This is a genomic window from Photobacterium sp. NCIMB 13483 (genome assembly GCF_003025475.1).
GTDB lineage: Bacteria > Pseudomonadota > Gammaproteobacteria > Enterobacterales > Vibrionaceae > Photobacterium > Photobacterium piscicola.
This window is the reverse complement of sequence record NZ_PYLV01000004.1, coordinates 57672-115342: the sequence shown is the minus strand read 5'-3', so window position 1 is coordinate 115342 and position 57671 is coordinate 57672. Positions and strand designations below refer to the sequence as shown.

The window sequence follows — 57671 nt, the reverse complement described above, 5'->3', positions numbered from 1 at the left end:
CTGATATTTTATCGTTTGTAGAAGATGTTGGCCGACATAACGCAGTAGATACCCTTGCCGGTGAAATGTGGCTGCAACAACAAACAGGTGAAGATAAGATTTTCTACACCACAGGTCGCTTAACCTCTGAAATGGTCATTAAAGTCGCGCAAATGGGCATTCCTGTACTGTTGTCTCGTTCTGGAGCGACACAAATGGGTTACGATCTTGCTAAGAAACTTGGTATTACTATGATTGCTCGCGCTAAAGGGCTGCGTTTTCAAATCTATAACGGTAGCGACAATATAGAACTTGATGTTAAAGGCCACGAGAGTAAAGGTACCCAAGCATAATGGCTGATTTCCCTGAATTTATGAATGCCAAATTAGTAGCCGAATATCTCGACCTTAATGAAAAGAAGGTTTACGCCTTAGCCAATGACGGCCTATTGCCTGCAACAAAAGTAACGGGTAAATGGCTTTTTCCTAAGGCAATGCTGGATAAATGGTTATTAGAATCTTGCCATAATGGCGTATTAACCGACCGATTATTGATTGCTGGCTCTGATGATCCATTACTGCAATGTGTGGTCGGTAAAATGGCGAACCAGTTAGGCAGCACGGCCCTTGTCGGTTATACCTCAACAGGCACACGTCAAGGATTGGCGATGTTAAGCAAAGGTCATGTTGATATCTGTGCTATCCATTGGGGTAATGTAGAAGAAGCCAGTTTACGACATCCGGCCTTATTGCAACAATATCCAGGGCATAAAAACTGGGTCTTAGTCCATGCCTTTGAGCGTAAACAAGGCTTAGTCGTAAGCCCAGATCTAGCGGATGCCGTTAATAGCCGTTCAATTCAACTGCATGAATTACTATCACCTCGTTGGCGTTGGGCTTTACGTCAGCAAGGCGCTGGAAGTATGCGAGCATTAGAGGAATGGATCCATGGTCATGGGTATAACATGACCATGCTTAATCAAGTTGATTGTTGTAATAGTGAACGAGAGTTAGCTTCAGCCATTGCTAGAGAGCAAGCAGATATTGGTTGTGCAAGCCAAAGTACCGCTGGTGAATTTGGGTTAGGCTTTATTCCACTGTGCACCGAAGCATTTGAGCTGGTGATCCCTAAAAATATTTACTTCCGTACCCTACAACAACAATTATTACAGTCATTAACCAAGAGTGACATTCAGGCTCATGGCGATCAACTAGGCGGTTATAATTTTATTCGCACGGGCCAACAAGTGTGGAGTGCTAACTAATCTAAGCATTACCAAGTAAGGTCATCAACGGGTGACCTTGCCTTTATCTTAATGATTGCATTAATAACAGCACATCAAGAGGCGTCACGCACAAAAAGTTATCTAATTATCATGCAAACCAATAACCATCAGTAAAAATGCACTCATAACCAACACGTTCATTCATCACACGTGTTCTTGAAAGAATCCTTGCCACCCACAATCATCATTAAAAGTAATTAAATGCGATAAAACCACCTTCACAATGAATATATCGAACAATTATTTTATTGAATGTTGTTTCATTAGCAACTTATGTTTAACTGCTGCTTTTATAATCTATTATAAATAGGATTTACACAAACATGACTTGCTTAACCACAATTGAAAAGATGACAATATCAGGATAATTATTCCCCTCTTAAATGGGATCCAAGGAGCCATTGTGCGCAACGCTTTAATTTTATTTTTTACACTTGCAAGTGTCAGCTTTTCTTCTTTCGCAAGTATCAACACCAGTAAACTCAAACCAAGTAATCTTCAGACTGCTTCTGTGAGTAATTATGTTATCGATCTAAGCTCAGGGAAAACGCTTTATCGCAAAAATTCCAATGTCGTGATGCCTATCGCGTCATTAACAAAGCTAATGACCGCGATGGTGACATTAGACGCTAAGTTACCGCTTAACCAAAAAATTACGTTCACTAAAACGGATAAAGAGCATATGTACAATACATATTCTCGCGTTCGTATTGGTTCACAATTAAGCCGTGGCGAGACAATGCACATTGCATTAATGTCATCTGAAAACTTAGCGGCTGCTGCACTTGCGGCTAACTACCCAGGTGGTTACAACGCGTTTATTCGTGCTATGAATGCTAAAGCTAAAGCACTCGGTATGACGAATACTCACTTTGTTGATAGCTCAGGTCTTAACCCTAAAAACCGTTCAACAGCATCAGACGTTGCTAAGATGGTACGGGCTGCTTACAAGTATTCTGCCATTCGTAACTACAGCACTAATGGTGCAGTTCACACCGCTTACTTTACTAACCCTCGTTATAAATTAGGTTACACCAATACCAATGCGCTAGTACGTGGTAAAAAGTGGACCGTTAACCTAAGCAAAACAGGCTTTCTTGATGAAGCTGGTCGTTGTTTAGCGATGGTAACAACGATTGATGGTAAGAAGATCCTAATGGTGATGCTTGATTCACAAGGCAAAATGACACCAATTGGTGATGCTGGCCGTATAAAGCAATGGCTACAAACAGGTAAGAGCACATCAATTACTGCTGATGCTAAATACTACCAGCAGCAAAAATTGAAACAATTAACCAAATAATTAATAATTATTGTTAGTTGATAACGTAAGAAGCCAGCATTTGAGATGCTGGCTTTTTTTATACACCACATTTAGCAATTTAACATCTCACTTTAGTCACTATTAGTAACCAAATCATTTGGTTATCATTAAAAATTTACCTCCTATTTTTGTATTTTTAACCGATAAGAATCACCTAAAAAATGGCAGCTTACGTTTACATTTTATAAAACATTGACTATCGTTTACTCTCTTGTTGAACAATAAAAAAGGCGGATGATAGCTCTGTTCATTCAATATTCATCAAAGCCGTTAATTATGAAAATGCATTCGAAACACTCTCTCGGTAAAAAGACAATTCTTGCATGTATTATCTCACTTGCATCTGTTAGCTATGCCAACGCATCAGCTTCTGAAACACAACATTTAACTCAATACCCACCCAAACTATTACTTGAGCAAATTACAGCACCTGTGACTGGGGCGTTATACCAAACTAAATTAACAGAACAACAACAGAAAATTGTTGATCAAGCTAAATTAGTGAAAAAGAATGGCTGGTGGCATGTTGGTATTAAAGGCAATGCTTTTGATCGTGGTTTCCAATATGGTTATCTTATCGCGCCTGATTTTAAATTAGCGTGGAAAGACAGTTGGAGCATGACCTACCTAACAACAGGTGTGCCTTATAGTGCATGGCAAAAAGCCGCATTAGAACAAACTAAAGGGAAGATTCCCGTAGAACTTCGTCAAGAAATGGAAGGTATTGCTAAAGGCTTAAATGCTGCAGGTTTGCATGTCACTCTTGCTGACATTATTACATGGAACGACATGATTGAGCTTACAGGTTACTGGTGGCCTTCAGTGGGGATGCATAATTATACCAAGTGGGTTGATCCTGGTTTAATTAATACATCCGCATTCCCTGCCCCGTATACTAAAGCTGAAATGAACACCAATAATGTTGAACTAAGTAAAAACAGTGCCAACATTGAAGGTGCTAAAGGTAATTGCAGTGCCTTTATCGCAACAGGCACTGCGACAAATAATAAAGGTATTGTCATTGGTCACGAAACCTTTAATGATTTCTGGTCTGGTCAATTTTCTAACGTCATTTTAGATATTACACCAGATAAAGGTTACAAAATGGCCTTCCAAACAACACCTGGTATGATTGAATCTGGTACCGACTTCTGGGAAACAGGCGCAGGTCTTGCCGTTGTAGAAACCACATTAGCCAACGTGATGGATTGGAAAGCCGGTGGCACTCCTGAATTTATTCGAGTTCGTGAAGCAAGTCAGTATGCTAATAACATTGATAGTTGGATCAAGCTTGAAGAAAAAGGCAACAATGGTGGTTATGCTAATACATGGCTCATCGGTGATATTAATAACAACCATATTGCTAAGTTTGGTCAAGGTCGTGTTTATCAATACTTCAATGAATTAAAATCAGGCTACTTCACTGGCGAAAACGTCTCTGTTGATCCACGTTTACGCTATATTGAAGGTTCTGATGTTGACTACAACGATATTCGTCAACAAGAAGGTGCTCGTCGTTTACGTTGGATCCAACTGATGCATAAATACAACGGTAAAATTAATGTGGCAACAGGTCAGAAAATGCTCGGTGATACTTATGATGTCTACCTAAATAAAATGGATGCATCATCACGTAATATTTGTGCTGAGTATGATAAAGATTCACAACCGTATGTCTCTGATCCAGCAGCAGTATGGAACGTACCCTTTACACCAGCAGGCTCTGTTGATGGTAAAGTTGCCAACAGCAATGATATTAAAAACTTAACCATCAATGCGCGTTTTGGTCGTGCGAATGGCGCACCCTTTGATGCAAAAGCCTTTATTAAAGCCCACCAGCAATGGGGATGGCAATCAGGTTATTTATTAAGTCGCCCATCTGAACCATGGACAGAGATGAAATTTATCTAATTAATAGAACCTCATATCGCGGTCATTAGTCACCTTTTTGATTCAATATGACCGCGATTATTGTTTTAATTCTCATTTTATCGAAAAAATTAAACATTAAAACAATATGATACAAACATATAAGCTATGCTTTAAAGGGTCTTCAAGCAAAAGGAGTATCTATGCCGCATACCGAAATGATTATCCCTTCCTCATTCGGGCTTATTAGCCGAATATCTCTTACCGCATCACTGTTTCTTGTCGTTGGTTTATCCATTATGTAACGATGGCTTATATTACAATCAGCTAAAAACACAACGCGACAAAAAAGCCCCTTGGAACTGCAATGAACAAGCAGTTACCAAGGGGCTTTTTGTTATTCATAAATCTGGTTTTTGTTACGCTGTCACATGAAGATCCAGTTCACTGGGCGATTCTTTCTTATGTTTAAGATATACAGTAAATGTGGAACCTTGACCTTCTACAGAATCAACCGTTATTTCTCCACCGACATTAGCCACAATACTCTGACTGACCGATAAACCTAATCCCGTCCCCGAACGACGAGTAGTGAAAAAAGGATCAAAAATACGTTTCATATTTAGTGCTGAAATACCGCAGCCATGATCGGTAATAATCACCATCGCTCCACGCACCTCACCTTGTTCATCAATCCAATCATCGGTAGCTATCTTTAATAATCCTTTATCATCCATCGCATGGATACCATTCATCTGTAAATTAACTAACACTTGCAATAATTGATGACGATTGACTTCAACACTGCATTTAGCTTCAAGGTTAACCTCAAATTGAACATCCATCTTTTTAGTACCTGAGCGTACAAGTGTTAAGCTTTCTTCTACAATCAAATTTAAGTGATGCCATGTCACTTCATCTTGCACACCACCTTGACGGCTGTATTGCAATAAACTGCGAGTGATATTACGAATACGATCAATTTGAAGGTGAATGGCAGCCAGCTCTTCTTGAACATCTGCCGTATTATCACCAAGTTCTAGCTGAATTAATTCAATATTACCCAAAATAACTGCCGTCGGATTATTAATTTCATGCGCAATACCTGCGGTTAACTCACCCAATGCGGCTAATTTTTCTGTTGCCACCAGTTTAGATCGTGCTTGATGCAATAATTGAATATGGCGCTCTAGCTCTTCTGTTTTCTGATGCAAACTCTGAGTACGCTGTTCGACTTTATCTTCGAGTTCTATCGCGGTCAGTTTAATGAGTCCGTTACGTTGCTCTAATTGATCTAACATAGAATCAAATTGTTTACCTAATATTTGTAATTCATGCCCTTCTGATAGATCTAACTTTCCCACCCGCCGCTTTAATCCCATTTGTACCGCTTTAGCAACCTGATAGATTTTTTCAATCGGTAAAAACAAATCACGCGAACCACGATACACAATGACACTGGTAAATATCAGTACCAATAAGATACTCACACTCATTTCAATAATATTAGTTAAGTGGCGGTAAATGAGGGGCCACTGTAAATAACCAGTATAAAGCATGCCAACGACTTTACCGTCATTTGCATGTAACGGCTCATAAGCAGAAACATACCAACTATCATATACAAAGGCGCGATCAACAAACGTTTGTCCTTGCTGTAAGACATGTTGTTTAACGTCTTCAGAAACACGCGTTCCCACGGCTCGACCAATAAGGTTGGCACTGTCTAATGGTACATTAGTACTAATCCGCACATCCCCCATGAATAAGGTAACAGTGCCAAGGCTACCATTTGGCAAAGTGCCTTCGGCATAAACCAAATCACGAATACGATCCACCAGCGAGGTGCTATTGTTTAATAAGATACCGCCATCTAAAATCCACTTAAGATCGCCTTGTTGATTAAAAATAGGCACCAAGCTACGGCTAATCAGACCTTTTTGCTCAATCGTGCCTTCTGTAAGTAAGGGTAATTGCGCTTTGGCTGGCAAATTGGGATTTAAATCATAAAGTTCAGCACTGTCTAATACTTGAAAAAACGTTTGTTCTTTACCTGATAGTAACAACGTCTGCTCTTGGCTTGAAAATCGATTCAATTTACTCACAGGATGCAACACCACAAAATCTAATTGATAATGTTTATTTTGCTGACGAACCCAATCGAGTAGTGTTACTTCATTAAAACGTAATCGACGTTGAAAGTCGTAAGAGTTAGCAAAGGCCTGTAGTTCCATTCGCTGCTCTTTTTTAAGCAATACCATACTATGGTGCGCAACGGCTAAATCGGCTCTTACATTCATTAATGCATTTTGCCAAGTGTAGGTTATCGTCCAGTAAAAAGTAATGGCAATTAAGGTCAATAATGTCAGAAAAATAGGCACAGAAGTCAGTACTAATAACCGATAGCGCACCATGGTCTGAAATCGTCGTAACCACATCAAAACAAATGCTTTTGCTTTCATAGTATTAATTTCATTGTAATTCTTCTGTCCATTCTTTGTATTTGCGCTCTAATGTTTTTCTTGCCACGCCGAGCTGGCGAGCTGCTGCTGATTTATTACCATCACTGGCATCAACAACTTGCATAATATGTGCTTTTTCAACTTCTTTTAATGTCCATGTAACGGGATAACAATATTGATCTTCTCCGTCCTCATGGCATTGACAGGGTCGTTGCGGATGAGCGCTATTAAGTTCAAGCTCTTCTCCCGTCACCCCTTGCTCATTTGTAATAGCAACAGGTAATGCATCACCTTGTAATTCACGCCAATAATCAGCAGGCGGCTTACCCAATAAAATACACCGTTCCATCATATTTCGAAGTTCACGAATATTGCCGGGCCATGAATAGGCTTGCATTGCTAAAATATCTTCATGAGTCCAACTGATGGCTTTCATACCCAAGTCTTTTGATAGCTGTAGCGTAAAATGATGGGTTAATGACGGAATATCTTCCACACGTTCACGTAATGATGGCAAATCAATAGTTAAAACATTTAATCGATAATATAAATCTCGACGAAAACGGCCTTCTTCTACCTCAAGCTTCAAATTACGGTTTGTTGCAGCAACGATACGAACATCAATTTGAATTTCTCGCTCAGAGCCAACAGGACGAATGGCTTTTTGCTCTAGTGCACGTAACAATGATGACTGCATTGCTAATGGCATTTCACCGATTTCATCTAGAAACAATGTGCCATTATTAGCGACACGAAACAGACCTTCGCGGCTTTTTTTTGCGCCAGTAAATGCACCGGAGACATGACCAAACAGCTCACTTTCTAAAAGTTCAGGCGCAATAGCACCACAGTTAATAGGTACAAAAGGTCCAGTACGCTTACTTAACTGGTGTAATGCGCGAGCGACCAATTCTTTACCCGTCCCCGACTCACCTTCGACTAAAACCGCAGCAATCGATGGTGCAACTTGGGCAATCAGTTTTTTCATTTGTTGTGTAGCAGGCGCATCACCAATGATATTGACGGGATAACTACGCTCAACGTCACGTTGCAATGCGAAATTTTGGCGTTCCACTAATCGACGTTCAATACAACGATTAACCGACTGCATCATTTGATCAAGATTGAAGGGTTTTAGAATAAAGTCAGACGCACCAGCACGTAGGGCTTGAATTGCCATTTCTAAATCAGCATAACCGGTCATAAAAATCACATCACTACGACGGGTTGTCGGATCAAACGCTTCATGCCATTCAATACCAGAACGGCCGGGTAAGTTAATATCAACAATTAACAAATCAAAATGGCAGCGTTTACGAATTTCTTCAGCTTCTTCAATACTTCCTGCGGTATCTACTTGAGCAAATTTTTTACTTAACGCTTTCTTTAAAATCGTGCGCATTCCTGGTTCATCATCAACCACTAATACAGAAACTGCGGTCCAAGATGAAGACAAACTAAAATCAGACATAGATACCGAGACATTTTAACCAAACCAAAATTTGCGACATTTTGTCTCACTATGAATCATTAAGTCAAAATTGTTTTATCATTCGGTATAATTTCGGTTACCTTTAACCTATTTTAAGTAATATATGATACCAAAATCACATAACCAGTCCTTTTTATCAACATTAAAAAGATGGCACTTTATTTGCTTATAGCTGACCTACGCAATTTATTTCGATGATCTGGGTCATTTTGGCGCATATCTCGTTAGCAAAGTTTCGTGACTTACTATCTCAACATTTTTTAATGTAACCCAATCGATCAGGAACGTTGATGAACTTATTAAAAACAACTTTAGTTATTCTTGGCTGCGCATCGGCAACGATGGCTTATGCAACCACAGAAACAGCAATGAATAAGACTGTGCGCCTAGCAACGACCACCAGCACTTATCATTCTGGGTTGCTAGATTATTTACTGCCTGTATTTACTAAAGACACTGGTTATACCGTCGAAGTGTTAGCTGCTGGCACAGGAAAAGCATTACGCATGGGTGAACACGGTGATGTTGATTTAGTCATGACGCATGCACCACAATCAGAAGCACAGTTTGTTGAAAAAGGCTTTGGTGTATTACCACGTAAATTAATGTACAACGATTTTGTTTTAGTTGGGCCCAAAAGTGATCCAGCTGAAATTAAAGGTGATAAAAATGTTGCTGATGCACTAAAAGCGATTGCCACTGATAACGCCACCTTTATTTCTCGTGGTGATGATTCAGGTACAAACAAAAAAGAGCTGAACATTTGGGCTCAAACAAAAATGGAGCCTAACTTTGGTGGCTATAAAGCAGTCGGTCAAGGTATGGGACCAACGCTAAACATGGCATCAGAATTACAAGCCTACACCTTAACAGATCGTGGCACATGGTTAGCGTATGAAACCAAGCTTGATCTTGAAATCATGGTTGAAGGTGATAAACGCCTCTTTAACCCTTACCAAGTGATTTTAATCAACCCTAGCCGCTACCCTGATCTTAACTACCAAGGTGCGAAAACATTCAGTGATTGGCTAGTTAATCCTAAAGCACAAAAACTGATCAATAACTACCAGCGTCATGGTAAACAATTATTCGTTGCAGATGCACAAACGCAATAAAAGATAACATTCTAATTTAATGTGACATTTCGCTGGTGGTTGTTTATTTAGCTCATTAACTATAATGAGCTCACAGTTATAACATAACGTTTTAGACTTACTGTTAATAACGTGAATGATAGCTCCATCGGCGTATTTTTTTAGGTTAAAAGAAACACTACCATGAATATTTGGCAGACAACGCAACAAGCGACCCAACTTCTTTTTAGCGGCGATAGCGCACTTTGGGGCATTGTGGGCGTGTCATTTTCTGTGTCTCTTTTTGCCATTGCCTTAGTGATTATTCCCTCACTATTGATTGCATTTGCTTTAGCTTACGGTAAATTCCCTGGCCGCTGGTTAACCCTTTCGTTAATGAACACACTACAATCAGTGCCAACGGTAGTGATTGGTTTACTGCTTTACATGTTGCTCTCTCGTGCTGGCCCTTTAGGTGACTGGCAAATGCTGTTTACTCAAAAAGCGATGATTTTAGGTCAAGTGCTGATTTGTTTTCCATTACTTATTTCGATGATGCATGCCGCATTTCAAAACAGTGATCGACGTGCATGGGAAACAGCACTCACTTTGGGCGCTAGCTATCCTCGTGCTTTACTCAGCTTAATGTGGGAAAGTCGATTTCCATTGCTTGCCGCTATTATTGCTTCTTTTAGCCGCGTTATCACTGAAGTCGGTTGTTCGATGATGGTGGGTGGCAATATTTTAAATTCCACTCGAAATATTCCAACTGCCATTGCACTTGAAAGCTCAAAAGGTGCATTTGCTCAAGGGGTCGCACTAGGAATGGTGTTACTTATTTTAGCCTTAGGTCTAAACTTTATTTTATCTATCGCGCGTGGCAAAGCCCATTTGCGAACTAACTAAGCGAGGTCTTCTTATGATTCATGCTTCTATTCAGGCACTCGACCTCTCTGTTCGTTTTAAAAGCCGATTGCTGTTTCACATTCCTCAACTAAATTTAGCCCCCAAAGATGCCATTTATTTAACCGGCGATAATGGTGTCGGTAAAACAACCTTATTGAAAGTTTTAGCTGGCCTACAAAAACCTACAACAGGCAGCGTTAATATTCATCAGCATACTTTTTTAAAACGTCTCTTTAGCGGATGCTATGAAGGGAGTATTATCTACTTACATCAAACACCGTATATGTTTGATGCAACAGTATTTAACAATGTATGCTATGGACTAAGGTTTGCGATTAAAGATCGCCAAAAACGTCGAAATGAAGCCATTAATGCACTACGCATGGTCGGCCTTGAAACCTTAGCTGATGAACATGTCTCTGTATTGTCTGGTGGTGAACGTCAACGCGTCGCAATGGCACGCGCATGGGTACTTAAACCTAGCGTATTATTAATGGATGAATCCAGTGCCAGCATGGATCAAGAATCCATCAATCGCCAAGTTATTTTAGCGGAAGATTTATTGTCACGTGGCACCAGTTTAGTGATCACTAGCCACCAACAAAATGCACTTACCGCACTTTGTCGCCGTCAATGGACAATCAATGACACCCAATTAATTGAACGAGCCGATCTCCAACTCGTTACAGATATCAAAAACAATAAGGATAATTATGCCTACGCCTGAACAAACCCATTGGGTCATTTTAGCGGGTGGCCAAGCCAGCCGTATGGGAGGCAACGATAAAGGCCTGATTGAACTTGCAGGTCAACCCTTTATTCAACATGTTATTGATACACTGACCCCCCAAACATCTCATATCAGCATTAATGCTAACCGTAATCAGAATATCTACAGCCAATATGGTGATGTGTTTGGTGATAGCATTGAAAACTATCCCGGCCCGCTCGGTGGCATGCATGCAGCTTTACACCACATTGATAACGATTGGATTGGTTTTGTACCTTGCGATTGCCCGCAACTACCCCATGATTTAGTTTCTCGAATGGCAGCAGCATGTCAGTCTGATACTGATATAGCAGTTGCACATAATGGTGATTACATTCAGCCTGTTGTTACTCTACTGCATCGCCGTATTTTACCTAAGCTAGAAGCTTTTTTAGCTAATGGCGATCGCAAGATCATTTTACTATATCGTCAATGTAATATGATCACCGTTGATTTTAGTGATCAAACAGATGCTTTTATTAATCTCAACACCCCTGATGAATTATCACAATTTGGAGCACGCCATGACTCAAATTAACGCATCAGTGCCATTATTAGGCTTTGCTGCATTCAGTGGTACTGGAAAAACGACCCTTATTGAAGCGATGTTACCTAACTTAGTTGAACAAGGTCTGCGCATCGCTGTAATCAAGCATGCTCACCATGATTTTGATCTTGATGAACCAGGCAAAGATAGCTACCGATTACGCAAAGCAGGTGCAAGCCAAATGCTTATCTCCTCGCGTTACCGCCGCGCATTGATCACTGAAACACCAACAACGGAAGCAACCTTAGCGTATTTAATTCGCCAATTAGATCAAACCCAACTCGATCTTATTTTAGTGGAAGGTTTTAAAAACCTTGATTTCCCTAAAATTGAATTACACCGTCAAGCGATCAATAAACCGTGGTTATTTCAAAATGATAATAATATTATTGCCGTTGCGAGTGATATCAAAGCCGATACAAGCTTGCCGCAAATAAGTATTGATGATATCGAACAATTAACCAATTTTGTGGTTAAATACAGTTCAAAATCACAACAACAATCAATAAAAACAGCCAGTTGCGATGAAGTTCAACCACAAGGTATGTTATCGGTTGAGCAAGGTCGTCAGCGTATTCTTGCGCAAATAAAGACCATTGATAACCCACTGACCGTTGAGCTTAAACACGCACTGGGTCATATCGTACATACTGATATTCTCTCACCCGTGAATGTGCCACAACATACTAATTCCGCGATGGATGGTTACGCTATTCGTGGTGCAGATATTGATCTCAATAGCTATACCGTTGTCGGTCAAGTGCTTGCTGGGCATCATTATCCACACCCGCTACAAGCAGGTGAAGCAGTACGTATCATGACAGGCGCCCCCGTACCTCAAGCTGCTGATACCGTGATTATGCGTGAACAAGCACACCAAGATGGTGACACTGTCACGTTCAATCTTGCTATGGGTGCCATTAAAGCAGGTCAAAATGTCCGTTTAGCGGGTGAAGATCTTGCCATTGATCAAGTTGCGGTCGCAAAAGGACAAACCATCACAGCACCAGAACTTGGCATGATCGCATCACTTGGGCTCAATGAAATAACCATTAATACTCCTCTTCGTGTCGCTATTTTCTCAACCGGTGATGAAGTACAAGCTCCCGGTGAAGCACAACGACAAAACTGTATTTATGATTCCAACCGTTATAGCCTATTTGCCCTGTTAACTCATCTAGGTTGTGAGGTGGTTGATTTAGGTATTATTGAAGACAGTGAAGCCACACTTGAAGCAACATTAAATCAAGCCAGCCAACAAGCAGATATGATTCTATCCTCTGGTGGTGTTTCTGTTGGTGATGCTGATTACATCAAAACGGTATTGGATAAACTTGGGCAAATTAACTTTTGGCGTATTAATATGCGCCCAGGACGTCCACTCGCCTTTGGTCATATTAATGACATTCCATTCTTTGGGTTACCGGGAAATCCTGTCGCTGTTATGGTGACATTCTTACAATTTATTGAGCCAGCAATTCGCAAACAACAAGGCTATCAAGATTGGCAGCCACAAACATATACCGCTATTGCAGCAGAACCTCTGCGATCTCGTATTGGCCGTACTGAATATTTGCGTGGTTATTATAATTGGGATGCCAATGGTCGCCTTTCAGTGAAAACAATAGGATCACAAGGCTCTGGTATTTTACGTTCAATGAGTGAGGCTAATTGCCTAATAGAAATTCCACCACAGCAAGAATATGCCAATATTGGTGATAAAGTCACCGTAATACCACTTGATATACGTCTATAGCACATTCAACCTTATGAAGCCCTCGCACGTTTGCAGAGGCTTTTTTATTCCCGCTATTATTAGTATGTATTTTATCAATATATGTATTTACATTAATATCATCTGGCTAGACCATTAAAGTGATATTTATGTTGTAGAATAGCGCCAGTCTTATTTTTAGGTATTATAAGTAAACATGTTTTTAGATTCATATTATTCAGATAACAGCGGTGAATTATCTTTTACTCGTGCACAAGCAAGTCATTTTGCAAAACGCGTAGCCGGTGACTTTAACCCTATTCACGATGAAGATAACAAGCGTTTTTGTGTACCTGGCGATCTGCTATTTTCGGTTCTGCTAGCAAATGTTGGCCTTAGCCAAAAAATGCGCTTCGAATTTGCAGGCATGATCAATGAATCAAGCTGCCTACTTATAGATATAAAATCCCCTACAGAGCTCTCAGTTATCGACTGTAAGGGCAAAGTATACATGGATGTCACACGCAGTGGCGAAACCACAAAAGATGAAGTGTTAATTTCACAAGTCACTAAAAACTATGTGCAATTTTCAGGAATGAACTTTCCTCACATCATGGTTCCATTGATGAAATCTAAAGACATCATGATCAACCCAACACGCCCATTGGTGATCTATGAATGTATGGAACTTGATTTCACTCGCTTAGACCTTACAGCGCCCACTGTTGAGCTAACCAACTCTATTATTGAAGTAGAAGGCAAACGTGGCAATGTTACTCTTCATTTCTGTTTTAAAGAAAATGGTGAAATTGTAGGTACAGGCAGTAAACGTATGGTAATGAGTGGCTTAAAACCTTATTGCCAAGACGGTATTGATGATTTAGTGTCACGCTTTAATGAACGCAAAGACAAATTTAACGCGATTAACAGTTAATAAGTAATCAGTCTCATTGATTATTCAAGAATGTATTGCTAAGAAAAAGCCCAATCGACTATCGATTGGGCTTTTTTGATGTTAACGATCTTTAATTATACTTCATCAATCTTTGCTGCTAATTCAGACGCGAGAGGTAAATACAGTCGTGATCGCAATCCTGGATTATTATCACTGAAAACTAACTCACCATTATGACGAATAACCACAGCTTCAACTAACGACAGTCCCAACCCAAATCCTTGATGAGTTCGACTACGATCAGCACGGAACATGGGTTCACGAATACGTTGTTTGTCTTCATCAGATACTCCCATGCCATTATCAATCACAACCACACCAAAATGGTCAACAATCACATCAATCTCACCCTGTTCTGGCGTGTATTTAATTGAATTTTCAACTAAATTATAAACGGCTCTAAATAATAAACTTGGTTCACCTTGTAAACGGTATGGTTGATCTTCTCTAAAGCTCAGTCGTTGTTGCTTTTCATCTGAAATGGGTAATAAAAACTCAACCACATCTCGACAAACTTGAGACAAATCGACCCATTCTTTATCAATATGCTGCTTACCACTGTTTAAATTAGCAATTTCAAGCATACCATTAAACATACTTAACAAGACTTCCAAATCATCATGACATGCTTCTAATTCTTTGGTATGTGGCACCGTATTTTGTGTCAGTAATCGTTCTAAGCGCAGCTTCATTCGAGCAATAGGGGTACGTAAATCATGCGCCATACCGACCGACAATGCTTTTAGCGATGTTTCTTTTTTCTCTACTTGCTCAATCATAAAATTAAGGTGCATTGCTAGCACATCAAATTCATCATCATTAGAACTAACCGGTAACTTAACCCCTTTTTCACCCAATATAACGCGGTTCATTCCCTGATTAACTCGTGCTAATTTTTTTAAAATAACCACCGCAAATAATGAAGCTCCAGCCAACATAAGAATCACAGGCACCGCTATACCAGAAAGTAACATCGGAATAACAGTTTGTCGGTACGATTGCATAAATTGAGGATTAATTTTTATGACTAATTCCATTCCTAAAGGCAACGGTATCACCTGAGATAATTGCGATGTTTTACTACCATGACCAAAGATAAAAGACGCTGTTGGATAAATTAATAATTCTTTGTTAATACGCTTTGTTGGCTGTATGACGTAGCTAAATGTCGTATTACTTAGTTTACGTTGCGCTATCGTTCGATATAGTGCACCACTGTCACCTTTATTAACTATCATCGAAAACAAATTAGCTTCATTAACTAAATCACGTTTTAATTGCTGGTGGTAAAACGTTTCAGAACTAACCACTACCTGATTGATAAATAGAATAAATATAAAAGCGACACAGGTAATAAAATACATCAACACTTTAAAAATAGTTGATCGCGACAGGTTTTCAGACCCGGCGTAAGACATAACCAGCCCCTCGAACAGTATGGATGAGACTCGGCTCTCCTTCTTGTTCTAACTTTTTACGCAAATTAGCAATATGCACATCAATAACATTGGTTTTTGGATCAAAATGGTAGCTCCAAACTGATTCAAATAGACTCATACGAGAGACAACACTTTCGACATGTTCCATTAAATATTGCAGTAACAAGAACTCTTTTTGCTGTAAATTAATCAGCCGAGAACCACGCCATACACGATGTGATTTAATATCTAATCGTAAATCATCATAGCTATATTCAGACGACACCGTCGCAGCAACGAGTTGATTACGTTTAACAAGAATATTGGCACGAGCAACAAGCTCAGCTAAAGCAAAAGGCTTCGTCAGATAATCATCACTTCCCGACGTTAAACCGACAACGCGATCTTCAACGCTATCCATTGCACTTAATATCATCACAGGCGTATGGTTTTCCGTTGCTCTTAACGCTCCTAACACTTTCAAGCCATCTAATTGCGGTAACATACGGTCTAAAATAATCAGCTGGTATTCACAACTTGTTGCCATCATTAAACCTTGATGACCATCCTCAGCTTCGTCTACTACAAATCCATGCTCGCGTAATCCTCTCGCAACAAATTCTCGAGTAGTAAGATCATCTTCAATTATTAATATTTTCATTTCATGCCTAAACCTAGATCTAATCACTTATTCATGCTTTGTTCGTAACGCGCCAGTATTATACACAGTCCACTTCTATTTTTTAGCTATAAAAAAACGGCCTACCAGAGGTAGACCGTTTAACGCGACCATAGGGGGAAGTTATGAAATCGCGAAGACTGTATTTTACTTAACTAATGATGACTTAAAGTGCTTTCATTTGGTTAGCAATAATTTCAGCTTGTGGACCTAAGATAACTTGAAGGTTATTTGAACCTACGTTAACCACGCCCTTAGCGCCTAACTGTTTAAGTTTTGCATCATTGATGATTGAGCGGTCAACGATACCTAGACGAAGACGAGTGATACAAGCAGAGATATCGGTTAGGTTATCTTTACCACCTAGCGCTTCTAGGTATTGTTCTGCTAAATCAGCCTTGCTATCTGAAGTTGGGTTTGAATCTTCTTCTGGTGCATCTTCACGACCTGGTGTTTTAAGATTGAACATCTTAATCGCACCAACAAAGATCACGAAGTAAAGCGCACCAACCACTAGACCCATTGGGATAATTTCCCATGAATTATGCGCTGCTGGAGCGTTAAAGTTCAGGATGTAGTCAATCAAGCCAGATGAGAAGCTAAACGCCATGTGGATATTAAGCATTGATGCAACAACAATACTAAGACCCATTAAGATAGCGTGAACAACATATAAGCCAGGTGCTAGGAACATGAACATGAATTCGATTGGTTCAGTGATACCAGTTAAGAATGCAGTTAATGCCACACTCAATAACATACCACCAACAACTTTCTTGTTCTCTTTCTTAGCCGTTACATAGAAAGCCAATGCCGCACTTGGAAGGCCGAACATTACTACTGGGAAGAAACCACTTAGAATACGTCCCGCAGATGGATCACCCGCAAAGAAGCGTGAGATTTCACCCGTAACCACTTGACCCGTTGTAGGATCAGTGTAATTACCGAATACAAACCAAACCATACTGTTAAGAATGTGGTGTAGACCAAGTGGAATCAATAGACGGTTAGCAACACCGTATACGAACTCGCCAGGTACGCCACTGGTTAGGATCCATTGACCTAAGTGGTTAATACCACCTTGGATTGGAGGCCATACTACACTGAATGCAAAAGCAAGAATCAATGCAACTAAACCAGTAATGATAGGAACAAAACGTTTACCACCAAAGAAACCTAAGAACTCTGGCAATTTGATTGCATGGAAACGGTTGTATAACAGGCCTGCACACACACCAATAATGATACCACCCGCAACACCTGGGTCGACATCAGCATTAAGTGTCTTAATCGCAGCCATCATAATGAAATAACCAACCGCTGCCGCAATTGCTGCTGCCGCTGAGTTATCTTTTGAGAAACCACCCGCAACACCCATTGCAAATAGAAGTGCTAAGTTGGTGAAAACCGCCTGACCACCTGCTGCAATAAAAGGTATATTTAATAGATCGGGTTGTCCAATACGCAATAAAATACCAGCAATAGGCAATACTGCGATTGGAAACATTATCGCGTTTCCGAGCTTTTGGAAATGTCCAAGAATACTCATTCCCTTCTCCATATCATTACATCAAAATTAATAAACAACATATGTCGTTTAAGCATGTGCTAACCATACAGTAGTTAGCTAAACTTAGTTTAAGATAAACATTAAGTTTTCTTAATGTTGGCGCATTTTCACGTGACAACCTTCACAGATTAAGAAAGAACACTAAAATACACTCAGTAAATTTACAAAATTAACATTACAGCAACAGCTATAATTGTAAAATTTATGAGGGTGATTTATTATATTATTGTGTAAAAGACAAGAAACATGAACCTTACCTGACAAATAAGTATAGAAGTTGTTATTCAACGATTTTCTTAATGACATTTTGTACAATTTGTGCGAAAAAGACAGCCGTTTTAAATCATGAAAAAATGTCAATTTTATGACACTCGACCGCTTTTTTTATGGCTTACTTAATTATTATTAAATGACAAGATTGAACTCTCTCCATGATGACTTTTATATCTAAAAAATTACCTAATTTTTTTGCATTAGGTTTATTTGCTATATTACTCTTTATCGCCATTCATATTTTCCCGATACCGGCATTCACTACACCTGTCAGCAATCCAGCAGGCATCTCATTTGCATTACTTACTGATAGTGCAGGCAGTCCATTCTTCCTTATTACTGCAGCATTACTGTGCTTATCACCTGTTTTTATGCGGTTACCAAAGAAAACAATCACTAAAGTATGGATTCAATTTGGTATTTTATTAGTATTAAGTTTTGTCACTAAAACAGTATTAAAACACGAAACGGCGATTCCTCGCCCTTACAGCTATGAATTACAACGCCTACATTTAGTGGAATCTCCTGAAGCATTCTACGCATTAGATACAGCCGCTAAAGATAATGTTGTAAAAGAAGCCTCTGCTTATGTAAGTTCTTGGCGTTTACGTAGCTGGGAAGGTGAAACAAACTACTCTTTCCCTTCAGGCCATACTATTTTTGCTGCTATCTGTGTTTTATTCTGGGGTGGTTTCTTTATTCGCCGAGGTAAATATCTTTTAGCAGGAGGGTTAATTGTCTGGGCAACAGGTGTGGGTATTAGCCGTTTATGGTTAGGAATGCACTTCCCTTCTGATGTCATGGGCTCAATACTTGCCGCGACGGTACTTTATTTCTTTGTTCCTGAGTGGGATGAAAACGCGAAGAAAAGTAAAAAATAATAGTCAAGTAACTACCATTTAAAAAGGCTCATCGCATTATGCTATGAGCCTTTTTTTATAGAATAAATAACGCTATATCATGCATCACTAATGCTAGGCTTATGTTCATACTCAACAACAAGTTGATTACCAACATACGTTACCTTCTTTATTTCACCATCAAATATAAAAGTATTCTTAACAATAGAGTTTGCTAACGATCCTTTTTGTACCGCTTCACGTAACGAAGGAAGTATTAAAACAGGATCAATATTTAAAATGCCACAAAAATCATTAACAAACTGATGTTGAATAACAGCATCCCCTCGCAGAATGTCTGAAAATTCAAGTTGCGTTAACTCTAGCTTTTTAGCCATTTCAATTTGAGTTATACGCATTTTTGCTTTATAGCTCATCCATGTATCGTGCAAAACTCGACGATCTTTTTCAGTATATTGCATTTTCTTTCCTAAAAGCGCTTTCAATACATTAAATAAACCCAACGTTATTCATCACACTGCGCAAGGGTGAATTTAAACGAATTGATTTTTTTCATCCATAAATTAGCTGTAAGAATATGTGTCAGCCATTCATACAAGCAATATAATATAGATATATTTAATACTTTATTACAAGTTATTCGTTGTCGAATTGCGTATTAAACCTATAATGCACAAAAATCATAGAAGGATAATAAAACTAAAAATGCTACGTTCTTGGTTATATTTTATTGTACATAGTGTGCTAATCATCACTGTATTCACCAATACAGCGTATGCACACATGACACCAATGACGCATTGTAGTGAGATAGAAATAGCTAGCTGTTGTGATAATACAAAGGTTGTAACCCTCTCACTTATCGCTAATTGCAGCGATGACTGTAATGATAGTGATTGTTCATCACAGCATCAGCCAGCATTGCTCTCTAACTTTAGTTTTCAATCTCTCCATAGTACCGAAATACTCATAAGTGCTTTGTGTCACTCTCCTCGTTATTATCATGAGCCCTTGCTAAAACCGCCAATGGCGTAAGTATTTTCTCCACGAACACCACGTTACTTACTTCATTAATTACCGCCATATCGTACTGGCGTGCATCGCGTTATTTAGGAATATCATTATGATCATCAAACAAACTTTATTAGCTTGTGCTCTTTTTGTTTCAGCAACAACAGTTGCAGCAACTACACCAACAACATCACCAATAATCAAAGGCACGAATTACTTATCTCCCTACTGTGGCTGCTGTAAAGAGTGGGTCGCACATATGAAAGATAATGGCTTTGAGTTAGAAAACGTTTACCAAGAAAACCTCACGCCAACAAAAATTAGACTGGGTGTTATGCCTGAATACGCATCTTGTCATACAGCTCAAATTGAAGGATATACCTTTGAAGGTCATATTCCTGCTGCTGATATCAAGCGCTTTTTAGCGAGCAAGCCAACACGAATGAAAGGCCTAGCAGTAGGTGGAATGCCTGTAGGATCACCAGGCATGGAATATGGCGATCAAAAAGACAGTTATAATGTGGTCGCTTTTGATGATAAAGGTCGAACAATGGTATGGGCTAAATACAATTAATCATATGCATCTATTACCTTTCCATTAAACAGCAATAGTAAAATAAAAAAAGCCCGTTGACCTTGTTTACACTTAAAAGAATTAACACATCAACGGGCTTATTTATTGATTTCGTTTACTGAAATAAGGCTCGATTAGGATCATCATTTTCTGCCCATAATGGATCTAATTCGCGTTTTTCAAAGTAAATTTGCAAGCCATTAAAATAAGTAAAAGCTGTCAACTCTGAATCTTTACCAAAATGTTCAAAAAATACGTCTTCGTGATCCGCTAACTCGACTAGCGTTTGAATACCCCGCTCTAATGCCCATTGAATCGCAGGAGGTGCAATAATAGTCCGATATAGCATCAATTGTTTAATATCAGCCAATGCGATTTTACGTCGTTCTTGCACCGCACGGTGTGACACCTGCGCATTCGCCTGCTCTTCTGCCAATAACGCTCGTAGGCTAGCTAAGCTTGATTCTCGTTCTGCTGTCGAATAGCCATAAGTCGTTTTACAAAAACGTAAGGCATAAGTCATTTTTTCACGCCCCACCAACTCAATTACTTGCTCAAGGTAAGGCTGTGGAATCGCATACAACGCAGCTAACTGAGTTACAGCATGGTTTAAGCTAGTATAGATAATGCCATCATATTCAAATTGAAATGTTGTCGTCACATCATAGCAAGGCAAGCCATCAATATTAATTGCCCATCCCGCGTAATTGACCCGATCTTTAGCAATTTCAAACATTTTCCAGCCACTAAGACGGAAACCTTCTAGAGCTTTACCATCCATTTCTGATGATTCAAGTTCTTCTTTGGTCCAATTAACACCAATTTGAAGATGCTTATGGTATTTCTTATGCAGTTGTTGTTTCACTTTGTCGCGCAATAAATCTAAGCTACTGACCTTTACCGCGTTAGCAAAAGCAAAACACTCTTGGCAACACGGCAACATAATCGGTAAGGATTGATTATCATAATTTGGAACAGCCATAAAAGCATGGCTATCGAAATACGGTTCACCGCAAAACCAGCAGGTATGACGGTAATCAAAAGGCACATCAATATTATGGTATGAAGAAGTCATTTATCTGCTATTTGTAAGTTAAAGTACGTTGAGTATTATGCAAAGACTGATCCCCAACAACAAGGTTATTTATGACGAAGATTATCCGTCATTTTATCGGCTAACTGTTGAAAAACAGCTATCTCATCAGAGCTAATATGCTCTGTTATTTTTTCTTGCATTGCATTATCAATCACAGCCAACTTTTCAACAATTTCCATACCACGCTCGGTAACACATAAATACGAACTGCGCTTGTCTGTTGGATTCGCTATTTTAGTAATAAATTCTTTTTCTATTAATGTGTTAACTAAACGAGTGATTTGTGCTTTATCGCGTTCTAACATTGTTGCTATATCAATAGCAGTACAGGGTGTCATTTTGTTAATGATCTTAATCACTCGAACATGCATCGGCGTCACACCGAGATCAAGTTGTTCAATCTGTTCATGCAATTGACGCTTTAACGCATGTACCAATTGAAATAAGTTATCTAGCATTTTGTTATTAACCATTACATTTCCTGCGCGCCCATAAATATATAGTTGACAATATCAACCAAAATGCAATATAGTTGACATTATCAATCATATTTCGTTTTATTTCAAATAAGAATCCAATTATGTCTAATAAAAAAAACTATCGAATTACCATTGAAGAAGTAGAATCTCAATCAACTATCGCCCAAACCATGCAGTTTGAATTTCAAGATAGAGAAGATCTGTTTAAGATAGTTAAAAACTTAGAGAAAGGCAGTAAATTAGATGCAATACAAGCAACAAGAGTTGGTGTTGCTCTGCGATTATTAGGTCCGGTTATGATGATGAATCATAAACACCCGCTTTTTGCTGACTTTATGCCTCATTTTAAAACATTTATGCAGTCACTTAAAAATACCGTTAAACAATCATTAATTGATAAGTAATTTCATCGGGTTAAACCCCCTTCTGTACAAGCTAAAAATATCAATACCGAGACTAAGTTGCGCATAATATTAAACGACTCATTAATTAATGTTGTCGCGATCTGAATATTGGTTTTATTTACTTGCTAATGATCTTTTTTTAAATACACTCGCGCGACATTTATTTTGTCCGTGATCCTTACATGAAAAAACTAATGGTTAGCTCAATGTTAGCCTCAACACTGTTATTAAGTGGCTGTGTCACTTTTCCTACGACAGAATCAGCCAAAGTTGGTGTCATTTGGGATGATACAAAAGCAATTGAAAACTGTGAGCGCTTAGGTATTGTATATGGCTCAGAAGGCCATTTTTATGACTATTGGTTCCATGCTGACAAAGACATGGTATGGGGAGCAATAAACCAAATGCGCATTAAGGCGGCAGCATTAGGTGCAAATACCGTGTATCTCTATCAACCACTAGATTTTTCTAGTTCTGTGACTATGTTTGCTAATGCCTATCTATGCCAGCAACCAAAAACCGCCTCTGCCACCAAACTTGAAGTAATGCCTGACTCTAAATAACACCATAACGGTTTTTGGTTTCGCATTCTTGTGCCAAATTGTGAATTTAGGACAGCCATTATTTTTAATGACTGCCCTAATATTAACTAAGGCTTCTGTGATAACACTTCTGTAATATCTTGAGCGTCATGACGCTCAGGCAATTGTTCCCACACTTCACCCCAGGTACGATTTACAATCCGCCCTCTTTGTACCGCAGGACGATTAAGTATCATTGTTGCCCAGCGTTGAACATGGACATAACTTGCCACATCAAGAAACTCACTCGCACTGTAAAGGTGGCCTAACACTAAATTGCCATACCATGGCCACATTGCGATATCGGCAATACTGTATTCATCACCGACGATATACTGATGAGATGCAAGTTGTTTGTCTAACACATCTAATTGACGTTTTACTTCCATAGTAAAACGATTAATTGGGTATTCTAGCTTTTCTGGTGCATAGGCATAAAAATGACCAAAACCCCCACCAAGATAAGGCGCAGAACCTTGTAACCAAAATAGCCAATTCATTACTTGTGTACGATCATTTATTGATTTAGGCAATAATAGATCAAATTTTTCAGCTAAATAAAATAAGATTGAACCCGATTCAAAAACATTAACCGCTTGGCCTTGTGAATGATCCACTAATGCTGGAATTTTAGAGTTCGGGTTAATAGCAACAAAGCCAGAAGAGAATTGATCACCTTCAGAAATATTAATCAAATGCGCATCATAATCAGCATCATATTTACCCGCCGCTAACAACTCTTCAAGCATGATCGTTATTTTTTGTCCGTTGGGTGTCCCCATAGAATAAAGCTGCAATGGATGCTTACCTATCGGTAATGCCTTATCATGTGTAGCACCTGACACGGGACGATTGATCTGTGCCCATTGACCACCATTATTATTATCAAATTGCCATTGTTTAGGTGGAATGTATTGATTGGTCATGTTAACTCCTAACAATTGTTATTTGTTTACTAATAGTCGAGTTGATTACGTTATTGTTTATCTGCAATGATCATATCAATAAGATCCATCATTGAATTTGAATACATTTTTGGTTTTAAATACAACGGATTATACGGTATACCAGTTCTATCAATATAAGCTGCATTCAAGCCTGCTGATAAAGCGCCATGTGTATCCCAGTCATGAGTTGCGACTAAACATAGCAGATCTATCGGTTGTTGTAATTTTTGAGCGGCAAATGCATAAACACGAAGATCCGGCTTAAAACTTCCGGTCTCTTCTACTGAAAGAATGTCATCGAAATAGTCAGTTAATTGTGCGTATTTCATTTGTGTCGCAATGAGCGTTGATGATGAGTTAGATAAAGCGACAACTTTAAACCCATGTTGACGTAACCGACTAAGCGCAGGTTTTATATCAGAATAAGCTGATAAATTTGAAAAAGCACCAAGTAATTCGGTTCGCTGACCTTCTGTTAATTGAATCTTATAATTAGCAGCAACCGTATCAAGAGTAATACGGGCTAGCTCTGCAAAATTGCTTTTAACTGTTGTCGTAATACAGACCGTAGAAAGATGCAGTAACTTTGAAAACCAGAGAGACAACGCATCTTCGCTACCAAAAACGGCCTTAAATATTGGCTTTAAAGCCCCTAAATTTAAAACCGTTTCATTTATATCAAAAAGTATCACTTTCTTGTTCATATAATTACTCTTTACAATAAGTTAAAACGCATAAACGATATCCTTATCGTAGAGTAACTATACTTAACATTGATAATTCAACTTGTCCAATCTTCTATATACCGATTAATCAGATGATATATTCTATTTATAATAGACCATTGTATTGGCGCGTTAGATGTTAGCCTTACATTTTTTGATTGTTCGATACTTAGGAAAGGTGTAATGGTACATTAAATTTGGCCACCTACTCAGAGGTGATATCATCACCTCATAACATGGATAGGTGACATTATGACAAAGCGTACAAGACGATTATTTAGTGCTGAATTTAAGCTTGAAGCAGCACAATTAGTTCTAGAACAAAATTACTCAGTAACAGAAGCAGCCCAAGCAATGAACGTGGGTAAATCTACGATGGATAAGTGGGTTCGACAGCTTAAAGAGGAGCGCCAAGGAAAAGCTCCCAAAGCATCACCAATGACGCCTGAACAAATTGAAATACGAGAATTAAAAAAGAAGTTAGCGACACTTGAAGAGCATAATGAAATATTAAAAAAAGCCACCGCTCTCTTGATGTCAGACTCATTGAACAATTCTCGTTAATCGGAGAAACTCAAGAAGAGCCACAGTATAACAACGTTATGCAAAGTATTAGGTGTTCATCGTAGTAGCTATAAATATTGGCAGAGACGGCCAAAGTTTATTTCTATTGAATTGATTAAACTTCGTTGTTTAATCAAAGAGGTACATGCAGCTAACAATGGTTCTGCTGGGGCTAGAAGTATTGCCGGTATGGTTACTGCTCAAGGCATCGCCTTGAGCCGATATCGTGCATCTAAGCTAATGAAAGGCCTTAATCTTGTTAGTTGCCAATCGCCGAAACATCGATACCGTAAAGTAAAACAGGAACATATTGCGATTCCTAATCACCTTGATCGTCAATTTGCGGTTACATCACCAAATCAAGTTTGGGTCGGTGATGTGACCTATGTTTGGACTGGAAATCGTTGGATGTATCTTGCTGTAGTTATCGATCTATTTTCAAGAAAACCTGTTGGTTGGGCTATGTCTCTATCGCCTGATAGTCGATTAACAGGTAAAGCACTTCTGATGGCTTATGAATCACGAGATAAACCTAAAGAGGTTATGTTCCACAGCGATCAAGGTAGTCATTATACAAGTCGCTACTATCGACAATTATTATGGCGATGCCAGATTAAACAAAGTTTATCTCGTCGGGGAAATTGTTGGGATAACGCACCAATGGAACGTTTCTTTAGAAGTTTAAAAACAGAATGGGTTCCAAATGTTGGCTATCGTAGTTTTGCTGAAGCAAAACACGAAATCACTCGATATATTATTGGCTATTACAGCCAACTAAGGCCTCACCAATATAATGGCGGATTAACCCCTAATGAATCTGAACGATTATATTGGTTAACCTCTAAAACTGTGGCCAGTATTTGTTGACCACTACAAGGATACTTCTAACATATTCATAATCAATCCTTATTAAATACATCTCTATAACTACACTAATATCCTTAAATATCAGACTATAAAACAAAAAAACTCGACATAATAATGCCGAGTGTTGTTTGAAAGCGCATAAGTACTTTTTGCAACCATCACCCCTTTTTATATTTGATATGAGCACATTTACCCGGTTTTTCTCCTGTTGTTGCCATTATATCTTCTCCATATTAAATCAAGGGTATCTATCAAACCCACTGAATATAATTTCATTATGCACTTAAAAATGACGGCGTTTTACGAAGTTACTCCAAATAATCTTCATAAGAACACTCTGGACAGCCACATCTTTTACCATTGAATAGTGCCCCATTTCACCAATGACAAGTGCTTTAGCTATTAGAATGACAGCTTAATATCTATATTATCCACTAAACCTGTCTTATTCCTATATTTCAGGATCGACAATGCCCACAATCAAAATGATGATCGCGGTATTTCTGCCTAAGAATAAAAAGTGTGGTTAGTTTCTTCTTTATCTATCTGATAATAATTTTTCGCTTAACAGTTCGATTTTTTTCTGTTGTTCTTGAACAACCTTTACAAGCATATATATTAATGGTGTTGATTTATCAGCTAAACAATCTTGAATTTTATTGCCATCAGCTAAAGTTAAATCTCCAATATTATCCACTAAGGAAGGAAATACTTTCTGTAAATCTGATGCTAATAAACCAATTTGTTTATTACCAGTAACCTTAGAATGATAAGTACCTATACGCAGTTTCATAAAATCTGCGGTGTAATCTCTCGCATCGATAAAATTTGTTTTGGTTCTCGGATCTGATATCACACCATAAGATCCAGTTGCATTTAATACCGAACCATCAGCCTCAACTGTATATTTAGTTGTATGGTTACGGTCTTTAACATAAAAAGGTTTATAGTCAGGAAGATCTTCCACCATCCAAACACCATAACCATAACCACCATTAGCTAACTCTGTACTACTAGGTAAAACAATATAACCATATTCAGTACCATTTTGACGATATTCACCGCCTCCCGCCAAATCACCACCAATGAGGATCTCTTTATGACGAAAAGATGCTGAAAAATTAAACTTATAATCAGTAATATCAATGGTTACCGGGCAATTACGCGAATATTGAGTATACCCATTATTATCCATAATATGAGATAACTTTTTCTCATCGTCCCCTTTTTCGACAACATGTTCAATAACGTGCGTTTTAACATCTACAGCGCCGTAAGAGCCAAAAATTTGTTTTCCATATTGAACATTTGGTGAACGAGTTTCATCTATTTCAACATTGCCACCAATAAATTTAACACTATTCCCTAATGTTACCCCCCAACGAGATAAATGTGTAGCTGATTGAAAAATCTCAAAAATCGTATTAGATATTTTTAAAAAATTATCTAATTTACTGTCACAAGAACCAGAAGTAACAAAGTCAATAACTTCTCCACTCATTCCTTCAAAGGCACAGTTTTGCATATATACATCACAGGCTTCAAATTTACCGGCGCTAATACATAAATGGCCTCTAATACCATCTAAAAAAGTTGTAGTGGTTAAATTATCATATGCATATAGAGGTACTTTAAACCAGACAGGATAACTGACATCATAAAAATTAAAGCCAATAGAATGATAATAACTACCCGAAGTACTGCCATTTACAGACGCCGCAGGTTGAAATACAACACAAGAATACCCACCAGAAAATGAAATAGTTGTTGATACATAACAAAATTGTTGAGATCCCCACTCTCCTTGATTCATATCATTAGGAATAAAACCTATATGTAATACATTTCGAAAACTAGATAAAAATGTGCCACAGCCACAAACTCGAGTAAAATTATTAGATGCACGTAGAATTACCATATTATCGGCTTGCGCTCTAATTTTAGTTCCAGCACTTAAAATAAAACAGATAGCTTGTGTTTGTGATTGTCCTTGTGCTGGCGTAAACGGCACATGCCAACCAGTTTGATAACCATCATCTTGTCTTAATACAGCATCAACACCATAGTCATAATCACCTAAAATAATATCACCACCACCTTGTGATTGTATTTTTCGAATAAGTTCATTCATTTCTTTTGATGAACATTGGCGATTTTTTATATAATCAGGTGCATAATATTGACGTATATTAACATTTGTCACCTTCCCTAACTGTCGTAAATCCTGAAAACTACCATCTGAATTTATATGACAAAGGTTATATATTTTATGTTTATAACCATTACTATCTACATAATCATCCACTCGTTGCTTACTTGATTTAAAGTTCAATATGGCTTTTTTTTCACCAAAATCTAACTCTTCATAATAAACATCCATATAAACATATTTATCATTAAAAAAATCAAGCACTTTATCTGCATTTAATTTAATTCTCATGCCATCTAAATATACTGAACCTGATTTTATTTTTACACTCTCTTCATTTTTTGTAACTAAAAAACTATCGTCAACAAACCAATCTTTACCATTTTGATCAATGACCATTTGAGATAAATTATAATCAATTTCATCAATACGCTTTGCTGTATTAAATTGCCAACTTTTAGGATCATTTGTAATATTAGTAATTTTAGCTAATCCTTTATAATCTAAAATAATAGATTGTATTAAAATCCCAGCATTTACTGTTTTTACAGTAACATCAGGATAGTTAACTGCAATAATTGCATCATATTTAGTAGAATATAAACCCACCCAATTAAATACAAAACCACCAATATTATTAGAAAGTATTGACGTAAATATTACAGAATTATCATTAATACGCGCTTGTTCAGTAACATCAGCACGATAAACTATTTCATCATCATTAATGTTTTCATTTTCATTAGGAAAATCACTTCGATATGGTTTATAACCAAATATAATTTTATCGCATATTATTATATTACCATTGTCTCTTAGTTTAGAAAAAATAAGTCTACCACTATCTGTTATAATAACATTAGCTGGATCTTTTTTATTATTCTCTTTTTTCGCAACTACAGTATAAACTTCCCCCGCAGAAGCAGAGCTACCGACCACTACCCCGCCAACCAACATTGATGAATTTTTAATAAATGAACGTCGAGAAAGACTAGAGTTATTTTGTTTCAAGATGATATACCTATTTAGACTAAATAATAATTATATATAAATCACTTTAATCTATATATCAATAATTAAATATAATTTAATGTTATCCAGAGATTTAATGAAGTATAAAATGTAAAAATTCACAACCGAAAATATAAAAAAAGCACATATATTATAAAAATATATGTGCTATGATTTGTCACTGTCTTTTTAAAAAATTAATAATTATAATGTTATAGATCCCATATTTATTTTCACTATTAACACAAGCGTAATAAACACTTCAAAATTAATAACTTACGTATATTTAATTATCATTACAGAGTAAATTCACACAAACTTTTCAATATAAATTTAACACCATAATAATATTCATGCTTATATTGGGTATACTTAAATTAACATCTTAGTTTACAAAGCAAAAAATAACACTTAATAATTATTGCTTACCTTATATTTAAGATCTCTTTCATAAATGAATTTATAATATAAAATGTGTATAAATTAGTTACCCAGAATATATCGTATAAATATAGCGCTCTTATCATTGGCGTCAAAATTATCTTTAGATAATTTCACACATGACTGCGATAATTCTTCAAAACTGTTTTTATCAAATGATGATAGTTGGATGATTTTTTTACTCATAGAAAGATAATCACCATACTCAAAAATAAAACCATTGATGCCATCAGTAACACTATCAATGCAACCTGGTACATTATAACATAAAACAGGTATACCCAGAGCATTTGCTTCCATGACAACAACAGGAAAACCTTCTCTTCGCGATGGTAATATAAGAACATTCATTTTATCAATATACTGCATGATTGGTTGTTTAAAACCATGAAAAAAAACCTGTTCTTTAAATTTATTTTTGAATTTTAAAATATCGTCCCCATTTAATGATGATGGATTAGATGGGTATATATCACCAAAGAAATGAAATTCAAACTCAAATCCTTCTTGATTTAAATTACCTATAATTTTAAATAAATCATCAACACCTTTCTGTCTTATCAATCTACCAACATAACAAATTTTGATTTTATTGTTTAATATCTCATTATTATTTTTTTTATATTTGTCTAATTCAATACCAATACCATTTAAAACCAAATCATCTTTTTTACCGAGCTTAGAATATTCATCTGCATTCATAAACACTCTTTTGGCTGATATTAATGATACAATTTTTTTTATAAAAAAAAGAAACCGACGATTTAACTCACCTAATGTACCTAACCCTTCAACAACTACAGTTACTTTCTTTCTGAAAATAAAAAGCATTGGAGATAATAAAATTGAACAAGCTAAGAAATGTGAGATTATCACATCAGCCCATTGACCTAATTTTAACAATTCTTTATATAAAAAGAACGTACTAAGTCTACCTTTTTTTATCAAAACTAACTCAACGCCAATTTCTTTCAATTTCTCCTCAGATAGATAATCATCAGATACTGAGAGTAATTTAACTTTATGCCCTTTACTAATTAATGATTTAATATAGTTAAATCTAAATAAATAAGCTGTTTTTGTTGAATTATGTAGAATCAATATTTTTTTCATTTGTTTATCTGATATATATCAAGCCATTTTTTTGCAACAGAACGAATTGAATAATTCTCAATAATTCGTTTTCTACCATTTTTAGTTATATTAATTAATTCATCTGATGGTAACTTTAATATATTAAGCATGCCTTCAGCAAAAGCTTTAAAATCCTTAGGTGGTACTAAACATCCATATTCACCAAGAACTTCTTTTACGCCACCACAATCAGTAGCAACGACAGGGCGTTCAACTAATAAAGCTTCACCAACAACTAAACCAAATCCTTCATATTCAGATGCTAAAACAAAACAATCAGCAGCAGATAACCATTTTTCAACATCATATTGAATCCCAAGAAATATTACATAATTATCCAAGCCAAGCTTCGTCGTTAACTGTTTTAATTCGAACTCAAGATAACCTGAACCAATGATAGCTAATTTTACTTTTTTATTATTTTTAATTTCATGTTCAACAACTAAAGAAAATGCATTAAGCAAATTAGGGTAATCTTTTTCTGGCTGTAAACGACCTATAGCTAAATATAAAATATCATCTCTATCTAATTTTAATAAATTCCTTTTTTCTTCACGTGATTTCGCTGAAAAAACAAACTTATCAATGTTTAACCCATTACCAATCGCAATCATTTTCCCTGGCTTTACCGCCCCCATTTGAACAAAAGCATCAACAGCCGCATCACTTACATTTGTTGTCAAATCAGCCAAAAAATCAGTGACTTTATAAGCGAGCATTCTCCATTTCCCCCCTTCATTCGTACTATGCGCTGTACAAATCAATAATGGTATTTTACAGAACAACCTTAAAATACGAGCAAATAAGTTAGCATGAACCATATGGCTATGGATAACATCAGGATTAAATTTTTTTAATATTGAACGACATAATATTAAAGATTTAATTACTCCAATTGGCGTCTTTTTCATATGAAGTTCAATAATTTCAACTTCTTCTGACTTAGGTTTTACAATACTATCTCCTGTTAATGAAATAATCATTATATTATTTCCAATAGATTGTAGTTCATCAGCTAAATCACAAACTTGCCGTTCGGCGCCACCCATTCCAAGCCCAGTCACAATAAAACAAATTTTATTTTTCATTATTTAATAACTTCACCCATAAATTTACAATAGATTCAATAGAAAATTCTGAACGACATTTAGTAATTGCCGCTTGGCTATATTTTGCATACTCTAAATCACTATCAAAAGTTGCAAATGCGGTTAACATTTTGTCCGCTAATGCAGTAATCTCACCATCTTTAGCTAACCAACCAAAAGATGAATCAATGATATCCTTAGGTCCTGTCTTACAATCAAATGACACTAAAGGTAAACCAGATGAAATCGCTTCTAACAAAACCATAGGTAACCCTTCAAAACGGGAACTCATCACATAAATATCTGCTTGTTGATATTGTTCACTCATATTACTTACATGAGAAACCCACTCGATATGATTATTTAATCCTAATTTTTCAGCCTGATTTTTTAAAGCATCATGTTCTTCACCACTACCGACAATGCGTAATTTCCAATCTTGTCGCTGCTTAATGACTAAAGACCAAGCATCTAATAAATAATCAAAACCTTTTTGATACATAAGTCGACCTGCTGATAAAGCTATTTTATTATTAACTTGAATGCGAGGCTCACATAATTTAAAAGGCGAGGGATTAGGAATCGCTGTAATTGTCGCTCTATGTCTAGTATTTTCTAACCAAAAGGTTTTATCCGTTTCCGTTAGAGTTATAATATCATCACATGCAAAAGCAGCTAATTTCCTTGCATAGCCTCTAATTTTCAATCCTAAATCAACATGAAAATTAAAATGTTCCCAACATATATTTCTCACATCAATACCAACACATGCAGGCACAGAATATAAAGACAGCATAGATTCAACATTAATTAAAACATCAACATCATTTTTCTTTATATAGGATCTAAGTTTTATTATCACTTTATGATAATGCTTTTTAAAAGATAATTTAACCGGAAATAATGTATCTTTTTGAATTGCTTTATTAACATAAAAAAACGGATTATCTCCATCATGTAAGCTTAGAAACTTAATATTATATCCATAATGAGAAAGTTCATTGGCAATAATTGTTGATACCCTTTCTGTACCACCAAAACCATTGAGTGAACCAACAAAAAAAACTACATTTTTCATAATTAATTCTTATATTATAACTATCGAACTATTGCTTGTTATAAAAACAATAGGAATTTTAATAAAATACATTATCAATATATTTTTTAACATTACCATTTAATAAATTAAAGATTAGTAGATATATAATTAACAATTATTCCATCCAAAATGGTATATATGTATAAATAATACCTGAAGATAAGTTCTTATAAAAATTAAGTATAAATACACATGCAATAGAAATTTGAAATATATAATTACCTAACTTTGTTTTTTTCATAAAAATACCATATAATATTGAAGGAAAAAATATAAAACCAGTAAAACATAATATTTGCATTCTTATCAAAATAGGAACACCTATAAATACTAATGATATACATGTAGAAGCTAACATTGTTATATAAAGAAATTTATACCCAATATCTTTCTTCTCTCCTTTTTTATAAAAAAAAACCAATATTAGGCTTAATACAATAGAAAATAAAAAATTTATACCTAAAGTACTACCACTAATATTATCTGTTCCTTGATACCGTGTAAGTTGTGACGGCATAAATGATAATGTCATTAAATAATTTGCAGGCTTAAGTACAGAAAGAATAGAAGAAAGGCTAATCATCGATAATGCAAACTTCATACTATATAATCTTTCTTCCTTCATGAAATAAATAACAGATAATATAGTACTTATTATTAATGAAGTATTATGAAACATCACTGCAACAAAAAACAGACTTATACTTGATTTTACTTTTCCTTCTAGCATTTTCAATATTGATATTATTGAAATTAAGCAAGCAAAGCATAATCTAATTTGAGTGAAATCTCGAAACAACATAAACATAGATGCATATATAAAATATGATATCAATCTGAATTTTCCGGGTATATATGTAAAAAGAACATATAACAAAGCACTTAAACAACAAAAATCAAATAAAAATCTAAACTCAAAAAAATTGATACCACTCATATTAGCTAATTTTTCAAAGAATAAAAAACCAATTTCCTGACCAATTACTGATGAATATTCAGAAAGTTGGTCAAAAGGTACCATTCTCAAAGAATCAAAGACAAACTTATATACTGCTGCATCACGATCTACTGATAACCCCCGTGACGAAATAATAATATAGATTATAAATGATGAAATCAGCAAACATAATGTATTTATTTTAGGGCTAACGCTTGAAATAATTAATAATGAAACAATAATAAATGGTATCAAATCATATACAACACCAAGATTAGACATACTTAAAACATTCACAAGTTATATTTATAAAAATAAATATTCATTTAATTTAAAATGACATATCATCACAGTCTTAATATTCTCTATCATAATTTATTTTATATAATGAGAATAATCACACTTCGCACTTGCTTTTTCATCAATACCATTCATAACAAATCCAGCCATTTCCATATTATTTTTACTAAAACTATTCTTAACTGTCATTATTTCTTTTTCTGATGTTTTACTAAAATAGCCAATAAGTAAGCGTAAGGGTGAATAAGATCCAATAATAAGGCTATCAGATACAGCTAAACTAGCAGGTGTATCAATAAGTATAGTATCATAAACAACAGATACTTCTTTAAGTAATAATTCTAAACGAGATGTCATCAATAACTCAGATGGATTATTCACAACATTACCATTACAAATAATGTCAAGGTTGTTAATCTCCGTTTTTTGAATAATATCATCACTTGAAATATTACCTTTTAAATAATCGCTTAGTCCTAAAGATTGACTCAGACCAAATTTATCTTTTAACATGCCTTCTCGCATATCAGCATCAATAACCAATACTTTTTTATTCGATTGAGCAATTAGCACTGATAAATTAGCAGCAATAAATGATTTACCGACACCAACATCTGCACTACATAACACAACAAGATTTGTTGCCATCTTTTTTTGTAAAAAATACAAATTTGCACGTAATGTTCTTAAAGACTCAACAGTTAGATCTTTGTGTGCGCCAATTACTAATAATGAATTTTCTCCATTTTTATTTAAATTATATTGTTTCTTTGAAAATGGTATATTGGCGTAATTTTCCAAACCCAAAGCATGAACTTCATCAATGGATGTTACACCTCTTACCAACATATATTTTATAAGTACAATTGCAATAGAAAGAATAAGACCAACAAATGTAATCATCACAACAGCAATAGCTTTTCTTGGCTTAATTGAATTATCCAAACTATGAGCACTATCTAAAATAGTTGCATTTCCGATTTCCGTTTTCTCAACAACGCTTAATTCTTGTTCTTTTTGTTTTAATTGTGTATAAATCTGAGTGTTCGATTTTACAATACGAGTCAATCGTAATATTTCACGCTGAGTAACTGGCAATTTATCAATTTTTTTACTTAAACGTTCTTTTTCCGCAATTAATGCATTACGTTTACTTATTAATGCAATATAAATTGGATGCTTTTTCGTATATTTCGTCGCAAGAGCACTTTCTTTATATACCAATTCATTTAATTTAGAATCAACATCAGCTAATGCATCTAATGTTAATTTAGTCTCTTTATCAAAATCAATAGATCCATGCTGCTCTCGATATTTTTCAAGATTATTCTCTGAAAGCTCTAATTTCTGTTTAACGATTGGAATTTCATGCTTAAGAAACTCTAAACTACGTTCAGCTTCCATTGCATCTCGTTTTTTATTCATTAAAAGATAATTACTGCTAATATTATTCAAAATACGTTGAATCTTATCTTTACTTGCGCCAGTTAATGTAATTTTAACAATCCCAGTACCACCGATACCAGAGGCTTCTTTACCTACTTCAGTAATGCTCAATCTTTTTTGTAAATCTACAGCAGCAGTATATTGATCAACCTTTTTAATATTAAATTCATCACCATCCTTTGCTTTTATTGATGAAACAAGGATAGCTACCCCATTGCCAATAGCAAGCTTTCCAATACTCCCAAATAATGGTTTGTGACTAGACATATCGGTTAATTTATATTGACCACTTTTAGCATCAATGACTGTTAAAACGTATTCCTGATCATTATTATTCAATAACTCTAACTTTAGAATATCAACAAACTGAGGATCGTTCGACAAACGAGCTAGTCCAGCACCAATTATCGGAATGTTTTTAGGTGTTATTATTGTTGTTAAATTTAATTTTTTTACTGTTTTATCTAGTAACTTACGTGATTTTAGATACTCAATTTCAGATTGAGTACTATATGAAAAAGAAAACAAATCAGCAATATTTTCACCTAATGTTGTCATCCTATTTTTATCTTTATCAATCTTAATAACAACATCAGCTTGGTATATTGGTGTTGCTAATTTAGCGTAAGAAACACCAATAATAATAAAAACAACCGTAAAAAAAGCAATAAACCAATAATTATCTTTGATTAATTTAAAATACTCAAAAATATCTATTTCATCTTTATTAATCATTATATTATTTTGTATATCAAGCATAATAAACGCGACCTAATATCTATTATTAAAATAACAGATATATTCATTATAAAACAAAAGACATCTATAAATCATATTGAATACAACCTATTTCATTTATTATAGCAATAGATAAAATAGATTACAATATACCACAAGGGAATACATGGTCATTTAAACACTTAAATAATCATATTTTATTCCATAACAAAACATAAATATAACTCGCACTAGAGAATGATTAAAATTTCATATGTATACAGATACTTATATTAATAAAAATACTATATTTACACTTATAAATTCATCTCGTTAAATTAGCAAAAAACATAGCGGTACATTATATATATATATCACTCCTACACTGCAATATATTACCTTTAATAGGAGTGATAAAATAATTTAATATCAATAATAATCTTTTTTAGTAACAATTCTTAATCTATAAAACACAAATTTACTAAAGATTCTAAATATAATTGCTTTTGTGTTTTTTGAATTCATAATCATAGATATAGAAATTAATTTATTTGCTTTTTTCATCATATTCACAATATGATCATGATCTAAATGGTCAGCTCGCGCACATTTAGATAAAAATGATATATATTGTTCAGCTAAGATTTTTGAAAAATAAAAAGTGTCGTTTTTATATTCTTTAGAATAACGCTCCAATCCAAATAACGCATCATTAACATAAGATAAAGATACCGTATGTGTTATACTAGAGGACCTAACTCGATAATAAACAATAATATCATTTATCAATTTACAAGTTGATGCTTGATAAATAATCAAAGGTAAAATTAACTGGTCTTCATAGCACCTGCCATAATCGAATTCAAATCCATCGAATAATTTACAATTAAAAACATATAACCAACAATAGAAATTATTATCTTCAATAACATCATATTTACTCATCATCAGATTACTACCAATTGATGTGTTTAATTTATCTATTTCTTCTCCATCTATAAACTTTTTATATTTTAGTTTATACAAATCTAGCTTCGATGTTATGATTTCTTTTACTATTTTATTAACAATCCCATCAGCAAAAATATCATCAGAATCTAAAAAAGAAATATACTGACCAGAGGCTTCCTTTATACCGACATTTCTGGTTATAGAAATCCCTTTATTCTGTTGATTAATATATTTAAAGAAATATTTATCCTGATAACTTTCAATTATTTTACTAGAGCTATCTGTAGAACCATCATTGATAACTATAACTTCAATATCATCTGTTATTTGCTCAAAAACAGATTTCAAACATTCATCTAAGTATAATTCAACATTATACACAGGAATAATTATCGATAATAATTTAGACACACTCACCTCTAATAAATATCTTACGGAAAAGATTTTTTCTTATCACTACGAATAATAGTATTATAAAGCTTAAAAATTCACCTATAACAATAGAACTAGCCCCACCAATAGCACCATATTTATGAGATAAGAAAAAACACAATGGAATATGAATAGCTGCTATAACCATAGGCAAAATTGTATATTCTTTATTATACCCATGAGGTAATAATATATAATTACCTAATACAGTTGCTTCTATAGCTAACAATATTGTAAATGATAATACAATTAAAACCACACCTGCTTTTTTATATTCTTCACTATAAAAAACTGAGACAATTTCTCTATTAAATAAATATATAAAAATTATAATAGCAATAGATAGAATACCTTGAATAATAAAAGTTGTTCTTATTATTCGATATGCTTCATTTTTATTAGTCGCTAGTAATTTATTAACTCTTGGATAGATTACATTTCCCATAATAAAAAACACACCCAATACTGCACCTTTTAATCGATCAGCAGCAGAAAATAAGCCAACTTCAGTAATATTAGAAGATAAACTAATAATGATCGTTGTACTCATCGTATATAAGCTTATAGCAAAAGAAGCTAAAAATATTGGAGAAGCTTCATGAATTGATTTATAGACACTAAGATCTTTATATTTAACATTTACCAATAATTTATTTTTAATAATATAAAAAATCGCAAATAAACCAACAATAAAGTTTGTTGATGATTGAATAAATATTGCGATACCAATATCTGAACTATCTTTAACAAAAATAAAAAAGAACGGTAGTGAAACTAATTTAGTCATTACCATTAAAAAAGAAAGTACGGGTATTTTTTCAATGCCTTGAAAAAACCACATAGGTAATAAAACAGTACCAACCAACATTATTATTGAATAATATAACGTTGAAGAAAAAACATTATCCATATTGATCGATACTAATACAACAATCGTTAATATAGAAGCTAAACAGATTGCTATTTTAGCTATCATTGTCTCATAGAAAATAATGGATACTTTTACTTTATCATTTTGAACATCTGCTATCTTTTTTGTCGCAGACAAATTAAAACCAAAATCAGTTATCATTACAAAATATTGTATTGTTGATAAGGTTAAACCATATTTACCAAACCCTTCCACACCTAAAACTCGGCTTAAATATGGTAATGTTAACAATGGTATTAAATAATTACTCCCTTGAACAAATAACAAAGAAATCATACTTTTTAACATAAAATAACTACTTTAATAAGATAAAACCCAGAAATAATCATTAAATACATAACTGCATAACTAATTTTTTACTAACTCTATTACTGATACTTAGTATTAAAAAATATATACTTTATATAAAACGTTAATATGTTAAATATATTATTATTTAGATAACAAACTGAATCATAAAAATAGCTATTCTATCAGCTAGATAGCTTCCCTACAAGTTATTGATACTTGTTTTAAATTTAAAAATACGTATTAGTTATAAAATTTTACTTACTAATTATAATTAATAATTATATTTAAAGCACCCATTATAATTACGGTCAATTACACATCCAAATAGAGCATATAATATAGAACATCTATATAGCAATTAATTCCAATATTTTTATTTCATAAATGTTTAAATAATATAATAACAATCATAACTTTTGTTTTAAATATAAAATCGCGATAAGTGAAAAATAATATCAAATAACCTATTTTTACACTTCAAGCAGGATCTTTACTAACTAACATATCAACCTCCTATTGAATTTAGTCCCCATTCGCACCATTATCACAATTACGTACTTGTAGTATGAGGCCATAAAGCGGTAAAATATGTGCCCTCTTTTAGTCATGAGAATGTTTAATGTCAGAACAGAAGCGAAAGGCCCTCAAGAAAATTGCAAAATGCCTTGAGTTGGGTAATTCAGCAAATGTAAACGAAGCAGCCCAAGCCATTCGTATGGCTCACCGCCTCATGCTCAAATATGGTCTAGAAAAAGACGATATTGAATTCATTAAGATGGGCAAAACTAAGTCAAAAACATTATTGCCATCAGATATTAGTCCACAAATTCTAAAAATTATTCGTGGTATTAATCGTCGTTTTGGAGTTGAGTGCGTTCTAACTAATTACAAAGGTTTAAAACAAGCAGAGTTTATTGGTACAGCTGAGCGTGCTATTTTTGCCGCTTTTGCATTTGATATCGTTTATCGTGAAATGAACCAGCAAACAGGTCAATTCCGTAATAGCTTTGCAGGAACAGGAACGAGTACATCAGAAGTTACCCGTCGCGTATCCTCATTTTTAGCTGGTTGGCTTGAAGGTGCATTAGAAAAGTTACCAGTATTAAATACTGATGATGATCATGACCAACGTATGGCAAACTATATTGATAAACAGTTTGAAAATTTAGATCGTGAAACCTTTAAAAAACAACTTCAGGAAGCGATGAAGGCATTAACTGATGATTATGAAAAAGGTATGAAAAAAGGCCGTTCTATCTCAGTTAGCCGCCCAGTAGGTGGTACAAGTGCACAACAAGAGCTTAAACGCTTGAACTAGATTTATCGTTTCTAAACAAAAAAGCCGCTTTTGCGGCTTTTTTTATACATCGATCTTACTATAGCCAGTTATAGCAAGAAAAACTGCATGCTTTATTTATAGTTTAAAATCCCAATTGAACAATAAAAGCACCATTAAACTTACCTTATTAGCATCTAACCGTAGCTTTTTGAACAAGTCGTTTAAAAAAACGGCAAAAGAACCAATTTCAATGTAAGAACATCAAAGAAGTGAGATTTATCTCTCATTTTTATGATAGAATGAATCAAAATCCCTTATTTCTATAGCCTTTAGACATGAAATTTCCTGGTCAACGTAAGTCAAAGCATTACTTCCCTGTCAATGCTCGCGATCCATTGGTTGTTCAAATTCAACAAGAAAACCCACTAGCTAAATCACATCTTGTTGGCGTAGGTCAAACAATTGTGGATATTGAAGCGCGCGTCGACGATGACTTCTTAGCCAGACATGCTCTAAGTAAAGGCCATTCTTTAGTCCTTGATGAAGATAAAGCAGAGCTGCTATATCAAGAGTTAAAAGAACGTAAACTGATCAGCCATGAATACCCTGGTGATACCATTGGTAATACGTTACATAATTACTCTGTTCTTGCTGATGATAAATCCATCTTACTGGGCGTAATGAGTAAAGATCTAAAAATTGGATCTTACGCTTACCGCTACCTTTGCAATACATCTAGCCGTATTGATCTTGATTACCTACAACCTGTCTGTGGCCCTATTGGTCGTTGCTACACGTTAATCACGAAAGATGGTGAACGTACATTTGCGATCAATGAAGGACAGATGAACCAATTGCGTCCTGAAAGTATTCCTGAATGTGCATTTAAGCAAGCTTCTGCATTAGTCCTTTCTTCTTACTTGGTTCGCGGTAAACCAACCGACCCAATGAAAGATGCTGCACTTAAAGCGATTGAATTTGCAAAAAAGAATAATGTACCAGTTGTACTAACGCTTGGCACTAAATACGTAATTGAAGATAAGCGTGAATGGTGGATTGAATTCATCAAAGAACACGTAACTTGTATCGCTATGAACGAAGAAGAAGCTGAAGCCCTTACTGGCGAAAAAGATCCATTAATGGCTGCTGATAAAGCACTAGAATGGGTTGATATGGTGTTGTGTACTGCGGGACCTGCTGGTCTTTACATGGCGGGTTACACTGATGACGAGCTAAAACGCGAATCAACATTGCCATTATTACCAGGTCGTATTCCTGAATTTAATAAATATGAATTCAGTCGTCCAATGGCGAAAGCTGATTGTATCAACCCTGTTCGTGTTTACTCTCACATCTCCCCTTACCTTGGTGGCCCGATGGAGATAAAAAACACTAATGGTGCTGGTGATGCCGCTTTATCTGCCCTACTGCATGATATGTCAGCTAACCGTTTCCATAAAATCAATGTTCCAAATTCAGCTAAACACACTGCACAATTCTTGTCTTACTCTTCGTTCTCACAAATTTGCCAATACTCAAACCGTGTAAGCTATGAAGTGCTCATTCAACATGCTCCTCGTCTTTCTCATGGTTTACCTGAACGTGAAGACTGTTTAGAAGAAGCTTACTGGGAACGTTAACCAACACTGATTATCTTTTCCTAAAAAAGAGCGAATTGTCGCTCTTTTTTTATATCTCTATTTTGCTATAAATAACCCGTAGCTAATTATTCCCCTCTCCTTCTGTAATATATTGAAATAAATAATAAAGATAAAGAAACACGCCTAATAATAGTCATTTTTAGTGACTTTTCTGTCATATATACGATCAAATAACAAATTTTAACTACATCACATCGTCGACATTCAATGAACAACAAACTGTGATCAAGTTAAAGGAAAACGTTTTCATCACTACATTTTAGTAAAAGTTTTACTAAAATCCATTCCATGTTAACTGACTTCATTGCTTTAGTGCTTTGAGTCGGTAATTTATTTCTCGCATCCTTTGATAACCAGCTTATTTCTATCTACGTTATCATCGATCTGATTCATGGAGGATATTATGTCTGAATCTATGCGCGGTACAATTGGAAAGTTTGCTCTACTGTCGATGACATTTGCAGCTGTATTCAATGTCCGTAATATCGTTAACAACAACATTGAATTAGGATTAAGCTCAGCACCTATTTTTCTTTTTGCTACATTGGTTTATTTCATTCCTTTTGTTTTCATTATTGCTGAATTTGTCTCTGCCAATAAAAACTCTGAATCAGGTATGTATGACTGGATCAAAAAACCGCTGGGTACAAAAGCGGCTTACATGGGCTCATTCTTATATTGGTTTGTAAATCTATTTTGGTTTATCTCATTGTTGCCGAACGTTATTGCTTATGCTTCATACGCCATGCTTGGTTATGAATATGCGTTCTCACCAATGGTAACGTCAATGATTTCAATTGTTTTATTTGCCGCAGCGACGCATATATCAACCAAAGGTGCATCGTGGTTAGGTAAAATTTCAGAAATCGTTGCTTATGGTGTCTTTGCCCTATTTGCGGTTTATGTTATCGGTGCCTTAATGGCATTAAATGGTGACGCGCCGCCAGCTGAACCCATTACACTTGAAGCCATGACGCCAACCATTAATTGGGCAACATTGGGTATTATGTGTTGGATTTTCCAAGCAGCTGGCGGTGCAGAAACCGCAGCTGCTTATCTGAACGATGTTAAAGGCGGTCAGAAATCATTCATTAAAGTGATCATTGTTGCTGGAGTGCTGATTGGTAGCATGTATGCCATTGGTTCATTATTAGTTAACGTATTTGTGGCTCGTGGTGACTTAACCTATTCAGGTGGTATGGTTGAGATCTTCACCGGTATGGCCCATTACTTTGATATCTCGGCACCATTAGTCGGTCGTTTTGTTGGTGTCGTACTCTTTATTGCTATGTTTGGTGCAATGATGATGTGGACAGCTGCACCGGTTAAAATTCACTTCTCTGAAATTCCGGAAGGTGTTTACGGTGAGAAAACAACTCAGCTAAATGAACATGGTGTACCTGTTCGTGCTGCATGGTGGCAGTTTGGATTTGTATTAGTAATGCTAATTGCTAACGGTTTTGGCTCTGAGTCTGTTCAAGAAATGATGAGTACAGCAATTAACTTAACCGCAGGTACTGCAATGTTACCGCCAATCTTTATCATGGTAGCGTATTTTGTGCTCCGCCTTAAGCATGATGATACCCCACGTGAGTTCCGTATGGGCTCGCGCTTATTTGGTATGGGAATGGTGTCAGTTTTGATTGTTATCTTTATGGTAAGTATGACAGCTTCTGCTTTCCCTCCGGGTGTCGATCTTATTAAGGCATTCTTTATCAACGTGTTTATGACCGCTGTATTTGCAGGATTAGCTTACTTGTGGATCTCTCGCTTTGAGAAAAAAGCAGCCAAAGCATCAACATCAGTAAAGGCTAAAATTGCAACACAAACGCACTAATTAGACATATTCCCTCGAAAAAAAGGCCGATGCGGTTATCGCATCGGCCTTTTCATTTTAGGATTTGTATTACTACTAAATTAAGTGACTAGCACTCGTTAATCGCATTACGAACCCGCTTATCAGAAATCGGATAAGGTGTACCTAACTGTTGAGCAAAGAAACTTACACGCAGTTCTTCTATCATCCAGCGAATTTCTTTGACTTTATCAGGTATGGGTTGACCTTTAGGGATCTTGTTTAACAACTCGTTGTAGTCATTAACCACTGATTCAATTTTTAAAATATGAACCCGATCTTTATTAGGATCAATAGGTAGTTTCTCCATACGACGTTCAATGGCACGCATGTAACGTAAAATATCAGGTAAACGCTTCCAACCACACTCTGTCGCAAAGCCTTTAAATATTAAACTTTCAATTTGTGCTTTAATATCTGACATTGCAAACGCCATACGTAAATCAATACGGCCTTTTAAACGCTTAGAAATATTAAATGCCGTTGTTAGAATGGCTTCCACTTGCTTAGCTATCTCAACTACTGTATCGCCAAGTTCTGCACGAACATATTCTTTCAATGCTTCAAACGTTTCAGGCTGCCAAGCTAAACCGCCCTTTTGTTCGATGAGCTTATCAATACCACACGCAATGCAGTCATCAATCAAATCAAGCACACGACCGTATGGATTAAAATACAAACCTAACTTCGATTTATTCGGTAGGTTTGCATGCAAGTATTTAATCGGTGATGGTACGTTTAATAAAATCAAACGACGTTGACCTGCTTGCATAGCGTTGTGTTGTTCTTCTTCGGTTTCAAACAGTTTAATACCAACAGAGTCTTTGTTATCTGTTAACGCAGGGAACGCTTTAACTTCAAACCCACTACGTTTTTGTTGGTAACGCTCAGGTAATGCACCAAAGCTCCATGTTTTTAAACCTTCTTGCTCAATATCATCATCAGCCACTTGTGATAAGGTCTCTTGTACCTTTTCTTTCAAGTTTTCTTTTAAGCCATAGATATCTTTGCTTTCACGCAGTTTACGATTGCGATGATCAACGGCACGATAGGTAATTTTAAGGTGATCAGGGATCTGATCTAAATTCCAATCTTCGCGCACTAAGGTTACGCCACTCATTCGCTTTAACTCTTTCTCAAGAGCATCAAGTAATGGCATTTCCATTGGCTTAACACGCGCAAGAAATGCATCTGCATAATTAGGTGCAGGCACAAAGTTACGGCGTAACGGTTTAGGTAATGATTTAATTAATGCAATCACTAATTCCTGACGTAAACCCGGAATTTGCCAATCAAAACCATCTGGTTTCACTTGGTTTAAAATTGCTAACGGCACATGAACCGTCACACCATCGTTATCTTCACCCGGCTCAAATTGATAACTTAATTTAAGCTTCAAGTTTCCTTGATGCCAGAAATTAGGATAATCAAGATCCGTTACATGGCTTGCATCACCACGGAAAAGCATTTCACGTTCAAAGTTAAGTAGCTCTGGGTTTTCTTTTGAGGCTTTTTTCCACCAGCTATCAAAGTGACGCCCAGAAGTTACCTGTAAATCAATACGTTGATCGTAGAAGTTAAACAGCTCATCATCATCAATCAAAATATCGCGACGACGAGACTTATGCTCAAGCTCTTCAACTTCACGCAATAACTTACGGTTTTGTTGGTAGAACTTATGCTTGGTTTCCCAATCCCCTTCAACTAATGCGGAACGAATAAATATTTCACGTGATAACGCGGGATCAATATTGCCGTAGTTAACTTTACGCTTACCAACAACAGGGATGCCATAAAGCGTGACTTTCTCAAACGCATGTACTGCGGCTGATTTTTTCTCCCAATGCGGTTCACTGTAACTACGCTTGATCAAATGCTCAGCTAATGGCTCTACCCATTCAGGCTGGATTTTGGCACCAATTCGGCCCCATAAACGCGAGGTTTCAACCAGTTCAGCCACCATTACCCACTTTGGCTGTTTCTTGAAAATGCCCGATCCAGGGAAGATATTAAAGCGAGCATTACGCGCACCTTGATATTCGTTCTTCTCTTGATCTTTCATACCAATATGAGACAGCAAGCCACTCAACAGTGCGATATGAATGCCGTCATAGCTAGCTTCATTACCATTCATTTTTAACTCAAGCTCTTTGACTACTTGATTAACTTGGTAATAGATATCTTGCCATTCACGAATACGTAAATAGTTTAAGTATTCTTTCTTACACAAACGACGGAAATGGTTATTAGATAATTCTTTCTGCTGTTCTTGAATGTAATCCCATAAATTCACAAACGTGACAAAATCAGAATCTTTATCGTAAAAACGACGGTGCTTTTCATCTGACTGTTGTTTTTTATCTGATGGACGCTCACGTGGATCTTGAATGGATAACGCACAAGCAATGATCATCACTTCACGTAATGAACCTGTTTTAGGTGCTTCTAGTACCATACGAGCTAAACGCGGATCGATAGGCAAACGTGCTAACTGACGACCAAGATTTGATAAACGCTTACGTGGATCGGTTGCAGTAGGGTTAATTGCCCCTAATTCTTCAAGCAGACGAATACCATCTTGAATATTGCGATTATCAGGCGCTTCAACAAATGGGAAGGCTTGAATATCACCCAAACCAATCGCAGTCATTTGCAGAATAACTGACGCTAAGTTAGTACGAAGAATTTCTGGATCAGTAAATTCTGGGCGTGATAAGAAATCATCCTCAGAATATAAACGAATACAGATACCTTCTTGCACACGACCACAACGCCCCATACGCTGATTAGCACTGGCTTGTGAAATTGCCTCAATCGGTAGACGTTGAACTTTGGTACGGTAGCTATAACGGCTAATACGCGCAGTACCGGGATCGATAACGTATTTTATACCAGGTACAGTTAGCGAGGTTTCCGCTACGTTAGTCGAAAGCACAATTCGACGACCGTTGTGAGACTGGAAGACTCTATTTTGTTCATTAGCTGATAATCGTGCATACAGCGGCAGAATTTCAGTATGACGTAAATTACGCTTTTCTAATGCATCAGCAGTATCACGAATTTCACGCTCACCGTTCATGAAGATCAGAATATCACCCATGCCTTCATCGCACAGTTCATCAACCGCATCAAAAATAGCATCGAGTTGATCGCGATCTGTATCATCGCCATCTTCAACTACTGGGCGGTAACGCACTTCCACAGGGAAGGTACGGCCTGATACTTCAATAATAGGTGCATTATTAAAGTGCTTTGAAAAACGCTCAGGATCGATAGTGGCCGATGTAATAATAACTTTTAAATCTGGGCGCTTAGGCAATAATTCGCGTAAGTAACCCATGATAAAGTCGATATTAAGACTACGTTCGTGCGCTTCATCGATAATAATGGTGTCATATTGACTTAAAAAACGGTCGTGCTGAATTTCAGCCAGCAAAATACCGTCAGTCATTAACTTAACGTGGCTGCGCTCAGAAACTTGATCATTAAATCGTACTTTATAACCGACATGTGAACCCAGTTCACACTCCATTTCCTCGGCAATACGTGTTGCAACAGAACGTGCAGCTAAACGACGAGGCTGGGTATGACCAATCATACCGTGAGTACCACGACCAAGCTCTAAACATATTTTAGGTAACTGGGTCGTTTTACCTGAACCAGTTTCACCTGCAACGATAACCACTTGGTTATGTTTAATTGCTTCTGCAATGTCGTCTTTTTTCTGACTAACAGGCAGTTGAGCAGGATAAATAATTTTAGGGCGATGATTTCGACGTAATTCTACCGTCTGCATTGATTTAGCAATATCTAACGCAATTTCATCAAATACTGCATGCTTAGATTTTTCATTTTTAATTCTTGATGCGCCTTGTACACGTTTGTGTAGACGAAAACGATCGCGCATCATGCAATCTTTAATCGCAGACTTTAATGTTTTTTCATTATTTAACACGTCTGCTTGAGTTTGATTCGACTGACTCAATGTAATTCCTGTCTTTTCAATGACTAATGATACCGACCATTCAAATACAACAATACTATCGGTATAACTTGGCGATTCGAAATTTTGTTAATTCTATCACAAATGAAACGGTGTGAGATCCGCTTAAAAGACAATTACTCATAACGACCTAATCAGCCATAAAAAAAGCCCATTTGTTGGCATTCAAATGGGCAAAATTTTATTTATAAACAGTATGTTTACAAACAATTACACCGATACTAATACTTGGTCAGTATCATTAATCAAATTAGCTAGCCACTTACGACCTCGAATACGATAAGTCGTCAGTGCAACTTTCACTACTTCCTCAGCTAAAATAGCGGTTAACACCCAATGTAAAGGCCACCCCAGAAAAATGCCGGTAAAGATAGCCAAAGGAATACCCACACCCCACTGACCGAACAAATCAATGAAAATGCTGAATTTGATATCGCCACCGCTGCGCAATACCCCCCCAATACCCACCATATTAAACACTTTTAAAAATAGCCCCAGCGCAAGCACCATGGTGACATTTAATGACATAGCTAAATTCGGTGTATCTGCCCGTTGGAGCCACAGACTTACAGTGTCACTTGCGAGCCAAATTGAAATACCCAACACAAAAGCCATCGACACACTCAACCCAATAAAGAACCATGATTGATGCCAAGCCCGTTGGTAATTCTCAGCGCCTAATTCATGCCCTAAAATAGTCGAAGCGGCCACGGCAAAACCGATAAAAGCAGAAATCAATACGCCCTCAATCGGTGCAAGTAGGCTAATGATTGCTAATTCAGTGACACCTAACTGAGCAAAAATAATACTGTAAACCAAAACACCCATCGCCCAACCTGCATCATGAATGATCATTGGTAATGCAATGGTTAAATAACGTTTACGCGCTTGAGGTGTTTTTGCTGTTTCGATATCAATCGCTAACGGCAGAATTTCACGATGTCGGTAATAAGTCACAGCTAATAAAATTACTGTTTGAATACCGCGTGAAATCGTTGTTCCTAATGCGGCTCCAGCAACCCCCATTTCAGGGAAACCATATAGGCCAAAAATAAATAGCGCATTTAACGTCGCGTTTAATAGCACAGCCACTAAACCGACATAGGTTGGCATTTTTGCTTCACCAACAGCACGTAAAGCCGCCTCTAAAGGCACGACAATCGCAGTAAAAATGATGCTCCAACCACAAACGTACAAATAGTCTTTAGCATGTACAACAAAATCAGCCTGATCGCTAATAACGCTAACAATTTGTTGTGGAAATAAACGATAGATAATCGCAAAAGGTAACGTAAAAACAATCGCACACACCCAAGATTGCAATAAGGTGCGACGCACACCGTCCATTCTGCCAGCGCCAAAATATTGAGCAGCTAATACTCCAACGGCACCACTGACACCAACCACCAGCAATAAGTTAAAAAAGAAGATACGGTTACCTATACCCACGGCAGCGACTGGCGATTCACCCAGTTTTGACACCATTAGTACATCGACTAACCCCAGTAATGCGAACAACATTGACTGCATCGAAACCGGTAATGCCAACCGCCACGTTTTTTGCCAAAAAATTCTATCTGCTGATGTGCGCCATGTCGTCATAGTTAAATACTCAATTAACGGTTACCTTGTGATAATGATCATACCTAGTGTTGTTAATTTACGGTTATTCTAAGCAATCAAAAACGTTTGCCAAACTATCAACTTTAATCAAAAAGGATTTTATAATGGCATGGTTTGAACATTTAAATATTTCACCACAATGCCACTCCATCATTATTGACCAAGTGCAATCATTAGCCTTGGAACAAAAGCACATCATTCAGTGTGGCATTAATTATGGTAAAGAAGCATTTACTCTTTACCGTCGTAACCCTGACATGCACATGTTGCTATTTACCCTCAAAGGCCGCGGAATACTTAACACTCCAGCCAAGCAATGGGATTTGCAACCCGATCATGTGATTTATGTGCCACCAGGGTATGAGAATGGATTTGATATCAATCCCAACGAGAATCATGATCTTATTTGGGATATGGCGTGGGTTATGCTTGAACAACAAAGTTATTGGGATCAGCGCTTACCTCATGAGATAACTTATTATCCAACCCAATCAGGCTCATTATTATTTCAAACTATCGGTTGTCTCCAACAAGCACTGTGTTTGGGCTATCCCCTTGCGGATCAACTTTCGGCAAATATCACTGAACAACTGTGCCTATTGGTTGCTAACCGTACTTCGCCTCATTCACCATTAGCATTACAACGTTTAGAGCGTGTATTTCAGCATGCAAAACAGCAATTACACCACCCATGGCAAGTAAAAGATCTAGCTGCACTGTATCCATGTTCTGAACCACATTTACACCGTTTATGTCAGCAATATTATAGCCAAGCCCCTATGGCACGTTTAACGCACTTACGCATGGAACATGCCGCCGGTTTATTAACCACCACTTCCTGGCCAATTCAACATATTAGTGACTTTTGTGGTTATCCAAACCCAACTAATTTTAGTACCCGTTTTAAAAGCTGGAGTTCTTTTAGCCCACGTCAATTCAGATCACGGTTTCAGAGTGAATCTTAAGCATCAACAGCTCAATCAATAACCATCAAATATTTTATTTTCTATCGATGACTTATATCGGTTAAGCTTATAGTCATAAAATAAATAAGACTTAAGTACTTAGTGCTCTAAAAGGGACCCTCCATGCCAAATTGTTTTGCTTACTGTTATCAACTTAATGGCGATCATTCCAAACCCGCACTGACCCTTGATAAAATTAATAACTGGCAATCCACTGATGGTCTACTTTGGCTGCATCTCGACTATACCCAACCACAAGCACAGCAATGGATTCAACAAAGTCAGCTACCTGATATCGAAAAGGACTCCCTGACCAATGATCGTGAACGGCCACGATTAAACCAAACCAAAGATGGGTTCTTCTTAGCATTACGTGGTATAGATATTGATAAAAACACCCAAAATAAACCGTCAGACAGTATGGTTTCTATTCGTGGCTATTTTACTAAAAACTTGATTGTTACCACGTCAAACCAGCCTATTGTCGCTATTTCACGTATAGCCGATCATATTGAAGGTGGCTTTGGCCCCACAACTATTGGTAACTTTATTTTAAGCTTATGTGATCATTTGGTAAGTCATAAAATGACGGTGATTGATACCATTGATGAACAATTGACCGAGCTTGAAGAGCAAGTCATGACGGATAGCGATATGAACTTACGTAATAATATCGCTGTATTACGTCGTGAAACAGTAAAGTTACGTCATTCAATGACACCTCAACGTGATGCATTAGCTAAATTAATAACCATAGAGACACCACTACTATCTCTGGCGGAACGTCAAAAAATTCATGAAGTAGATGAAAAAATCAGTCATGCGCTTGATGATCTTAATGCTATTCGCGAACGTGCTAATGTAACCCAAGAAGAGTTAATGAGTCTGCAATCAGAAGCATTAAATCAACGACTATACTTCCTCTCACTTATTACCACGGTATTCTTGCCGCTAGGATTTTTAACAGGTTTATTTGGGGTTAACCTTGACGGTATTCCCGGTGCAGAAGATCATTTGTCATTTTCAATCTTCTGTGGATTATTAGTTGGCGTATTGATTCTGCAACTCGCATTATTTTATCGTCGAAAATGGATATAACAGATAAAACTGCAAACGTATTTTTAGTGGCTTTTATTTTTATCGTATATCGATATAAACTTAGGTATTAGTTATACGTAATTATCATCAGAATAAGGGCTACAATGTTTTCAACATTACGAACTTTGTTTAGACAAGTTATGAATGAAAGTGCCAGCGCTGGCGCAGTAGATACACCCACACTTAATTTAGCGATGGCGTCATTGTTATGTGAAGTGGCAAATGCCGATCATGATCGTGACCCGCGTGAAGAACAAGCAAAAGTGCAGCTACTGATTAAATTACTTGATACCACAGAAGAACAAGCAACGGTATTACTGAGCCAAGCACAACAACAAAGCCAGCAATCTATTTCTTTATATGAATTTACTAATAAACTACGCGAATTATCACAACCACAACGTTATCAATTAATTGAAGCAATGTGGCAAGTTGCCTATGCTGATGGCGTAATAGATCCTTTAGAAGAAGCGGTGATCAGACAGGTGTCTGATTTGATCTATTTAGATCACTCTGAGTATATTCGCGCCAAGCTCAATGCGGGTAAATTAGCCTCATAATTTCTGTATGCTTTCCATATAACGCCTTACTTCTCTTATGATCAATCAAAACACTACCACGGTAGAAATTTGCTACCGTGGTTGTTTTTATGCTGATTTATCTCGTCCTATCAATGAATATCAATAGTTCGACTCGCTTTCTTATATTTAATTCGCCATCCTTGCCAACGTGGTAACTCCCATCGCTTAGGATCTTGTTTACGATTTCCATGAAGATAATGCGCAATCACGGTTTTTCGGCTGATCTGATATTCAATACGGAGCTCAAAATCATTTAAATTCACACTGTGTGGATATTGATTGTCAAACTCTTCGCGTTCCCATTCAGGAATACCATTAAATACAAAATCGTCGGCACTGAACAAAGCAATATCATCAATTGTTTCAATTCCAATATCTGCAATCTGTTGTGATAACCATTCAGTCACCTCAACAATTTCAGGTTTGCGCTGACAAATATCAGCTTGATAACGTCCTAATCCAAGGTACAAATTCCATTGGTGTATATCTGTCGTTAAGCGTGCCGCTAATCCTGCTAAAACTTCGTTAGCTAAAATCAAATCGACAATAGCTGTACTGGCTGCTGCACCACTAACATCTTGCCATTGGGTATCAATCACCCGCCCTGCATAAATTCGTTCAATTGCCGTTTGAAAATGGCCTGCACTGGTTTCAATGGTTTGTCCGTATTGATTTTCACCGAGATCAAGCGCTACTATTTGTGACAACGTCACAGGTGCGATACATGTGGCTAAGACTAGGTTTTGTTTAACACCCTTACCCGGTAAAGCAAATTGGTCAAATACCACCGCAGCCTCTGCCATTTGATCATGTTCTATTGCAAATAAAGTATCACGACTAAGTGTCACTTCATTAAAACCATTACCTAAAGCTTGTCGACGCCGTTCCCGACGTACATAAACCAGCTCTGGCACTGCCGTCATAACAGCATCAATCCACGGCTGACGACGAAAGGCACTAGCAGCTTCAAGTTGCGGTAATTGCAGTACTTCTCGCATTTTAGATGCCAATAGTCGTGCTTCTGTGCGCATATTGTCATCAACGGTTAGCCATTCGGGTACAACATCTGCCCTTACCATTTTAATTAACGCTGTCGCATCACAATATTGTTGCCCTAACCATAAAAATAACGCCTGTTGATCTTGTTCTGACTTAGGAGGCTGCCACAGTTTTTGCGGAATCGATAATGCAGCAGCTAAGTCAACCATAGCTTCTTGATGACGGCGCTCAGGCATTGCAGTAATCAAATGGGCAAATAAACTATCAATCGGTAATTGATACAAACGTCGCCCATAATCGGTCACCACTTCATCATCCGTTACCGCTTTCATCGTTTGTAATGTTTGAAACGCACTCATTAACGTTTTTTCTGGCAAATGATCAATAAACGCTAATTGTGAAAATTTAGCCTCGCAGCACAACGCGGCTAAATAGGGTTCAACTAACTCTTCACGTTGTAATTCTGCGGGCGTTAATCGCTCAAGTGGTGCAGATTTGCCATATAAACGCAGACAAACACCATCTTTCACGCGACCTGCGCGACCTTTACGTTGCTCAGCACTTGCTTTTGAAATGGCATGTAATGCTAATACAGTACGACCATTACGCTGGTGGGTTCGACGCTCTAACCCTGAGTCAATAATGAGTGTAACACCCGGAATAGTCAGTGATGTTTCAGCAACATTGGTCGCCAAAATAATACGTTGTTTCTTACTTGCGGTTAGCGCCCGTTGGCGTTCATCATCGGTAACAGAGGCATGCAATGGAATTACATCTACCGCACCTGCGGCAACCGCATCAGCAAAATAACGTCGAAGCGCTTGAGTTGCTGCGGTAATTTCCTTTCTGCCGGGTAAAAATACTAAGATATCTTGATGATCACGATAATACTGACTGGTTAACTTAACGATCCGTTGTTCCAAATGTTCATTGCTGGGCATGGTTTGAGTATCAGCCGCATGATGACAAACATTCACCATAAAATTACGCCCTGTCGCATGCAAATGCGTGGCACCTAAATACGTCACTAAACGTTGGCTATCCATTGTCGCCGAGGTGGCAACTAAACGATGACTTTGGCGCTGTTTTAAAAGAGCGAGCAGTAAATCGGTATCCCAACGACGTTCATGAAATTCATCAATGATCACCGTATCAAACAAAGCTAACTGATCATCACTTAACCAACGTAATGCAACCCCCGGTGTCGCAAAGATCACTTGAGTATCTGCATCAAAATGTTGTTCAAAACGAATCGCATAGCCAACGGATATCTGCTGGGGATTAGCAACATCAGTGGTTAAATATTCAGCTAATGATGTACAAGCCACTCGTCGCGGTTCAACCACTAATACTCGGCCTAATTCGGCAGCCCACAAGGGTAAACGGGTTGATTTTCCAGATCCGGTTTCAGCCTCTACCACAATGTGTTGCTGAGATAATGCGACTAAAAAATCGGACTTAATACTATCAATAGGCAATGAAGCGTACATAATTCAATCTATTACTGATTCTGACGTGGTTATTGTGACAATATTCAGCGATGTTGTCATTGACTAGCCTTGATAGTTGTTGATTCCATAAACAATCAACACTAATTTTCAGTAAATATGTCAGTTTACCGCTACAATAATTGACTTTTTGCTGTAACTCCCTAGCCTTACAGCATCAACTTATGGAGGCTGTGCCGTATGACTAGCAAAACCATTTTTAACCCTGAATTATGGGAAGCCGTTCCAGGCTTTAACTTTGAAGACATCACTTACCATCGTGCTAAAGCGCATGGAACAGTACGTATTGCCATTGATCGTCCTGATTGCTTAAATGCCTTTCGCCCAAAAACTGTCGATGAACTTTACACAGCACTTGATCATGCTCGTCAATGGTCAGATGTAGGTTGCGTATTAATTACCGGTAACGGCCCATCTCATAAAGGACAGTGGTCTTTCTCATCGGGTGGCGATCAACGTATTCGTGGTAAAGATGGCTACAAATATGAAGGTGCTGAAGAAGGTACTGCTGATGTTGCTCGTATGGGTCGTTTGCATATCCTTGAAGTGCAACGTCTTATTCGCTTTATGCCAAAAGTCGTGATTGCAGTTGTTCCTGGCTGGGCTGTTGGTGGCGGTCATAGTCTGCATGTTGTTTGTGACTTAACTCTTGCCTCTAAAGAGCACGCGGTATTTAAACAAACCGATCCTGATGTGGCATCATTTGATTCTGGTTATGGCTCTGCATACTTAGCGAAAATGATCGGCCAAAAACGTGCGCGTGAAATCTTCTTCTGTGGCTTTAACTACAATGCGCAAGAAGCTTATGATATGGGTATGGTTAACAAAGTGGTTGATCACTTTGAGCTTGAAGAAGAAGCACTACGTTGGGCGAAAGAAATTAACAGTAAATCACCAACTGCAATGCGTATGCTTAAATATGGCTTTAACTTACCAGACGATGGTTTAGTCGGTCAGCAATTATTTGCAGGTGAAGCAACCCGTTTAGCTTATGGCACCGCAGAAGCACAAGAAGGTCGTGATGCTTTCTTAGAAAAACGCGATCAAGATTTCAGCAAATTCCCTTGGCATTATTGATGCGCATTACAAAAAATAGTAACAAGATGATCTTATTGCGTTAGTAACACAGATACATATCTCATCTTATAAGCAAAAGCTCTTATTCAAGGGCTTTTATTTTGTCCAAATTATTAGTTGCCATAAAAAACAGGCCTATTTTTGCTTATTAATAAAATAAACATCAGAAACATGACCGCTTTCTCGAAATAAATCACTCTACCCTTTGAATTATCAACGATGAAGTTCTAGCATTAGCAGCATAGAAATTCTCAGTCCAGTTTCTGGCTTAATCGCAACAGAGTTTATCGTATGAACAATAATAAAAGACCTCTATATATTCCTTACGCCGGCCCAATACTCCTTGAGACGCCATTACTAAATAAAGGCAGTGCTTTCTCTATTGAAGAGCGCATGTTTTTCAACCTAGAAGGTCTTCTTCCTGAAGCTATCGAGTCAATAGAAGAACAAACTGAACGTGCTTACCAGCAATATCAGAAATTTGATAACGACATGGATAAGCATATTTACTTACGCAATATCCAAGACACCAATGAAACGCTTTTCTACCGTCTTGTAGAAAACCATATCACAGAAATGATGCCGATTATTTATACACCAACGGTTGGTTCTGCCTGTGAAGATTTCTCAAATATCTACCGCCGCGGCCGTGGTTTATTTATTTCTTACCCAAACCGCGATCGCATTGAAGACATGCTAAACAACGCTTCTCGCCAAAACGTGAAAGTAATTGTTGTTACTGATGGCGAACGTATTCTTGGTTTAGGCGATCAGGGCATCGGTGGTATGGGTATTCCTATCGGTAAACTTTCTCTTTACACCGCTTGTGGTGGCATTAGCCCTGCTTACACATTACCTGTTGTACTAGATGTTGGTACCAATAACCCACAACGCCTTTCAGATCCAATGTACATGGGTTGGCGACACGCGCGTATTACAGGAGTGGAGTATGACAACTTTGTTGATGATTTCATTCAAGCAGTTAAACACCGTTGGCCTGAAGCATTAATCCAGTTTGAAGATTTCGCTCAAAAAAATGCGATGCCATTACTTGAACGCTATAAAGATAAAGTATGTTGCTTTAACGATGATATTCAAGGTACTGCTGCTGTGACTGTTGGTTCATTATTAGCAGCATGTAAAGCAGCTGGCACCAAATTATCTGATCAACGTGTGACATTCTTAGGTGCAGGCTCTGCTGGTTGTGGTATTGCTGAAGCTATTATTGCTCAAATGGTCGCTGGTGGTATTACTGATGCACAAGCGCGTAGCCAAGTATTTATGGTGGATCGTTGGGGCTTATTAGTTGAGAACATGCCTAACTTACTCAACTTCCAACAAGCCTTAGTGCAAAAGAATACTAATATTGAAGATTGGGAACTATCTGATACCAATATTTCATTATTGGATGTTATGCGTAATGCTAAACCAACAGTGCTAATTGGTGTGTCAGGCGTTCCAGGGCTATTTAGCGAAGAAGTTATTCGTGAAATGTATGCTCATTGCCCTCGCCCAATTATTTTCCCATTATCAAACCCAACTAGCCGTGTTGAGGCAACACCGTTTGATCTCATTCATTGGACTGAAGGTAATGCATTGGTCGCAACAGGCTCACCGTTTGATCCTGTCGTTTACGAAGGCAAAACTTACCCAATCGTTCAATGTAATAATA

The 57671-nt window shown here is 36.8% G+C and carries 43 protein-coding genes and 1 pseudogene (2 of these 44 cut by a window edge); 23 read left to right on the top strand and 21 right to left on the bottom strand.

What is annotated here, in order from left to right; genetic code table 11:
- The 4 genes from fdhD to C9I86_RS05280 all read left to right on the top strand — a co-directional run.
- On the top strand, positions 1 to 332 hold the end of the coding sequence (gene fdhD / locus C9I86_RS05295; RefSeq protein ID WP_080157397.1) for a formate dehydrogenase accessory sulfurtransferase FdhD. 514 nt of this gene lie to the left of the window's left edge; 332 of the gene's 846 nt are visible here — the last part of the coding sequence; its start codon lies off the left edge, out of view; it ends in the stop codon at positions 330 to 332.
- A complete protein-coding gene (locus C9I86_RS05290; RefSeq protein ID WP_080157396.1) occupies positions 332 to 1243 on the top strand; it encodes a helix-turn-helix transcriptional regulator in 912 nt (303 codons plus the stop codon). Before fdhD ends, C9I86_RS05290 begins: the two co-directional genes overlap by 1 nt.
- Before the next feature lie 424 nt (positions 1244 to 1667).
- Positions 1668 to 2567 carry a D-alanyl-D-alanine endopeptidase gene (gene pbpG / locus C9I86_RS05285; RefSeq protein ID WP_080157395.1) on the top strand — a complete coding sequence of 300 codons (900 nt, stop codon included), beginning with the start codon at positions 1668 to 1670 and terminating at the stop codon, positions 2565 to 2567.
- A 297-nt stretch (positions 2568 to 2864) separates the two neighbouring features.
- Complete coding sequence (locus C9I86_RS05280) at positions 2865 to 4499, top strand: C45 family autoproteolytic acyltransferase/hydolase (protein WP_158258918.1); 1635 nt, start codon at positions 2865 to 2867, stop codon at positions 4497 to 4499.
- 377 nt (positions 4500 to 4876) lie between these two features.
- Here C9I86_RS05280 and C9I86_RS05275 read toward each other — a convergent pair whose 3' ends face one another.
- A complete protein-coding gene (locus C9I86_RS05275; protein ID WP_080157393.1) occupies positions 4877 to 6919 on the bottom strand; it encodes a cache domain-containing protein in 2043 nt (680 codons plus the stop codon).
- A 10-nt stretch (positions 6920 to 6929) separates the two neighbouring features.
- Positions 6930 to 8390: a sigma-54 dependent transcriptional regulator gene (locus C9I86_RS05270; RefSeq protein WP_080157392.1), complete on the bottom strand. Its 1461-nt coding sequence runs from the start codon at positions 8388 to 8390 to the stop codon at positions 6930 to 6932.
- 362 nt (positions 8391 to 8752) lie between these two features.
- Between C9I86_RS05270 and C9I86_RS05265 the strand changes: the two genes are divergently transcribed.
- The 6 genes from C9I86_RS05265 to C9I86_RS05240 all read left to right on the top strand — a co-directional run bounded on the left by C9I86_RS05265 (position 8753) and on the right by C9I86_RS05240 (position 14354).
- Positions 8753 to 9526: a substrate-binding domain-containing protein gene (locus C9I86_RS05265; RefSeq protein ID WP_235865915.1), complete on the top strand. Its 774-nt coding sequence runs from the start codon at positions 8753 to 8755 to the stop codon at positions 9524 to 9526.
- A 162-nt stretch (positions 9527 to 9688) separates the two neighbouring features.
- Complete coding sequence (locus C9I86_RS05260) at positions 9689 to 10390, top strand: ABC transporter permease (protein WP_080157390.1); 702 nt, start codon at positions 9689 to 9691, stop codon at positions 10388 to 10390.
- 13 nt (positions 10391 to 10403) lie between these two features.
- On the top strand, positions 10404 to 11117 hold the full coding sequence (locus C9I86_RS05255) for an energy-coupling factor ABC transporter ATP-binding protein (RefSeq protein WP_107275840.1): 714 nt from the start codon (positions 10404 to 10406) through the stop codon (positions 11115 to 11117).
- Positions 11104 to 11697, top strand: a complete 594-nt coding sequence (gene mobA, locus C9I86_RS05250; RefSeq protein WP_107275839.1) for a molybdenum cofactor guanylyltransferase MobA — start codon at positions 11104 to 11106, stop codon at positions 11695 to 11697. Before C9I86_RS05255 ends, mobA begins: the two co-directional genes overlap by 14 nt.
- Positions 11684 to 13462, top strand: a complete 1779-nt coding sequence (locus tag C9I86_RS05245; RefSeq protein ID WP_107275838.1) for a bifunctional molybdopterin-guanine dinucleotide biosynthesis adaptor protein MobB/molybdopterin molybdotransferase MoeA — start codon at positions 11684 to 11686, stop codon at positions 13460 to 13462. Before mobA ends, C9I86_RS05245 begins: the two co-directional genes overlap by 14 nt.
- Positions 13463 to 13637: 175 nt before the next feature.
- Positions 13638 to 14354: a DUF3581 domain-containing protein gene (locus C9I86_RS05240; protein ID WP_080157385.1), complete on the top strand. Its 717-nt coding sequence runs from the start codon at positions 13638 to 13640 to the stop codon at positions 14352 to 14354.
- A gap of 95 nt (positions 14355 to 14449) precedes the next feature.
- Here C9I86_RS05240 and C9I86_RS05235 read toward each other — a convergent pair whose 3' ends face one another.
- From C9I86_RS05235 to nagE, 3 genes are all read right to left on the bottom strand, one after another.
- Positions 14450 to 15793, bottom strand: coding sequence for a HAMP domain-containing sensor histidine kinase (locus tag C9I86_RS05235; protein ID WP_107275837.1), 1344 nt, complete (start codon positions 15791 to 15793; stop codon positions 14450 to 14452).
- A complete protein-coding gene (locus C9I86_RS05230; RefSeq protein ID WP_080157382.1) occupies positions 15774 to 16454 on the bottom strand; it encodes a response regulator transcription factor in 681 nt (226 codons plus the stop codon). The genes C9I86_RS05235 and C9I86_RS05230 overlap by 20 nt, the downstream gene beginning before the upstream one ends.
- 184 nt (positions 16455 to 16638) lie before the next feature.
- Positions 16639 to 18021 carry an N-acetylglucosamine-specific PTS transporter subunit IIBC gene (gene nagE / locus C9I86_RS05225; RefSeq protein WP_107275836.1) on the bottom strand — a complete coding sequence of 461 codons (1383 nt, stop codon included), beginning with the start codon at positions 18019 to 18021 and terminating at the stop codon, positions 16639 to 16641.
- A 452-nt stretch (positions 18022 to 18473) separates the two neighbouring features.
- Here nagE and C9I86_RS05220 point away from each other — a divergent pair, with 452 nt between their 5' ends.
- Positions 18474 to 19196 (top strand): phosphatase PAP2 family protein, encoded by a 723-nt coding sequence (locus tag C9I86_RS05220; RefSeq protein WP_107275835.1) that lies wholly within the window; start codon positions 18474 to 18476, stop codon positions 19194 to 19196.
- A 77-nt stretch (positions 19197 to 19273) separates the two neighbouring features.
- Here the strand turns inward: C9I86_RS05220 and C9I86_RS05215 are convergent, their stop codons facing one another.
- On the bottom strand, positions 19274 to 19636 hold the full coding sequence (locus C9I86_RS05215) for a transcriptional regulator (protein WP_080157378.1): 363 nt from the start codon (positions 19634 to 19636) through the stop codon (positions 19274 to 19276).
- A 662-nt stretch (positions 19637 to 20298) separates the two neighbouring features.
- On the opposite strand from C9I86_RS05215, the gene C9I86_RS05210 reads away from it, so the two are divergent.
- Entirely contained in the window at positions 20299 to 20760 is a 462-nt protein-coding gene (locus C9I86_RS05210) for a DUF411 domain-containing protein (protein WP_107275834.1), read from the top strand.
- A 115-nt stretch (positions 20761 to 20875) separates the two neighbouring features.
- Here C9I86_RS05210 and C9I86_RS05205 read toward each other — a convergent pair whose 3' ends face one another.
- Positions 20876 to 21835, bottom strand: a complete 960-nt coding sequence (locus tag C9I86_RS05205; protein ID WP_107275833.1) for a hypothetical protein — start codon at positions 21833 to 21835, stop codon at positions 20876 to 20878.
- Between the two features lie 65 nt (positions 21836 to 21900).
- Positions 21901 to 22329 carry a MarR family winged helix-turn-helix transcriptional regulator gene (locus C9I86_RS05200; protein WP_080157375.1) on the bottom strand — a complete coding sequence of 143 codons (429 nt, stop codon included), beginning with the start codon at positions 22327 to 22329 and terminating at the stop codon, positions 21901 to 21903.
- A gap of 107 nt (positions 22330 to 22436) precedes the next feature.
- Here C9I86_RS05200 and C9I86_RS05195 point away from each other — a divergent pair, with 107 nt between their 5' ends.
- Positions 22437 to 22739: a DUF3861 domain-containing protein gene (locus C9I86_RS05195; RefSeq protein ID WP_107275832.1), complete on the top strand. Its 303-nt coding sequence runs from the start codon at positions 22437 to 22439 to the stop codon at positions 22737 to 22739.
- 182 nt (positions 22740 to 22921) lie between these two features.
- Positions 22922 to 23302: a DUF4156 domain-containing protein gene (locus C9I86_RS05190; protein WP_080157371.1), complete on the top strand. Its 381-nt coding sequence runs from the start codon at positions 22922 to 22924 to the stop codon at positions 23300 to 23302.
- Positions 23303 to 23388: 86 nt separating this feature from the next.
- Here the strand turns inward: C9I86_RS05190 and yghU are convergent, their stop codons facing one another.
- The gene (gene yghU / locus C9I86_RS05185) at positions 23389 to 24246 is read right to left on the bottom strand and encodes a glutathione-dependent disulfide-bond oxidoreductase (protein WP_107275831.1); all 858 of its coding nucleotides are present in this window, start codon (positions 24244 to 24246) and stop codon (positions 23389 to 23391) included.
- Positions 24247 to 24296: 50 nt separating this feature from the next.
- Positions 24297 to 24971: a haloacid dehalogenase type II gene (locus C9I86_RS05180; RefSeq protein WP_107275830.1), complete on the bottom strand. Its 675-nt coding sequence runs from the start codon at positions 24969 to 24971 to the stop codon at positions 24297 to 24299.
- Positions 24972 to 25228: 257 nt separating this feature from the next.
- Between C9I86_RS05180 and C9I86_RS05175 the strand changes: the two are divergent.
- Positions 25229 to 26423: pseudogene (locus C9I86_RS05175) on the top strand (IS3 family transposase).
- A 538-nt stretch (positions 26424 to 26961) separates the two neighbouring features.
- Here the strand turns inward: C9I86_RS05175 and C9I86_RS05170 are convergent.
- The 8 genes from C9I86_RS05170 to C9I86_RS05135 all read right to left on the bottom strand — a co-directional run bounded on the left by C9I86_RS05170 (position 26962) and on the right by C9I86_RS05135 (position 39347).
- Positions 26962 to 29583: a phage tail protein gene (locus C9I86_RS05170; RefSeq protein WP_107275829.1), complete on the bottom strand. Its 2622-nt coding sequence runs from the start codon at positions 29581 to 29583 to the stop codon at positions 26962 to 26964.
- A gap of 483 nt (positions 29584 to 30066) precedes the next feature.
- Positions 30067 to 31137: a glycosyltransferase gene (locus tag C9I86_RS05165; protein ID WP_107275828.1), complete on the bottom strand. Its 1071-nt coding sequence runs from the start codon at positions 31135 to 31137 to the stop codon at positions 30067 to 30069.
- Positions 31134 to 32246 (bottom strand): glycosyltransferase, encoded by a 1113-nt coding sequence (locus C9I86_RS05160; protein WP_241956848.1) that lies wholly within the window; start codon positions 32244 to 32246, stop codon positions 31134 to 31136. The genes C9I86_RS05165 and C9I86_RS05160 overlap by 4 nt, the downstream gene beginning before the upstream one ends.
- Positions 32236 to 33324, bottom strand: a complete 1089-nt coding sequence (locus C9I86_RS05155; RefSeq protein WP_107275827.1) for a glycosyltransferase family 4 protein — start codon at positions 33322 to 33324, stop codon at positions 32236 to 32238. Before C9I86_RS05155 ends, C9I86_RS05160 begins: the two co-directional genes overlap by 11 nt.
- Before the next feature lie 136 nt (positions 33325 to 33460).
- Positions 33461 to 34564: an EpsG family protein gene (locus C9I86_RS05150; RefSeq protein ID WP_107275826.1), complete on the bottom strand. Its 1104-nt coding sequence runs from the start codon at positions 34562 to 34564 to the stop codon at positions 33461 to 33463.
- 93 nt (positions 34565 to 34657) lie between these two features.
- Positions 34658 to 36787 (bottom strand): polysaccharide biosynthesis tyrosine autokinase, encoded by a 2130-nt coding sequence (locus C9I86_RS05145; RefSeq protein WP_107275825.1) that lies wholly within the window; start codon positions 36785 to 36787, stop codon positions 34658 to 34660.
- A gap of 387 nt (positions 36788 to 37174) precedes the next feature.
- On the bottom strand, positions 37175 to 38107 hold the full coding sequence (locus tag C9I86_RS05140; protein WP_158258917.1) for a glycosyltransferase family 2 protein: 933 nt from the start codon (positions 38105 to 38107) through the stop codon (positions 37175 to 37177).
- Positions 38100 to 39347: an oligosaccharide flippase family protein gene (locus C9I86_RS05135; protein WP_107275823.1), complete on the bottom strand. Its 1248-nt coding sequence runs from the start codon at positions 39345 to 39347 to the stop codon at positions 38100 to 38102. Before C9I86_RS05135 ends, C9I86_RS05140 begins: the two co-directional genes overlap by 8 nt.
- Positions 39348 to 39969: 622 nt before the next feature.
- On the opposite strand from C9I86_RS05135, the gene C9I86_RS05130 reads away from it, so the two are divergent.
- From C9I86_RS05130 to C9I86_RS05120, 3 genes are all read left to right on the top strand, one after another.
- A complete protein-coding gene (locus C9I86_RS05130; protein ID WP_080157350.1) occupies positions 39970 to 40668 on the top strand; it encodes a DUF2786 domain-containing protein in 699 nt (232 codons plus the stop codon).
- Positions 40669 to 40964: 296 nt separating this feature from the next.
- Positions 40965 to 42269: an inosine/guanosine kinase gene (locus C9I86_RS05125; RefSeq protein WP_107275822.1), complete on the top strand. Its 1305-nt coding sequence runs from the start codon at positions 40965 to 40967 to the stop codon at positions 42267 to 42269.
- A 424-nt stretch (positions 42270 to 42693) separates the two neighbouring features.
- Entirely contained in the window at positions 42694 to 44127 is a 1434-nt protein-coding gene (locus C9I86_RS05120; RefSeq protein ID WP_107275821.1) for an amino acid permease, read from the top strand.
- 88 nt (positions 44128 to 44215) lie between these two features.
- Here C9I86_RS05120 and hrpA read toward each other — a convergent pair whose 3' ends face one another.
- A complete protein-coding gene (gene hrpA / locus C9I86_RS05115; RefSeq protein WP_107275820.1) occupies positions 44216 to 48130 on the bottom strand; it encodes an ATP-dependent RNA helicase HrpA in 3915 nt (1304 codons plus the stop codon).
- A gap of 228 nt (positions 48131 to 48358) precedes the next feature.
- Positions 48359 to 49750, bottom strand: coding sequence for an MATE family efflux transporter (locus C9I86_RS05110; RefSeq protein ID WP_080157342.1), 1392 nt, complete (start codon positions 49748 to 49750; stop codon positions 48359 to 48361).
- Between the two features lie 125 nt (positions 49751 to 49875).
- Here C9I86_RS05110 and C9I86_RS05105 point away from each other — a divergent pair, with 125 nt between their 5' ends.
- The 3 genes from C9I86_RS05105 to C9I86_RS05095 all read left to right on the top strand — a co-directional run bounded on the left by C9I86_RS05105 (position 49876) and on the right by C9I86_RS05095 (position 52394).
- On the top strand, positions 49876 to 50736 hold the full coding sequence (locus tag C9I86_RS05105; protein WP_107275819.1) for an AraC family transcriptional regulator: 861 nt from the start codon (positions 49876 to 49878) through the stop codon (positions 50734 to 50736).
- A gap of 123 nt (positions 50737 to 50859) precedes the next feature.
- Complete coding sequence (locus tag C9I86_RS05100) at positions 50860 to 51834, top strand: zinc transporter ZntB (protein ID WP_080157338.1); 975 nt, start codon at positions 50860 to 50862, stop codon at positions 51832 to 51834.
- Between the two features lie 104 nt (positions 51835 to 51938).
- Complete coding sequence (locus C9I86_RS05095; RefSeq protein ID WP_080157335.1) at positions 51939 to 52394, top strand: TerB family tellurite resistance protein; 456 nt, start codon at positions 51939 to 51941, stop codon at positions 52392 to 52394.
- A gap of 110 nt (positions 52395 to 52504) precedes the next feature.
- On the opposite strand, the gene C9I86_RS05090 is transcribed toward C9I86_RS05095, so the two are convergent.
- Positions 52505 to 54904 (bottom strand): helicase-related protein, encoded by a 2400-nt coding sequence (locus C9I86_RS05090; protein WP_107275818.1) that lies wholly within the window; start codon positions 54902 to 54904, stop codon positions 52505 to 52507.
- Positions 54905 to 55102: 198 nt separating this feature from the next.
- Here C9I86_RS05090 and C9I86_RS05085 point away from each other — a divergent pair, with 198 nt between their 5' ends.
- Both C9I86_RS05085 and C9I86_RS05080 read left to right on the top strand, forming a co-directional pair.
- On the top strand, positions 55103 to 55999 hold the full coding sequence (locus C9I86_RS05085) for a 1,4-dihydroxy-2-naphthoyl-CoA synthase (RefSeq protein WP_107275817.1): 897 nt from the start codon (positions 55103 to 55105) through the stop codon (positions 55997 to 55999).
- 291 nt (positions 56000 to 56290) lie between these two features.
- Positions 56291 to 57671 carry the 5' portion of an NAD-dependent malic enzyme gene (locus C9I86_RS05080; RefSeq protein ID WP_107275816.1) on the top strand. It continues 308 nt past the right edge of the window, so only the first 1381 of its 1689 coding nucleotides appear in the window; it begins with the start codon at positions 56291 to 56293; the stop codon falls past the right edge of the window.

Coding starts and splice junctions, on each gene's coding strand:
- C9I86_RS05085 (WP_107275817.1), top strand. CDS start 55,103: ATGACTAGCAAAACCATTTTTAACCCTGAATTATGGGAAGCCGTTCCA.
- C9I86_RS05110 (WP_080157342.1), bottom strand. CDS start 49,750: ATGACGACATGGCGCACATCAGCAGATAGAATTTTTTGGCAAAAAACG.
- C9I86_RS05165 (WP_107275828.1), bottom strand. CDS start 31,137: ATGAAAAAAATATTGATTCTACATAATTCAACAAAAACAGCTTATTTA.
- C9I86_RS05195 (WP_107275832.1), top strand. CDS start 22,437: ATGTCTAATAAAAAAAACTATCGAATTACCATTGAAGAAGTAGAATCT.
- C9I86_RS05180 (WP_107275830.1), bottom strand. CDS start 24,971: ATGAACAAGAAAGTGATACTTTTTGATATAAATGAAACGGTTTTAAAT.
- nagE (WP_107275836.1), bottom strand. CDS start 18,021: ATGAGTATTCTTGGACATTTCCAAAAGCTCGGAAACGCGATAATGTTT.
- C9I86_RS05125 (WP_107275822.1), top strand. CDS start 40,965: ATGAAATTTCCTGGTCAACGTAAGTCAAAGCATTACTTCCCTGTCAAT.
- C9I86_RS05230 (WP_080157382.1), bottom strand. CDS start 16,454: ATGAAAATATTAATAATTGAAGATGATCTTACTACTCGAGAATTTGTT.
- C9I86_RS05240 (WP_080157385.1), top strand. CDS start 13,638: ATGTTTTTAGATTCATATTATTCAGATAACAGCGGTGAATTATCTTTT.
- C9I86_RS05095 (WP_080157335.1), top strand. CDS start 51,939: ATGTTTTCAACATTACGAACTTTGTTTAGACAAGTTATGAATGAAAGT.
- C9I86_RS05215 (WP_080157378.1), bottom strand. CDS start 19,636: ATGCAATATACTGAAAAAGATCGTCGAGTTTTGCACGATACATGGATG.
- C9I86_RS05205 (WP_107275833.1), bottom strand. CDS start 21,835: ATGACTTCTTCATACCATAATATTGATGTGCCTTTTGATTACCGTCAT.
- mobA (WP_107275839.1), top strand. CDS start 11,104: ATGCCTACGCCTGAACAAACCCATTGGGTCATTTTAGCGGGTGGCCAA.
- C9I86_RS05265 (WP_235865915.1), top strand. CDS start 8,753: ATGGCTTATGCAACCACAGAAACAGCAATGAATAAGACTGTGCGCCTA.
- C9I86_RS05160 (WP_241956848.1), bottom strand. CDS start 32,246: ATGAAAAATAAAATTTGTTTTATTGTGACTGGGCTTGGAATGGGTGGC.
- C9I86_RS05155 (WP_107275827.1), bottom strand. CDS start 33,324: ATGAAAAATGTAGTTTTTTTTGTTGGTTCACTCAATGGTTTTGGTGGT.
- C9I86_RS05255 (WP_107275840.1), top strand. CDS start 10,404: ATGATTCATGCTTCTATTCAGGCACTCGACCTCTCTGTTCGTTTTAAA.
- C9I86_RS05135 (WP_107275823.1), bottom strand. CDS start 39,347: ATGTTAAAAAGTATGATTTCTTTGTTATTTGTTCAAGGGAGTAATTAT.
- C9I86_RS05100 (WP_080157338.1), top strand. CDS start 50,860: ATGCCAAATTGTTTTGCTTACTGTTATCAACTTAATGGCGATCATTCC.
- C9I86_RS05145 (WP_107275825.1), bottom strand. CDS start 36,787: ATGCTTGATATACAAAATAATATAATGATTAATAAAGATGAAATAGAT.
- C9I86_RS05275 (WP_080157393.1), bottom strand. CDS start 6,919: ATGAAAGCAAAAGCATTTGTTTTGATGTGGTTACGACGATTTCAGACC.
- C9I86_RS05130 (WP_080157350.1), top strand. CDS start 39,970: ATGTCAGAACAGAAGCGAAAGGCCCTCAAGAAAATTGCAAAATGCCTT.
- C9I86_RS05105 (WP_107275819.1), top strand. CDS start 49,876: ATGGCATGGTTTGAACATTTAAATATTTCACCACAATGCCACTCCATC.
- C9I86_RS05290 (WP_080157396.1), top strand. CDS start 332: ATGGCTGATTTCCCTGAATTTATGAATGCCAAATTAGTAGCCGAATAT.
- C9I86_RS05270 (WP_080157392.1), bottom strand. CDS start 8,390: ATGTCTGATTTTAGTTTGTCTTCATCTTGGACCGCAGTTTCTGTATTA.
- C9I86_RS05260 (WP_080157390.1), top strand. CDS start 9,689: ATGAATATTTGGCAGACAACGCAACAAGCGACCCAACTTCTTTTTAGC.
- C9I86_RS05120 (WP_107275821.1), top strand. CDS start 42,694: ATGTCTGAATCTATGCGCGGTACAATTGGAAAGTTTGCTCTACTGTCG.
- yghU (WP_107275831.1), bottom strand. CDS start 24,246: ATGACCAATCAATACATTCCACCTAAACAATGGCAATTTGATAATAAT.
- C9I86_RS05200 (WP_080157375.1), bottom strand. CDS start 22,329: ATGGTTAATAACAAAATGCTAGATAACTTATTTCAATTGGTACATGCG.
- C9I86_RS05245 (WP_107275838.1), top strand. CDS start 11,684: ATGACTCAAATTAACGCATCAGTGCCATTATTAGGCTTTGCTGCATTC.
- C9I86_RS05235 (WP_107275837.1), bottom strand. CDS start 15,793: ATGTCTTACGCCGGGTCTGAAAACCTGTCGCGATCAACTATTTTTAAA.
- C9I86_RS05220 (WP_107275835.1), top strand. CDS start 18,474: ATGATGACTTTTATATCTAAAAAATTACCTAATTTTTTTGCATTAGGT.
- C9I86_RS05090 (WP_107275818.1), bottom strand. CDS start 54,904: ATGTACGCTTCATTGCCTATTGATAGTATTAAGTCCGATTTTTTAGTC.
- C9I86_RS05280 (WP_158258918.1), top strand. CDS start 2,865: ATGAAAATGCATTCGAAACACTCTCTCGGTAAAAAGACAATTCTTGCA.
- C9I86_RS05210 (WP_107275834.1), top strand. CDS start 20,299: ATGATCATCAAACAAACTTTATTAGCTTGTGCTCTTTTTGTTTCAGCA.
- C9I86_RS05150 (WP_107275826.1), bottom strand. CDS start 34,564: ATGTCTAATCTTGGTGTTGTATATGATTTGATACCATTTATTATTGTT.
- C9I86_RS05190 (WP_080157371.1), top strand. CDS start 22,922: ATGAAAAAACTAATGGTTAGCTCAATGTTAGCCTCAACACTGTTATTA.